This window comes from Rhizobium tibeticum (genome assembly GCF_900110205.1).
GTDB lineage: Bacteria > Pseudomonadota > Alphaproteobacteria > Rhizobiales > Rhizobiaceae > Rhizobium > Rhizobium tibeticum.
Genome location: NZ_FOCV01000022.1, coordinates 56018 through 113688, shown reverse-complemented (window position 1 = coordinate 113688; position 57671 = coordinate 56018). Strand labels below are relative to the sequence as shown.

The 57671-nt window shown below is 58.6% G+C and carries 49 protein-coding genes and 5 pseudogenes (1 of these 54 cut by a window edge); 25 read left to right on the top strand and 29 right to left on the bottom strand.

The genetic code is table 11. The features are described 5' to 3' along the window. Positions 1 to 32 precede the first annotated feature (32 nt). Complete coding sequence (locus BSG20_RS22715) at positions 33 to 341, top strand: hypothetical protein (protein WP_244541376.1); 309 nt, start codon at positions 33 to 35, stop codon at positions 339 to 341. 512 nt (positions 342 to 853) lie between these two features. On the opposite strand, the gene BSG20_RS22710 is transcribed toward BSG20_RS22715, so the two are convergent. The 4 genes and pseudogenes from BSG20_RS22710 to BSG20_RS22690 all read right to left on the bottom strand — a co-directional run bounded on the left by BSG20_RS22710 (position 854) and on the right by BSG20_RS22690 (position 3596). Then, positions 854 to 1315, bottom strand: coding sequence for a MarR family winged helix-turn-helix transcriptional regulator (locus tag BSG20_RS22710; protein WP_072378421.1), 462 nt, complete (start codon positions 1313 to 1315; stop codon positions 854 to 856). A 282-nt stretch (positions 1316 to 1597) separates the two neighbouring features. Then, positions 1598 to 2479 (bottom strand): NmrA family NAD(P)-binding protein, encoded by an 882-nt coding sequence (locus BSG20_RS22700; RefSeq protein ID WP_072378423.1) that lies wholly within the window; start codon positions 2477 to 2479, stop codon positions 1598 to 1600. Positions 2480 to 3005: 526 nt separating this feature from the next. Further along, a pseudogene (locus tag BSG20_RS22695) lies at positions 3006 to 3346 on the bottom strand (NAD(P)(+) transhydrogenase (Re/Si-specific) subunit beta); the annotation flags it as partial. Then, positions 3339 to 3596 carry a hypothetical protein gene (locus BSG20_RS22690; protein ID WP_072378424.1) on the bottom strand — a complete coding sequence of 86 codons (258 nt, stop codon included), beginning with the start codon at positions 3594 to 3596 and terminating at the stop codon, positions 3339 to 3341. The pseudogene BSG20_RS22695 and the gene BSG20_RS22690, both read right to left, overlap by 8 nt. A gap of 176 nt (positions 3597 to 3772) precedes the next feature. On the opposite strand from BSG20_RS22690, the pseudogene BSG20_RS38890 reads away from it, so the two are divergent. Both BSG20_RS38890 and BSG20_RS22680 read left to right on the top strand, forming a co-directional pair. Further along, positions 3773 to 4084: pseudogene (locus tag BSG20_RS38890) on the top strand (transposase family protein); the annotation flags it as partial. 562 nt (positions 4085 to 4646) lie between these two features. After that, positions 4647 to 5801, top strand: coding sequence for an MFS transporter (locus BSG20_RS22680; RefSeq protein ID WP_072378425.1), 1155 nt, complete (start codon positions 4647 to 4649; stop codon positions 5799 to 5801). A 425-nt stretch (positions 5802 to 6226) separates the two neighbouring features. Here the strand turns inward: BSG20_RS22680 and BSG20_RS22675 are convergent. Both BSG20_RS22675 and BSG20_RS22670 read right to left on the bottom strand, forming a co-directional pair. Continuing rightward, a pseudogene (locus BSG20_RS22675) lies at positions 6227 to 6531 on the bottom strand (DUF3175 domain-containing protein); the annotation flags it as partial. Between the two features lie 60 nt (positions 6532 to 6591). Continuing rightward, complete coding sequence (locus BSG20_RS22670; protein WP_083539963.1) at positions 6592 to 7320, bottom strand: MgtC/SapB family protein; 729 nt, start codon at positions 7318 to 7320, stop codon at positions 6592 to 6594. A gap of 263 nt (positions 7321 to 7583) precedes the next feature. On the opposite strand from BSG20_RS22670, the gene BSG20_RS36590 reads away from it, so the two are divergent. Further along, the gene (locus tag BSG20_RS36590; protein WP_167371588.1) at positions 7584 to 7733 is read left to right on the top strand and encodes a hypothetical protein; all 150 of its coding nucleotides are present in this window, start codon (positions 7584 to 7586) and stop codon (positions 7731 to 7733) included. Positions 7734 to 7855: 122 nt separating this feature from the next. Here BSG20_RS36590 and BSG20_RS22665 read toward each other — a convergent pair whose 3' ends face one another. The 5 genes from BSG20_RS22665 to BSG20_RS22640 all read right to left on the bottom strand — a co-directional run bounded on the left by BSG20_RS22665 (position 7856) and on the right by BSG20_RS22640 (position 12586). Then, a complete protein-coding gene (locus BSG20_RS22665; protein ID WP_072378426.1) occupies positions 7856 to 8494 on the bottom strand; it encodes a UdgX family uracil-DNA binding protein in 639 nt (212 codons plus the stop codon). A gap of 870 nt (positions 8495 to 9364) precedes the next feature. After that, positions 9365 to 10666 (bottom strand): GGDEF domain-containing protein, encoded by a 1302-nt coding sequence (locus tag BSG20_RS22655; RefSeq protein WP_244541383.1) that lies wholly within the window; start codon positions 10664 to 10666, stop codon positions 9365 to 9367. A 75-nt stretch (positions 10667 to 10741) separates the two neighbouring features. Continuing rightward, a complete protein-coding gene (locus BSG20_RS22650) occupies positions 10742 to 11494 on the bottom strand; it encodes a transporter substrate-binding domain-containing protein (protein WP_083539964.1) in 753 nt (250 codons plus the stop codon). A gap of 369 nt (positions 11495 to 11863) precedes the next feature. Then, positions 11864 to 12187 carry a DUF6665 family protein gene (locus tag BSG20_RS22645; protein WP_072378428.1) on the bottom strand — a complete coding sequence of 108 codons (324 nt, stop codon included), beginning with the start codon at positions 12185 to 12187 and terminating at the stop codon, positions 11864 to 11866. A 90-nt stretch (positions 12188 to 12277) separates the two neighbouring features. Next, a complete protein-coding gene (locus tag BSG20_RS22640; RefSeq protein WP_244541377.1) occupies positions 12278 to 12586 on the bottom strand; it encodes an MliC family protein in 309 nt (102 codons plus the stop codon). Positions 12587 to 13011: 425 nt separating this feature from the next. Here BSG20_RS22640 and BSG20_RS22635 point away from each other — a divergent pair, with 425 nt between their 5' ends. The 5 genes from BSG20_RS22635 (at position 13012) to fhuB (ending at position 20978) form a co-directional block, all read left to right on the top strand. Continuing rightward, complete coding sequence (locus BSG20_RS22635) at positions 13012 to 14730, top strand: ABC transporter ATP-binding protein (RefSeq protein WP_072378429.1); 1719 nt, start codon at positions 13012 to 13014, stop codon at positions 14728 to 14730. Between the two features lie 79 nt (positions 14731 to 14809). Further along, complete coding sequence (locus BSG20_RS22630; RefSeq protein WP_072378430.1) at positions 14810 to 15694, top strand: AraC family transcriptional regulator; 885 nt, start codon at positions 14810 to 14812, stop codon at positions 15692 to 15694. A gap of 162 nt (positions 15695 to 15856) precedes the next feature. Continuing rightward, positions 15857 to 18043, top strand: a complete 2187-nt coding sequence (locus tag BSG20_RS22625) for a TonB-dependent siderophore receptor (protein WP_072378431.1) — start codon at positions 15857 to 15859, stop codon at positions 18041 to 18043. A gap of 66 nt (positions 18044 to 18109) precedes the next feature. Continuing rightward, a complete protein-coding gene (locus tag BSG20_RS22620; protein WP_072378432.1) occupies positions 18110 to 18988 on the top strand; it encodes an ABC transporter substrate-binding protein in 879 nt (292 codons plus the stop codon). Then, positions 18960 to 20978, top strand: coding sequence for a Fe(3+)-hydroxamate ABC transporter permease FhuB (gene fhuB / locus BSG20_RS22615; protein ID WP_072378433.1), 2019 nt, complete (start codon positions 18960 to 18962; stop codon positions 20976 to 20978). Before BSG20_RS22620 ends, fhuB begins: the two co-directional genes overlap by 29 nt. A 135-nt stretch (positions 20979 to 21113) precedes the next feature. Here fhuB and BSG20_RS22610 read toward each other — a convergent pair whose 3' ends face one another. From BSG20_RS22610 to BSG20_RS22600, 3 genes are all read right to left on the bottom strand, one after another. Then, a complete protein-coding gene (locus BSG20_RS22610) occupies positions 21114 to 21401 on the bottom strand; it encodes a DUF1236 domain-containing protein (RefSeq protein ID WP_072378434.1) in 288 nt (95 codons plus the stop codon). 85 nt (positions 21402 to 21486) lie between these two features. Next, positions 21487 to 22797: a hemolysin family protein gene (locus BSG20_RS22605; RefSeq protein ID WP_072378435.1), complete on the bottom strand. Its 1311-nt coding sequence runs from the start codon at positions 22795 to 22797 to the stop codon at positions 21487 to 21489. Positions 22798 to 23224: 427 nt separating this feature from the next. Beyond that, the gene (locus BSG20_RS22600; RefSeq protein WP_072378436.1) at positions 23225 to 23812 is read right to left on the bottom strand and encodes a DedA family protein; all 588 of its coding nucleotides are present in this window, start codon (positions 23810 to 23812) and stop codon (positions 23225 to 23227) included. 211 nt (positions 23813 to 24023) lie between these two features. Here BSG20_RS22600 and BSG20_RS22595 point away from each other — a divergent pair, with 211 nt between their 5' ends. The 6 genes from BSG20_RS22595 to BSG20_RS22570 all read left to right on the top strand — a co-directional run bounded on the left by BSG20_RS22595 (position 24024) and on the right by BSG20_RS22570 (position 31947). Further along, positions 24024 to 27092: an AAA family ATPase gene (locus BSG20_RS22595; RefSeq protein WP_072378437.1), complete on the top strand. Its 3069-nt coding sequence runs from the start codon at positions 24024 to 24026 to the stop codon at positions 27090 to 27092. Continuing rightward, the gene (locus BSG20_RS22590) at positions 27076 to 28290 is read left to right on the top strand and encodes a YcaO-like family protein (protein ID WP_072378438.1); all 1215 of its coding nucleotides are present in this window, start codon (positions 27076 to 27078) and stop codon (positions 28288 to 28290) included. Before BSG20_RS22595 ends, BSG20_RS22590 begins: the two co-directional genes overlap by 17 nt. A 9-nt stretch (positions 28291 to 28299) precedes the next feature. Then, positions 28300 to 29055 carry a TfuA-like protein gene (locus BSG20_RS22585; RefSeq protein WP_072378439.1) on the top strand — a complete coding sequence of 252 codons (756 nt, stop codon included), beginning with the start codon at positions 28300 to 28302 and terminating at the stop codon, positions 29053 to 29055. A 40-nt stretch (positions 29056 to 29095) separates the two neighbouring features. After that, positions 29096 to 30280 carry a gluzincin family metallopeptidase gene (locus BSG20_RS22580; RefSeq protein WP_072378440.1) on the top strand — a complete coding sequence of 395 codons (1185 nt, stop codon included), beginning with the start codon at positions 29096 to 29098 and terminating at the stop codon, positions 30278 to 30280. Positions 30281 to 30298: 18 nt separating this feature from the next. Beyond that, positions 30299 to 31006, top strand: a complete 708-nt coding sequence (locus BSG20_RS22575) for a hypothetical protein (protein ID WP_072378441.1) — start codon at positions 30299 to 30301, stop codon at positions 31004 to 31006. 152 nt (positions 31007 to 31158) lie between these two features. After that, positions 31159 to 31947: a pyrroline-5-carboxylate reductase gene (locus BSG20_RS22570; protein WP_072378442.1), complete on the top strand. Its 789-nt coding sequence runs from the start codon at positions 31159 to 31161 to the stop codon at positions 31945 to 31947. Here BSG20_RS22570 and BSG20_RS22565 read toward each other — a convergent pair. After that, a complete protein-coding gene (locus BSG20_RS22565; RefSeq protein WP_072378443.1) occupies positions 31944 to 32492 on the bottom strand; it encodes a cupin domain-containing protein in 549 nt (182 codons plus the stop codon). The genes BSG20_RS22570 and BSG20_RS22565 overlap by 4 nt on opposite strands. Before the next feature lie 140 nt (positions 32493 to 32632). Between BSG20_RS22565 and aptA the strand changes: the two genes are divergently transcribed. From aptA to BSG20_RS22545, 4 genes and pseudogenes are all read left to right on the top strand, one after another. Continuing rightward, complete coding sequence (gene aptA, locus BSG20_RS22560) at positions 32633 to 33967, top strand: omega-aminotransferase AptA (RefSeq protein ID WP_072378444.1); 1335 nt, start codon at positions 32633 to 32635, stop codon at positions 33965 to 33967. 199 nt (positions 33968 to 34166) lie between these two features. Next, positions 34167 to 34868, top strand: coding sequence for a dimethylsulfonioproprionate lyase family protein (locus BSG20_RS22555; protein WP_244541378.1), 702 nt, complete (start codon positions 34167 to 34169; stop codon positions 34866 to 34868). A gap of 119 nt (positions 34869 to 34987) precedes the next feature. Continuing rightward, positions 34988 to 36790, top strand: coding sequence for a PAS domain S-box protein (locus BSG20_RS22550; RefSeq protein ID WP_072378446.1), 1803 nt, complete (start codon positions 34988 to 34990; stop codon positions 36788 to 36790). 402 nt (positions 36791 to 37192) lie between these two features. Beyond that, positions 37193 to 38759: pseudogene (locus tag BSG20_RS22545) on the top strand (carboxylesterase/lipase family protein). Positions 38760 to 39009: 250 nt separating this feature from the next. Here the strand turns inward: BSG20_RS22545 and BSG20_RS22540 are convergent. From BSG20_RS22540 to BSG20_RS37630, 3 genes are all read right to left on the bottom strand, one after another. Further along, complete coding sequence (locus BSG20_RS22540) at positions 39010 to 40689, bottom strand: glycoside hydrolase family 3 protein (RefSeq protein ID WP_072378447.1); 1680 nt, start codon at positions 40687 to 40689, stop codon at positions 39010 to 39012. 283 nt (positions 40690 to 40972) lie between these two features. Next, the gene (locus BSG20_RS22535; protein WP_438646486.1) at positions 40973 to 41836 is read right to left on the bottom strand and encodes an extracellular catalytic domain type 1 short-chain-length polyhydroxyalkanoate depolymerase; all 864 of its coding nucleotides are present in this window, start codon (positions 41834 to 41836) and stop codon (positions 40973 to 40975) included. Between the two features lies 1 nt (position 41837). Continuing rightward, positions 41838 to 42011 (bottom strand): hypothetical protein, encoded by a 174-nt coding sequence (locus tag BSG20_RS37630; protein ID WP_244541380.1) that lies wholly within the window; start codon positions 42009 to 42011, stop codon positions 41838 to 41840. A 252-nt stretch (positions 42012 to 42263) separates the two neighbouring features. Between BSG20_RS37630 and BSG20_RS22530 the strand changes: the two genes are divergently transcribed. After that, positions 42264 to 42878 (top strand): hypothetical protein, encoded by a 615-nt coding sequence (locus BSG20_RS22530; RefSeq protein WP_072378449.1) that lies wholly within the window; start codon positions 42264 to 42266, stop codon positions 42876 to 42878. Between the two features lie 170 nt (positions 42879 to 43048). On the opposite strand, the gene BSG20_RS22525 is transcribed toward BSG20_RS22530, so the two are convergent. From BSG20_RS22525 to BSG20_RS22510, 4 genes and pseudogenes are all read right to left on the bottom strand, one after another. After that, entirely contained in the window at positions 43049 to 45601 is a 2553-nt protein-coding gene (locus BSG20_RS22525) for an ATP-binding protein (RefSeq protein ID WP_244551818.1), read from the bottom strand. Positions 45602 to 45886: 285 nt separating this feature from the next. After that, a pseudogene (locus BSG20_RS38885) lies at positions 45887 to 46498 on the bottom strand (ATP-binding protein); the annotation flags it as partial. Then, complete coding sequence (locus tag BSG20_RS22520) at positions 46499 to 47740, bottom strand: metallophosphoesterase family protein (protein WP_072378451.1); 1242 nt, start codon at positions 47738 to 47740, stop codon at positions 46499 to 46501. 431 nt (positions 47741 to 48171) lie between these two features. Beyond that, complete coding sequence (locus tag BSG20_RS22510; protein ID WP_072378453.1) at positions 48172 to 48456, bottom strand: acylphosphatase; 285 nt, start codon at positions 48454 to 48456, stop codon at positions 48172 to 48174. Between the two features lie 578 nt (positions 48457 to 49034). Between BSG20_RS22510 and BSG20_RS22500 the strand changes: the two genes are divergently transcribed. Continuing rightward, positions 49035 to 49706 (top strand): spermidine synthase, encoded by a 672-nt coding sequence (locus BSG20_RS22500; RefSeq protein WP_072378455.1) that lies wholly within the window; start codon positions 49035 to 49037, stop codon positions 49704 to 49706. A 1-nt stretch (position 49707) separates the two neighbouring features. On the opposite strand, the gene BSG20_RS22495 is transcribed toward BSG20_RS22500, so the two are convergent. From BSG20_RS22495 to BSG20_RS22485, 3 genes are read right to left on the bottom strand one after another with little or no spacing between them, the layout of a single operon-like run. Further along, positions 49708 to 50502, bottom strand: a complete 795-nt coding sequence (locus BSG20_RS22495; protein ID WP_072378456.1) for an HpcH/HpaI aldolase family protein — start codon at positions 50500 to 50502, stop codon at positions 49708 to 49710. A gap of 19 nt (positions 50503 to 50521) precedes the next feature. Beyond that, positions 50522 to 51385 (bottom strand): sugar phosphate isomerase/epimerase family protein, encoded by an 864-nt coding sequence (locus tag BSG20_RS22490; RefSeq protein ID WP_072378457.1) that lies wholly within the window; start codon positions 51383 to 51385, stop codon positions 50522 to 50524. A gap of 30 nt (positions 51386 to 51415) precedes the next feature. Next, on the bottom strand, positions 51416 to 52786 hold the full coding sequence (locus BSG20_RS22485) for an amidase (RefSeq protein ID WP_072378458.1): 1371 nt from the start codon (positions 52784 to 52786) through the stop codon (positions 51416 to 51418). A gap of 227 nt (positions 52787 to 53013) precedes the next feature. Here BSG20_RS22485 and BSG20_RS22480 point away from each other — a divergent pair, with 227 nt between their 5' ends. Both BSG20_RS22480 and BSG20_RS22475 read left to right on the top strand, forming a co-directional pair. Continuing rightward, the gene (locus BSG20_RS22480; protein WP_072378459.1) at positions 53014 to 53322 is read left to right on the top strand and encodes a hypothetical protein; all 309 of its coding nucleotides are present in this window, start codon (positions 53014 to 53016) and stop codon (positions 53320 to 53322) included. Positions 53323 to 53392: 70 nt separating this feature from the next. After that, positions 53393 to 53830 (top strand): DUF1810 domain-containing protein, encoded by a 438-nt coding sequence (locus BSG20_RS22475; protein WP_072378460.1) that lies wholly within the window; start codon positions 53393 to 53395, stop codon positions 53828 to 53830. Here the strand turns inward: BSG20_RS22475 and BSG20_RS22470 are convergent. Both BSG20_RS22470 and BSG20_RS22465 read right to left on the bottom strand, forming a co-directional pair. Then, complete coding sequence (locus tag BSG20_RS22470; RefSeq protein WP_072378461.1) at positions 53827 to 54015, bottom strand: hypothetical protein; 189 nt, start codon at positions 54013 to 54015, stop codon at positions 53827 to 53829. The two genes, BSG20_RS22475 and BSG20_RS22470, sit on opposite strands and share 4 nt — an antisense overlap. 68 nt (positions 54016 to 54083) lie before the next feature. After that, positions 54084 to 54707: a TetR/AcrR family transcriptional regulator gene (locus BSG20_RS22465; RefSeq protein ID WP_072378462.1), complete on the bottom strand. Its 624-nt coding sequence runs from the start codon at positions 54705 to 54707 to the stop codon at positions 54084 to 54086. Positions 54708 to 54834: 127 nt separating this feature from the next. Between BSG20_RS22465 and BSG20_RS22460 the strand changes: the two genes are divergently transcribed. Next, positions 54835 to 55044, top strand: a complete 210-nt coding sequence (locus tag BSG20_RS22460) for a hypothetical protein (RefSeq protein ID WP_072378463.1) — start codon at positions 54835 to 54837, stop codon at positions 55042 to 55044. Between the two features lie 78 nt (positions 55045 to 55122). Here BSG20_RS22460 and BSG20_RS22455 read toward each other — a convergent pair whose 3' ends face one another. Then, on the bottom strand, positions 55123 to 56001 hold the full coding sequence (locus tag BSG20_RS22455) for a sigma-70 family RNA polymerase sigma factor (RefSeq protein WP_072378464.1): 879 nt from the start codon (positions 55999 to 56001) through the stop codon (positions 55123 to 55125). Between the two features lie 110 nt (positions 56002 to 56111). Here BSG20_RS22455 and BSG20_RS22450 point away from each other — a divergent pair, with 110 nt between their 5' ends. Further along, positions 56112 to 56570, top strand: coding sequence for a carboxymuconolactone decarboxylase family protein (locus BSG20_RS22450; protein WP_072378517.1), 459 nt, complete (start codon positions 56112 to 56114; stop codon positions 56568 to 56570). 64 nt (positions 56571 to 56634) lie between these two features. Here the strand turns inward: BSG20_RS22450 and rhaI are convergent, their stop codons facing one another. Then, positions 56635 to 57671: the 3' portion of an L-rhamnose catabolism isomerase gene (gene rhaI / locus BSG20_RS22445; RefSeq protein WP_072378465.1), read on the bottom strand. It continues 256 nt past the right edge of the window; the window shows 1037 of its 1293 coding nt (coding positions 257–1293); its start codon lies beyond the right edge, outside the window; it ends in the stop codon at positions 56635 to 56637.

Sequence of the window (57671 nt, the reverse complement as noted above, 5' to 3'; positions counted from 1 at the left end):
TAACGGCTCTATCGAATGACACGGAGGCTGGCTTGCGAAAGATTTTAGTGAACGAAGACTACCTCGACATGGGCACCCCTGCTGGGAGCAGCGTGCTCCTAAAAGGCGTGGTGTTCGACAACATTAGCACCAGCCAATGGGTTCATCCCCCTCTCCGCGACTTTTCCTTCATCAAATATGCCCTCAAGACTCTATGCCGTGAGAGCGGGATTGTGCGGGACAGGAAGGCTACGGTTGAAGTCGCGGCACTGTTGATGGCTCTGGTCAAGGAAGGCGTGCATTGCGAGGCGGAGCTGGTAGACCGCGCGCGCCAGAGATGGTCCGCGGCGAAGGTCCATTAGATCACCGCGGATTGTTGCGGACGTAGCGACTGCCGCCTTGGGTGCCGACGATCCTCAGAGCTGTGCTGTCATCACCGACTCCCTCGCCGGTCTCACTTGCTTCGACAAGATGTTCCCCAAGGCAGACGGGGTCATCTGTGGCATCGACTTCCGGATCGGCGTCTGACACGGACGGTGGTGACGAGGCCGCTGTTCGGTGGAAAGTCGACGCCCCTCGGCGACTCTCGAACGCAAACAGCTTTGGTCGAGCCTCGCGAATACAAAAGCATGGCTTCGGTCCGCTGTCCCCTCCAACGCATTGATCGGGAACCTTTTTTACGGAACGCGAGTTTCTACCATACCCAACGGTAGGAGGAACCGATGAGTGATCGTCGTCTTGGAATGCTAATTGCCATTGAAGCCTGCATTCTTTTCTGGGCCGCCACAGCGTTCTTAATGTTCGGGTGAGTATGGTTTACCCGTTTTTTCAGCCGATAGCACGACGCACGAAAATCTGACGAATCGAAGGAAGTTCAGTCTTCCGAAGAGGTCGTCGCCATGCCGCCGACTGCGATTTCTCTCAGCCCCCGCCGTAGCGTTGCGACGTTTGCTGCGCCATTCAACTGCTCGAATTCTAGCTGCGCCTTCTCCCAGAGCGGCTCCGCTCTCTTATGCAGGCGACGACCTTCATCGGTGAGTTCAACAATTCGAACCCGGCCGTCCGCGGGTGACGGCTTAATCGTGACGAACCCGTCGCGTTCCAGGAAGCCAACCATCTTTCCCATCGCAGTCCGCTCGATGTCGAGCCGTTCGGCAAGAGCGTTGACAGCGGCACCGTCAGCCTCGTCGAGAGCCGCCAGTGTCAGGAACTGCGTGATACGCAGCCCGACGGGCTCAAGATGGCCGTCGTAGAACCGCGTGATCTGTCGGCTCGCCTTTCTCATGGCGGAGCAGTTGCATTTATCGATTCCAAGCGGTTGGTTCGCCGACAACATCTCGTTTCCTTTCAATTCCTATTCATCGCCCGTACGTGAGGCGCGAAGTCCTGAGGTTCTCCGCGCCTCGTGGTCCGCTGCTAGTGCTGTCTCCGCCATCTTAGTGTTTAGATCAACACTGGCGGCGGGGTAATGTAGCCGGGCACCCCGGCTGCAAGCGTGCTCTTCAGCAGCGCGATTCCCTCGTCGGCCATGATCTCGCTCTTACCAGCGGCGAGCGCGTCATACGGATGACGCTCACCTTGAGTATTCGACGGTTCAGACTCCTTGCCTTGACGGTGCTCACGCGAAGGCGGCGCGATTGTTGGCGATGAATTGCTGGACCGAGAGTGCCGGCGTTCCGGTGATCTTCTCGACGGCATCGTTCGTGCCCGCGAAGATGCCATCCCGATAGTTCTGGGCGACTTCGATCAGGTGCTGCACTAGGAAAGGCGGGAACTTGTAGAGATTTTCCATCTTGTCCTTGAACGCTTCGATCGAGGTTGGCGCATATTCGATCTTCGCGCCAAGGACGTCGCTGACGACGGCCGCGATCTCGGTGTGGTCCATCTCGACCGGGCCATGGAGCGGGTAGATTTTGCCTTCATGGCCGCGCGGATTAGCAAGAACATGGGCAATCACCCGACCTTGGTCATCGGCGGCGATGGGCGCATGACGACCGTTCTCAAACGGGAACTCGATCTTCTTCTTGCTCCAAATCTCCTTCGCAAAATGCGGATAGACGAGCCAATCGGCAAAGAAGGTCGGGCGGAGATGCGTCGTCGGGACACCTGACCAGTCGAAGACCCGCTCGGAGACCCAATGGTCCTGGGCCGCGTGGCTCGCCGACTCCCGACGCGCCGAAATTTGCGACATGTTGACGATTGCCGTGATGCCCGCTTCCTTCGCGGCCTGTGCGAAATAGGCCGCAGCACCAAGAATACCCGGCGCGATCGGATGCAAGAAATAGGCCGATCGGATGCCTTCCATTGCGGTCCGGATGTCATCGATGTTGGTGAAGTCCCCGACGGCGATATCAACTCCCCGCTGCCTGAGGGCCGTCGCCCGCTCATCGTCCGAGCGCACGTAGGCCCGCACGCTTTTGCCCATCTTGAGCAGTTCATCGATAGCGGCACCTCCCGTCCGTCCGGTGGCACCACTTACAAGTATCTCAGCTTGGTTCATAACCTTACTCCGTTTTCGCATAGGAGCATATGCCCCTAATAGCCCATATAGGAGCATATACTCCTAACGTCAAGCTCGGCTCCATTTATGCTGGTCTTCGCCCTCGCCTCGATCCTGTTCAGGTGGCGGCGGACTAAACACATGCCCGTGCAAAAGCGACGTGTTCATCAAGGCAGAAGTCGTAGAAGACCTGCGCCGGAACCGCCTGAGATCCCATCATTGCTCAATTCTCCGCAAGTCATGCGACGATTGAATCACCCCACTACAGCGCCAGCAATGCCGAGTTTTTCAACACAAGCGGCCGATAGCGGTTCAGCCGCGCAACGGTCTCTCAAATGACCTGCCCGAACGGCACGCCGCTCCCCTTGCCTGTCCATTCGCGCCTCGATACGCAAATTGGCAGCACGCGCTTTGACGCCAAGCAAGCTTGCGCCGCCCGGCGTTTCATCGAATGCGACAGAAGCAGTTCTGCGGGAGGCGGTCAGCACGGAAACGCTGACCGCCGTCCTGCCCTCGACGCCATCTGTCAGGCCATCAGTGGAATTAGTCCATTCGGCGGCTTCTTGGCGTCGCCATAGAACATCCGCGTATTATCCGTGTAAAACAGCGGGTTCTCGATGCCGGAGTAGCCCGTTCCGTACCCTCGCTTCGAGACGAAGTCATTCTTGGCCTTCCAGACTTCAAGTACTGGCATGCCGGCAATCGGTGAGTTTGGATCTTCCAATGCGGCCGGATTGACGATGTCATTCGAGCCAATAACAATTTAGACATCGGTATTCGAGGTGTCCTCATTCATCTCTTCCATTTCAAGAACGATGTCGTAGGGAACCTCGTCTCCGCAAGAAGAACGTTCATATGACTAGCGATCAGCACGATCCGTTTCAGCAGCGGGCCAATCGTTCGAGGGCTCGTCCACAACATCGCGTGCTGGGACATAGTCAGCTGCATCGGGATCGTGTTCCAGCTCCTCACGAAGCCGTTTCACCTTGGTGGTAATTGCGTCGAATATGTCTTGTTGTCTCACTCCGAAGACCACATATCTATCGACAAGCTCAAGCAGGCGCAATTCAAGGTCGGCGCGCCAAGTCGATGGGTCGGGCTCAGCTGAATTGTCCATCACGCATACCTCCGCGGGTGAAACGACGAGAGACATACTTCTTCAGCTATCATCCACCTTTTTGACGCTATTGCCCACCTCCCGGCTGTCAATCGGCGTCAAAAATTAGCTCTGGCTCAGTTTTGATGCAGTTGTACCGATGCTATTTTGCTGGTTTCCCCAAAGGAATCAGCATGATGAGCACTAAGCTTCGCCCCTCTGATCTGGTACCTGCTGGTTTCATCGCCGAACGCATCACCCACATTGACGATGAGACCTGCATCTTGCTTTCCCGAGCCGGCGCTCCCGCGGCGTGTCCGGCATGCGGACGAATGTCGCGAACGGTTCGAAGTCGCTATTGCCGCCAAGTCGCGGACCTTCCCCTCTCTGCAAGACGCGTCAGGCTGCTCGTACAGAGACGAAGGTTCGCTTGCGACGCCGTTCTCTGCGGCAGACAAATATTTGCTGAGCGGTTTGGCGAGGTGCTGCCGCCCTATGCCAGACGAACCCGCGGCGACCAGGCCGGGAACGTTGTGTCGGGGAATAGCGCGGCGGCGACGATCCGAAACTCGGTCAATATGCATGCCATCGATGGGCATGAAATTCTCCATGCGCTTCTTGGAACCTCTGCGTCTCAGCATCTGCCCCCGCGTCGTTCATGACGAGCGTTCGGCCGATACCCATCCCCGGTTCAGGCGTTCGGCCGAGGAATTTGGTCGCTGAAACAGGTGCGCGTCAATGTGATTCTAATACTCGGCGATTGTTACCTGTTGTCAGGCGACGCTGACTCGCGTATATCGTGTACAGCTGGTGCAACCCGCGGATGGCCTCCCAGCTCCGCGCAGCAGCTGTTCCCTCTGGAGGTGAAAACCTTCATACCTATGGGCCTCGGTTTCCGATGGCCCATTTTTCTAGTCCGCTTGAAGGCACGCTGCGGTGTAACCGCCCAGCGGCGAAGCTCGAACGACCGGTGCGACATCTTCGAGCTTATCTCCAGCGGATTGCCGACCCTCAGGTTATTGTTCTAGAAACCTGCCATCTAACTCAACCGACGTGTCCCCGGAGCCCAAAATGCACATCGAACCGCAACACCGGATATACGTCTGCTTTTTTCTCTTCGCGGTTTCCATGGGAGCCATGCTTTCGCGCCTTCCCGATTTGCAGGACGCTCTTCTGGTTGACAAATCCGAGCTTGGCCTGACTCTGATCGGAGCAGCAATCGGCGCATTGATCTCTCTTACTTTGTCATCGCCGCTTGTGGCGCGTCTCGGAGCACGCGCCACCGCATTCATCACTGTACTCGGAACGTCCGCGCTGCTGGCGCTCGTCCCCTGGATGAACGCAGCCCCCTTGGTATTTGGCCTTCTGATATGCGAAGGGCTGCTGGCGGGGGCGCTCGAGATCAATCTCAATGTTGAAATCGACCGTATCGAGGCCCAACTTGGCAGGGGTGTGATGAACCGAGCCCATGGATTCTGGAGTCTAGGTTTCTTCGTGACCGCGCTCGTCTCTTCGGCAGTTCGCCAAGCCGGTGTATCTATGCAGGTACACCTCGCGCTCACGTTCGCCCTTGTCCTGATCATCGGAACCATAACAATCGCGGGCATGAAGAACGCGCCAGCCCGGGTCGCTCGCGAACCCGTAAAGGCGGAACATATTGCTTTACCCACACTCGGCTTGCTACCTCTCTGCGTGATCGGTATTGCGGCGTTCCTCGTCGAAGGCGCAGGCATTGATTGGTCTGCGATCTATATGCGTGACGTCTTTCACGTAGAACCGTTCGTCGGCGGGCTGGGGCTAACGCTGTTCACATTCTTTATGGCGTTGACAAGATTATTCGCCGATCCTTTCGTTGACCGCTTTGGATCGCGCATGGTGGCTCTTGTCCTTCTCGTTCTTTCAGCGGCGGGGCTATTTTCGGTTTGGATGGCGCCACATCCTTTTGTCGCGCTCTTCGGATTTGCGCTCATGGGAGGCGGATGCAGTGCGGTCTACCCCCTAGCGGTCTCTGCAGCAGCCCAGCGCACCGACAGGGCGGCGCATGTGAACGTGGCGGCGCTTGGACAAATGTCATTCGTTGTGTTTTTCCTTGCCCCACCCATGCTTGGTGTCGTCGCCGAGCACGCCGGGATTCGCGTATCGTATTTGATATGCATCCCTGTCATCGTCATGGCGCTCTTTTGTTGCAACTCTCTTGCTCCACGCCTCAGGCTTATTGCGGCTTGAAGGGTGTTGTTGGGCCCACGCATGCGAGAAGCCGATAAAAAAGAGGCCACTACTTACCAACGTCCCATCGATCGGGCGTGCGGCGGACCTAACGCGCATCCGCGAGGCTTTCATCACCACAATGTATGACAACCCAGCTAGGGCACCCCGCGGCCAGCTAGATTCACCGTTTTAAGAGCCCAGACCTGCTCGCTGAACGACTGACCGGGTTACAGGTCGAGCGCACAGGTGTGGTGTCACGCCGCCATCTCCCCGTGGCTCCACGTTAGACGGCGCCAGGAGTTGAGCATGGCGGCGGACTTGGCACGGTTCCCACATGGAACTTGGCAGAGGAAAGATGTACCTGGCCTAAAGGCTGATTTTTACCAGCGGTCTATCGTCACGCCTTCAATGTCACCCATATGACTTTCGTGGCGTTTCTCACCCTTGAGCTTCCGCCCGAAATCTTTGCGACGTTCGTCCTTGGCTTTATCCAGCTTCGCTCGTTGCGCCTTGGAGAGTTGCTGTCCTGCGCGGTTGATATAGACAGCATTGACATGGCCGATTGGGAGCGACTTGCTTTTCGCCGGCTTCGTTCGGCCGACTATTTCAACGAACTGGCAATCTTCTTAGCACTCTGCTGCTTGAACACATCCTCCTCAAGATCAATCGTGTCGCTGTTATCAGTTACCTCTTGCGACCATTTCTCTTCTCTTCCTTTGGCATTTTGACTGCTCCAATGCTGGCGGATGCACTGATGCTAGCCGTGGAAATGGGCGAAGGTTTCAACTGAAGATCCGCGGGCTGGACGTCACACGGGATGCTCGTTAAGTGCAAAATGCTCCACCTTGAAATGCCGCTGAAGCTCACGATGAACGGCTTCGGTGTTGGCGGATGCCCTGGCCTTCCATCTAACGTCGAACACCAGCAACTGCTGGGCATCGTGGCGAGTGCGGCTTGAGACGAACCGAACCTCGCAATCATAGGCGCCGAGGACCTGTCTCAGTTCCGCAGCGCCAAGTATTCCATCACCAAGGATTTCAACCGTGGCCCGCTGCCGCCTTGCAAGCCACTGATCCAGGACCTGCATCGGGGAAAGAAAGAAAAAGGCGACTGCGGTACCGACAATACCGATGCCCAGTTGTCCGCCGCCGAAGCAAAGGCCGATTGTGGTCATGGCCCAGATGGTTGCAGCCGTTGTGACGCCAGTCACGAAGTTTCCTCGATGCAGGACCGCGCCACCGCCGATGAAGCCCACGCCCGTTAGTACGCCAAGCGCAAAGCGCAGAACGTCCATACGGGCAAAGCCGGAATGTTCGTCATTTCCCTCCACCACCAGTAACGCGTTGGCCTGCAGCATGGCAAGGCACGCCGCCAGGCCAACGAGGACAGTCGTTCTGAAGCCAGCGGCATGCCCGCCCTTTTCCCTGTTGATGCCGATGAGGGAAGCCGCGACAACGGTCAGCAGCACGCGCAGGAGAATGTCCGGCCAGGTGAGTTCCTCGGACATTCTGTTCAGAACAAGATCCCATGGATCCATTGTCAGGCCTCCGGAAATGCTGCCTCAGTGCAATTGATGATCGCCGCCTGGCGGCAGTGTCGATGGTAACTCACTCATGGCCGAGAGTGCTGACATGAATCGGCCATTTGGGTCAGTTTCCAGCCAGATAAGCCCCCCCTCATCGGAATGTTCCGTCCGTCGCGATCTGAGGCCGAGGAGACTGCGTGGTTGCGGGGCGCTCAATCCTGTAGCGGGAACCAAAATGAACTGGGTTGCATTGTTTCGGTGGAAGGAGACACCCCATGTCCTTCGATCCGAACAGCGATTGGCATCACGATGAGGAACTGAAGAAGCGGAAGGATGAGCGTCGTCCACCATTGTTTTGGTGGTCGTGGCTTGCAATTGCCGCTGTCGGGATCCTGATCTTGATCCTGGCCGTCTTGCTTCGATGAAATCATGTTGGCACCTCGGTTTGCCTGCAGCCGGCCTCACCCTCTCCGCCTTGTTGGCCCGTCCCGTCTCAGCGCTGCTCCCGCAGACCGGGCGCTCCCCGTCCTCCAAATCCGAGAGCGAACTATGCATCCTCAAGAAGCGTCGCGACGGCTTTCAGGTCATCGACAAAGCGCGCTCTGCTTTGCTGACCGGCGGGCTGGTCGAGCATTCGCAAAAGCGCCGAGGGATGTATCGTGACAAACACAGACAGTCCGGCCGGCGAACGAAGGACAGAGCCTCGGTCGCGGGTGACCTTTGCTTGTGGCCCGAGCAAGGAATAAACCGCCGTCGCGCCGAGGGCCACGACGAGTTTCGGCCGTATGAGGCGCAATTCTGCTGCCAGCCACCATGCGCAGATCTGAACCTCTCCCCTGGTCGGTTTGGCGTGGATGCGACGTTTGCCGCGAGGTTCAAACTTGAAGTGCTTTACGGCATTGGTGACGTAACAGGCATCGCGTTCGATACCCGCTTCCTCCAGACAGCGATCCAGCAGCTTTCCCGCAGGGCCAACGAACGGTTGCCCGGCAACATCCTCCTTGTCGCCCGGCTGCTCGCCAACGAAGACAACTTTGGCCTTGGTCGGACCTTCCCCAAACACCAACTGTGTTGCGTGTTTGTAGAGGTCGCATCGTGTGCAGGTCGTCGCTTCCCGGTGAACTTCGCCTAGGCTCGTGCCCAATGCACCTGGTTGCGCCAATGTCGGGCCGAGCAGTTCTGACATGCCTGTTTCTCCTCCGTTAACACTCAGCCGAAGGTCGCGGAGTGCTGATATCACGGCCACCGCAGACCAGTGTGATCGCCGTGTAGCGCAGGCAAGGCTAGAACAATCGGCCAGCCGCTTCGTTCCACGATTTCTCAGGCCCTGTCCTCAAAGTGCGGTCACAGTCATAACAGGGACTATCAATCTCGGGATGGGCGAAGCCGCTGATCGCAGCACCACCAAGGCACTGCCTGCAAGCAGCTTTTTTTCGTGTTGCCGCCCGGCATGGCGCATTTCGCCTACTTCGACGAACCGACAGTCATCCACATTACGACGACTGGCCTATGGGCCATCAAGTATGTCAATCCGGCGGACGATCCGCAAAAATCGAAATAGCTAACCATAGCATTGAAGACGAACTGCCTCGCTCTGTGGGGCTTCTTTGTGACCGTACTCTGACAGAGAGGAACGTCCGCAGAGGGCCGTCGATTGTTGGATGGCCGCGCGGCTCGCTCATTTCGATAAAACGAACCGCGCAGACGCAGTCAAAAGGGATGCCGCACCCTCTATCCCTGCGGCACGAAGATCCGGCAGCAGACCTACGCTAACCCGATCCTGGTCTTTTCACCGAAAGGTAGTGCAAACTACGCCAAATTGGTGAAGTGCCAGCAATGATCGGTTGTGGTTTGATGGACCGGACAGATGCGGCATCACAGTATTGCGTCAGAGCCCGCCAGCATCTGGGCGGGCTCATTCATTCCTCAAATTGTGGCCAAGTTACCGGGCTGGCAGCGGCTTTGGCCGCTCCAGGGCAACGCCACAGCCAATCCTGTCTGAGATGCTGCAGATGATGGCGTCTCCGCGACAAGAGGCTTTGTCACGGCACAACGATTAGGGAATTCGCTGAACACGCCCTTCCCTGCTCCCCTTCGACAGCGACGAATCGGCCTCGGCGCGATTGCGCCCGGATCGCTTAGCGTCGTACAACGCGCGATCAGCTTTCTCGAGGAGGTCGCCGGGTTCCTCCGAAGTCGAGGTGGTGAAGGAGACCCCGATGCTGCCAGTAAAGCGCAAATAGGTTCCATCCACGCTTTGGGTTTCAAGTTGCTCTATTTTCCTGCAGAGGAACCGAGCATATTCAAGCGCGTGATCGGACGAAGGAGCATCGTACACGACCACGAATTCCTCACCTCCAAACCTGGCAGCCAAGGCATTCGAAAGATCCGGTATGTTTTCAAGGAGGCTAGCGAGCGATTTGAGACAGCGATCGCCGGTCGGATGTCCGAAGCGATCGTTGACCGATTTAAAGTGATCGATGTCAATGAGCAGAATGGCTGTGCCCGACTCCGGCGACGACCTCTGAATCGCCGCGGCCAAAAACCTCTCGAAGGTTCTGCGATTGGCCAGACCCGTCAGAGGGTCTTTCTCGGCAAGCGCCTGCAGTACCAAATTTGTGCGGCGCAGTTCACTAGCCGCATTCCCATAAGAGATGATTGCGTCTCCAATCAACGCCAACTCTTTTAACAACGGCCTGTTCTTTTCGACAAGGAGAGGTTCGTCTTTCTCGATCCGTTTAAGGTTGCTGATTGCCGCAACGATTGGAACTGCCAAGTGCCGGCGGGCTAGTACAAGCAAAAGAGGTACGGAGAGGGCGGGAATAATGAGAACGATGATCACGACATTCCGCACTGCGACCGCGCTCTTTTGAATGCCTCCGGCGATTTCGTCGGCCACGAGAGCGGAGTTGCCACTGACCTCCTTGCCCATCATTTCAATGATGCGCATCGCCTCCTCATAGGCGACCAGATCCGCTGTCGATTTGCCGGATCCCGGGGTAGTCTGATCACCGTTTCGCTGATCTACTTCGTCCCGATTTTTCTGGTGCGCAGCTGCGATCGTCTTCGCGAGGCTGGCCACCTTGCGAGAGCCACCAGTCAGGGTGGCTGACCCATCAAAACCGAAACCCTGAGCGAGAGCCTGGATTTGCAGCTGAAGCTGTCGTTCCAAACGGCGATCGTTGGCAAGAAATATCGCTCGAACGAGGGATGACATCCTTTCGATTTTAACCGCGTTCCGAGTCTGCGACAAAATCAGCGGGATCTGTCGCTCGCGCGTTACAATCGCCTCATTTTCGATGCGAGTCAGTAAGAGGCCCGCGCCTGCCGCAGCGATCGCCGAGTAAATGACCACCACAAACAAAAGAATGCGCCCCACAGATCGGAGAGGCATGTCGCGAGACGTCGATAATCGCGTAACCAATTGGCCGACCTAATAGATGCTGAAGGGAAAGTAGTGGTCGTTGATCTTGTCGTAGGTCCCATCAAGTTTGATTTGCTTGAGCGCATCGTTCACGCGAGCGATAAGCAGACTGTTTCCTTTTCTCGCCGTGATGTGCGCTGAGCTCTGAAGAAATTCGCTGGAAATGGGATCTCCGACGTAGCCATACGCGGAACCTGTGGGCGTCTCCATGAAGCTCAAAAGTTCAATAGCATCGCCGATCAACAAATCGGCCTTCTTTTCTTCGAGCAGTTTTTGAGCTGACGGCTGATCTTTGGCCAAGACAGGAACGCTTTGTTTGTAGGCTTGCTTTGCGTAGTCAGCCTGGATTGTTCCCTCGGCAGCGGCGATGCGCGCGCCAGCCAAGGCTTCTGGAGAACTGTCGGTGAACTTTTCTGCGTCCCCGATCAAAACCGAATGCGAGCGGTAGTATGGCGCTGAGAATTCAACGCGGGCAGCACGCTCCTTCGTGTATGCCATGCTTGCCACGATCAAATCATATTCGTCGGATTCCAGCCCCTCGATTATCTTGGACCATTCGACGGTCTGGTAAGTGCAGTCAGCGTTAAGCTGCTTGCACAGCGCCTTTGCGATATCGACATCGAAACCCTTGAGGGTACCGTTCTCATCGATGAAATTGAAAGGGGGATAGGCCCCTTCGGTAGCGATCCGGAGGTGCTCGGTAGAATGGGCGACAGAGGCGCCGAGCAGAAGACCTAGGGCGAGGACCACATTTCGCATCATGACGTTTTCTCCTTCAACGCAACTATGATGCGAAATGACTAAGGAAATCCTGAAATGACCGCTCGGAGTCGAGGAAATTTGCGACCTGCCAATTGCAGTTGCAGCAAATTCGGTGATCTACAGGACCTCCAGGCGGCACTTCCGCTTACAGGTGGCTGTCCAGGGCGCGGGCGGACCACAAGGTGACCGATCGCAGACGATCTCGAACGTGTTCCGGATGACTGACTGCTCTTGCGCGAAGACCATGGGACAGTAGCGGCCATGTCTTAGCCCCGGATGAACGCCGCCAGTATTGGGCTCCTCCCGACTTCGAGACATTCGACAAGCGGTTGCCTTGGCCATCGTCTTACTTGCGGGATCGCTTCGCCGTCACTTGCGTGTCGCGCCGAGCCTTGCGAGAACCTCACCTGGAATCTGATACCGCTTGATGACATCCTTATCATTGTGGAGCCCGCAGATCTCGCGCTGGATAAACAATGCCCAGACGGCGTCGGAAGCATCATCGAGGAGGGTTTGCCGGTCAGTCTTGTGATTGTTTTCCGGCGACCACGATGCAAGCCTGGCCAACGCGGCTTCCATCTTGCGGCCTTGGCGACCCAAGGCGTCCGCTCGCGCGGAGGCAAGCTCGTATTCCAAGGGACTTAATCCGGCGCTCGACTGCCCTGAGAGTGATCGTGGTGGCCTGAGACTCACGATGCCTCCTTTCCTGGATATTCGTTCAAATGACGTTGCTTGGTAAATTTGCGTTGTGAACGGACTTCCTCCCAGCCCTACCCAACACGCTCAATTGGTATGACATGTTTCGCTCTTCCCGCCGCGGGTCAGGGTGGCTTCCCTGCCCTTAATCCAGAATTCCATAGCGTTGTTGGCATAGCGGCCGCCATCGGCTGAGGCGACCTGCGGCAGTCTGATCTTGCCCGATGCGCCCGAAAAGGCGAGCACGACACTGCCAGGCGAAGCGTCAGGCGACGAAAAGTTTGCATGGAGACGCGTGCCGGTTGCGCACTCGTATTGCGCCTCAATCGGGAATGCCTTGGCCGCCGAGATCGCAAGAGCAGCAAGCGCGAACATAATCGTCTTCGCAGTCATCATGCCTCCTTCGCCCTGACTGAGACACTCAATCAGCACGCCCTGCGTCGAGGTCACGGGGCGCCGCCATGGTCGCCAGGCCAGTCTAACGCTGCGACGCTGGTGAAGAAAGGTTCGCGTCTTCAGCGTTCGTCCCAAGGCAGCGTGCGGCCTTGGTGACGTCAAGCTGCCGTCGAATAGCTGACTGCCGAGGTCGCGGGCGCTCAGTGAGACCTCGACAAGACGGTCGTGCGTGCCCGGCTGACGGCTACGTGACAAGCTCGCGCCCCCTAGCCTGCCGCTGTCTCCCAGAGCACACTTCGTGTTGCTTTTGCTCGCGCAACGCTCTATCCAGCCCGCTTCAGAATATGGAGAAACAGAGTCATGTTTCGCCGGTGGCCGTTCTGGCCGACTAGGTTTGGCGGTCCCAGATCATTTTGAGTGTTTGAATGCTGCGTCGCTTCTTCTCCTACTATCGGCCGTATCGGGGGCTTTTCGTCCTCGATTTTGCCTGCGCCATCCTTTCGGGGTTGCTCGAACTCGGCTTTCCCATTGCCGTCAAGCTATTCATCGACCGGCTTTTGCTTAGCCAGGAGTGGTTGCTAATTCTGCTCGCGTCAGCAGCCTTGCTTGCGATTTATGTCATCAATACCGGCCTGATGGCGATTGTCACCTATTGGGGACATATGCTCGGCATCAATATCGAGACAGACATGCGCCGCGCGGCGTTCAATCATCTGCAGAAGCTGTCATTCAGCTATTTCGACAACCAGAAGACCGGGCACATCGTCGGACGGTTGACAAAAGATCTCGAAGAGATTGGCGAAGTCGCCCACCATGGCCCGGAAGATCTGTTCATCGCACTGATGACCTTTGCCGGCGCCTTGTTGCTGATGATCTCCGTCAACTGGCAACTGGCGCTGATAACGGCGATCGTTGTGCCGCTGACGGCGTGGTTGACGAGCCATTTCGGAAGCCGCATGACCCAGAATTTCCGCCGCCTCTTCGAACGGGTCGGCGACTTCAACACGCGTATCGAGGAAAATGTCGGCGGCATTCGCGTGGTACAGGCTTTCGCGAACGAGAATTACGAACGCACGCTGTTTGAAATGGACAATCAAAACTACCGGCGGGTCAAGCTCGACGCCTACAAGCTCATGGCCGCAAGCACTTCGCTGAGCTATATGAGCATGCGGCTGACGCAGATGCTGGTGATGATCGCCGGAGCCTATTTCGTCCTCTCCGGTAACCTGACGACCGGCGGCTTTATCGGCTTTTTGCTGCTGGTTGGCGTCTTTTTCCGTCCCGTTGAAAAGATCAACTCGGTCATTGAAACCTACCCCAAGGGCATTGCCGGCTTTCGCCGCTTCACAGAGCTTATCGATACCGAGCCAGATATCGCCGATGCGCCTGACGCCATCACGGTCGATCATCTCAAGGGGGATATCGCCTATGAGGACGTCTCCTTCGGATATAGTCCGGCCGCGGCAGTGTTCGAGCATGTCAATTTAGCAATCCGCGCCGGTGAAACGATCGCCTTCGTCGGCCCATCGGGCGCCGGCAAGACGACGATCTGTTCGCTTCTGCCGCGCTTCTACGAGGTCGGCAGTGGCCGCATCACGATTGACGGCGTGGATATACGAGACATGACGAAGGTGTCGCTGCGCCAGCAGATCGGCATCGTGCAGCAGGACGTTTTCCTGTTCGGCGGTACGATCGGCGAAAACATCGCCTACGGTCGGCTTTGCGCCAGCGAAGACGAGATCGCTGAGGCAGCCCGCAGGGCGCGGCTGGAAGAGATGCTTGCGGGCCTGCCCGCCGGTCTCGATACGGTCATCGGCGAGCGCGGCGTCAAGCTTTCCGGCGGCCAGAAGCAGCGCGTTGCCATCGCTCGCATGTTCTTGAAGAACCCTCCGATCCTGATCCTCGACGAGGCGACCTCGGCGCTCGACACAGAGACGGAACGCGCGATACAGCGTTCGCTTGCGGAGCTTTCAAAAGGCCGTACCACGTTGATCATCGCCCACCGCCTGGCCACCATCCAGGGGGCCGATCGGATCGTCGTGGTCGATGGCAACGGTATCGTTGAGCAGGGAACGCATCAGGACTTGATGGCCAAGCGCGGCGTCTACAACCGGCTGCACGATGCGCAAATGCGGAGCCACTGAAAAACCGGAAACGCGGCGATTGATGCAATGCAATAAACTTGATAATTATACACATGTTTTATAATTGCAGGACATCGCCATGACATTTCAGCCGCGCATGCAGAACGCGATCGAGGGTTTCTCGGTCGTGGGCGGGCTCAGGCGTCGAAACTTTAACGGCATCACAGCTGATCTGTGGGATGTCGAATGTGGCGCCTATGCAGGCGGACACTACGTGGCGCGCGATCCGCGCCTGTTCATCCTTCTCGACCATCTCGGGCGCGGTCGTCCGTCGGTCAAGCGTTCGGCGACGGCGCCCGGAGCGCCACAGGACCGTCAAGCGAGTCCAATTTCCTATATCCCGGCGGAAATGGAACTGTGGGTGGACATCCGAGAGGTGCACGCGATGCGTCATCTCGATGTCCATTTCGATGCCGATGTAGTCAGCCAGCGTCTGATGGAAGATATCGATCCGCAGAAACTGAGAGAGCCGCAACTGCTCTTCTTCGACCAGCGGGCAATGGCGCTTGCCGAATTGATTGCCACGGAGATCGCCAGCCCAACTCCCTTGCATGATCTTTACGGTGATGGCCTGGCACTCTCACTTGTCATCGATGTCCTGAAGATGGTCAAGACGCCACCACGCAAGCGCGGTGAGCTTGTATCCTGGCAGTTGCGCCGCGCCACCGAGTTCATGCAGGAGCACTGTGGGCGCAATATCCGCCTGCAAGAACTGGCCGAACTGACGGGGCTGTCCCAGTCGCATTTCAGCCACTCATTCAAAGCCTCCACCGGCGTAACGCCACATGATTGGCAAATGAACGCCAGGCTTGAGCTTGCCAAACAGCTGCTGCGCGATAGCGATCAAGGCCTCACTGCCATCGCAGTGGAAACAGGCTTTTCCGACCAAGCGCACTTCACGCGCGTCTTCCGCAAATATGTCGGCACAACACCGGCGCGCTGGAAACGGTCGAAGTGCGAGTGATGCATTTTTGCAAAGATTTGCCCACAAATTTTGGAACTGCCCAAAATCATTCAATCGCCGCGGATCAGACCAAGCCCAACCATTAAATTTGAGTTAATCGCTCACCTTATTCGAGCTGGCGCCTGGCAGGCGGCCGGCGGGCCTATGAGCGGGGTAGTAGGAATGCACAAAGTAGAAGGTTTCCAACGTGCGCGGAAAGCTCTGAGCGCGAGCGCAGCACTGATCGGTGTTTGCGCCGCCTGGACGGCCCAGGCACAAACCGCCGACACGGCACTTGCGCCGATCATCGTCCAGGGCAACACCGCCGATAACAGCGCGATCGGCCCCGTAAACGGTTACGTCGCCAAGGAAACGAGGACGGGATCCAAGACCGACACGCCGCTCAATGAGATCCCGCAGGCCGTCTCCGTTGTCGGAAAGCAGGAAATGGACGACCGTGGTGTCGTCAACAAGGTCGATGAAGCCTTGCGCTATACGCCTGGCGTGATCGCCGCTCCCTTCGGTGTCGATGCTGATACGGATTGGATCTACATTCGGGGCTTCGACGCTACACAGACAGGCGTTTATCTCGACGGTCTGCAGCTCTTCACCTATGGGTTTGGGGGGTTTCAGATCGATCCGTTCATGCTTGAGCGCGTCGAGGTCTTGAAGGGTCCGGCATCGGTTCTCTATGGCGGCGGCAACGCCGGCGGTATCGTCAACTATGTTCGCAAGCGACCGACGGACGAGCCCTACGTTTACACCGACGTTGGCATCAACAGCGACGGCAATGCATTCACCGGGTTCGATATTTCCGACAAGCTGGGAAAGAGCGACACGGTGACCTATCGCCTCACCGGCAAGATCGCGGGTGGCGACAATTACTCCGACTTCTCCCACGACCTGCGCGGTTTCGTCATGCCGCAAGTCACCGTCTCCCCCGATGATGGCACCACGCTTACAGCCTGGGCATACGCAGGAGCGCTTAACCAGGTTCATGTGGGTAACGGATTTTTCCCGTATGTCGGTACTGTGGTCGACGCCCCATTTGGCAAGATCGATCGCGACTTCTTCCCTGGAGAGCCGGACATCGATACCGGGCGGTACGACCAGCAAATGGGAGGCTGTGAGTTCGAGCACGAGTTCGATAGCGGCATCACGTTCACATCGAATGCCCGCTACGGCCACCTCCAGAAATATGAGGTTGGCCCCTATGCTTATGGCTATGTCAATACCACGGACCCGCTCGATCCAGGCTACTTTCAACTCAATCGGCTCGGCTTCGAAGGGCACTCCGAGGTTAACACCGTTGCCATCGACAACCGACTGGAAGGCGACTTCCAGACCGGCGCCCTAGACCACGAGGTCATGGTCGGCCTCGACTACAAATACTATCAGCTCGACAACGTGCAGGCATCCACGCCCGCTACATCGATTGACCCGGTCAATCCGGTCTATGGCGCTTCCCAGCCGATCAATCGAATTTACAGCAATCAGCTGATCACCCAGCAACAGCTCGGCATCTACGCTCAGGATCAGATACGTTTCGCTGATGGCTGGCTCGTAACGCTGAACGGGCGCTACGATTTCGTCAATACCGACACCGACAACCGACCGACGGCCTACAGCTCAACCTATAGCAGCTACAGCTATGATACATCGGCGGCCAGCGGTCGCATCGGCATCGCCTATGAATTCGACAACGGCCTTACGCCATACGCCAGTGTTGGCACCTTCTTCAATCCGACCGTCGCTCCGAGCGCAACGCCGAACAATGCCCCGGAGGAAGGCGAGCAATACGAAGTCGGGCTGAAGTACGACCCCACCTTCATCGACGGCACGTTTACAGCGTCGCTCTTCCACCTCAATCGTCGCAATGTTGTCGTAACGGATCCGGCGACTTTCCTTGCCAACCAGATCGGTGAAGTCGAGTCTCGTGGCATCGAGCTGGAGGCCAAGATCAACCTCAATGATAACTGGAAGCTCCTTGGCTCCTTCTCCTACACCGATCTTGAGGTGAAGGAGGATATTGTTGCTGCCTATGTTGGAAAGAAGCCCTATCTCGTGCCCGATAAGACCGCCGCACTGTGGCTAGACTATACCGTAACGCAGGGCGCATTGGAGGGAATGAGCATTGGAGGCGGCGTGCGCTACCAGGGCGAAAGCTGGGCAGACCGTCTAAACACTTTGAAGGTTCCTGACGCAGCCGTGTTCGACGCCGCAATCCGCTACAAGAAGGAGGGCTGGGAAGGCTCCATCAACGTCACCAATCTCTTCGACAAGGACTATGTCAAAGGCTGCGGCGGCGAATTCACATGCGGTTACGGGGACGCGCGGACCGTCTTGTTCAGGCTGAGCAAGACTTGGTAAACCGCTAATTTTGTATGTCTTTTCCGGAGGGCCTTCTGGGCCTTCTTTGCCCGACGGGAGATCAATTTGAGCACATCACTGCTCAGCCGCAGGACTTTTCTCGCGATAGCGGCCACGCTTGTCGCGGGTGCGGCGCAAGGTCGGTCGCCAGAACCGCGGGTTGCCACGCTCGACTGGGCGCTCTTGGAAACGCTGCTAACGATCGGTGCCAATGTGGTCGCGGCGACGGAATTGCGCCAATTCAGGCAGGTCGCCGTGACGCCCGCAGTGCCCGAGACCGTCGCCGATCTCGGGCTGCGTGGAACGCCGAACCTCGAGGTTCTGCGCTTCGCCCGGCCCGACCTGATCTTCAACTCTAATTTCTACGCATGGGCCGATCCGATTATGAGCCGCATCGCAGCTGTCGAAAACCACGCGATCTACATGCCCGGGAAAAGTCCCTACGGGCTGGCCGAGCAGGCAACATTGGCGATTGGAGAGCGTCTAGAGCGGGCGCAGGCGCGACTGCTGGTCGAAAATCTCTCTGCGAAACTGGATCGCTACAAGGCTCTGTTTGCCGCCGGCGATGGACGACCTGTCTTGCCGATCAATCTCGGCGATGCCCGCCACTACCGCGTATTTGGCTCTGACAGCATGTTCGGGGAGGTATTGCAGCGCATCGGGCTCACCAACGCCTGGAGGGGAGCGACCAGCTATTCCGCCACGGCGCCTGTCGGCATCGAAACACTGGCGTCCATGCCGGACGCCTGGATCATCCTCATTCCACCGCATTCGCAAGACGCGTTCGATACCCTGACCGGGAGTGCATTCTGGAAGGCGCTTCCCGCCGTGCAAGAGAACCGCGTCCTGACGACCGGTTCGATCAACCCTTACGGCGCGCTTCCGGCGGCAAGTCGCTTCGCCGACTTCCTCGCCAATGGATTCTCCCGTGTCCGAAACGGCTAGTCTCTCCATGCCGCGTGCGCCCTCACGCAGCCCAATCATGCCAGCTTGCGCGCTTGCCGTCGCATGCGTCACGTCCTTCGTCCTGCTATTGCTGTTGCGTCCCCAGGTGCCCGGCGATCCCGAGCAGGCCAAGGCACTCGACGCGATCCTGCTCTGGAACAGCCTTGTGCCAAGAGCGGCGATCGCTCTTGTCTCGGGGGCGGCACTGGGCCTCGCCGGGGCGCTCCTGCAGCGCATCCTGCGCAACCCGATTGCCGATGCCTCGACGCTCGGTATCGCTTCCGGCGCCCAACTGGCGCTGACGCTTGGCTTGAGTTTTTCGCCTGTCCTTACCGGTGTCTCGCGTGAGCTCGTTGCCTTTGCCGGTGGACTGGGGGCCGTGGCCCTCGTGCTTGCCTTGAGCTGGCGGCGCGGACTTGATCCAGTCACCGTGACGATCTGCGGCATGATCGTCAGCATGGTTGCAGCCTCGCTGAGTGTTACGCTGGTGCTGGCGCGTGGCGAATATGCCATGTCGATCCACATCTGGGGCGCCGGCGCCCTCAACCAGCAGGATTGGGGTGGCGTGACGTCGCTTGCACCTCAGCTCGCTGCCGGTATCCTCGTCGCGATGCTTCTGCTCAGGCCGCTCAACGTGCTGGCTTTGGACGATGCGAGCGCTAAAAGTCTCGGCGTCTCGCTTCATACCGCGCGTTTCGCGATCCTAATGCTTGCCGTCTGGCTTTCGGCCTCGGTCACGGCGACGGTCGGCATCATCGGCTTCCTCGGACTTGCCGCGCCGGCAGTCGCGCGGCTTTGCGGCGCGCGCACCACCCATCGTATCATGACGATGGCGCCTCTGACCGGCGCAGCGATTCTGTTTCTGACAGACTGCCTGACGCAACTGCTTGGCCCCGGCTTTTCCGACCTTGCGCCTACAGGTGCAGCCACCGCGCTCATTGGCGGCCCGCTCCTTTTGTTCCTGCTACCACGCGTGCATGGCCCCACTGCTGTCACCGCAAAATCGCCTGGAAGTCTGCGACGCGTATCGCGACCATCGCTGGCACTCCTGCTTTTCGGCGCTCTCTTCTTGGCTACGCTCGCGGTCGTTCTTGCTGTCGGGCCGACCGATGGCGGCTGGAAAATTGCCGTTGGATCGCCGCTTTCAGATCTTCTGCCGTTCAGGCTGCCGCGAATTGTCGTTGCAGGTGGAGCCGGTGCGATGCTGGGTGCTGCTGGCTTCATCATCCAACGCGTGACCGGCAATCCGCTGGCAAGCCCTGAAGTGGTCGGCGTGTCCTCTGGCGCCGGGGCTGGACTGACGGTGACGCTATTCATTTTCGCCTTCCCTTCGCCGCCGATCATGATCGCCGGCATGGTCCTCGGAGCGCTCGCCTCATTTCTGGCCATGAACGTCATTGCCCGGCGAGCTGGGATGTCGCCTGAGGCGCTCCTGCTTACAGGCGTCGCCATCAGCGCCTTCTGCCTTGCAATCATCGGCATGGTGCTCGCGCAGGGCGACATGCGCAGTTACATCCTGCTGACCTGGCTATCCGGTTCGACAAACCGCGCCGGGCCTTTTGAGGCCTGGACCGCGATCATTTCGCTTTCTATTCTGACAGCCCCGCTCTTCCTGATGACGCGCTGGTTGACCATCTTGCCACTTGGCGCCGGGCTGGCACGCAGTGTCGGAATTAGCGTTACCCCAACACGTCTGCTGCTTGCAGCAGTCGCGTCGCTCATGACGGCGATCTCTTCTTTCCTGATTGGGCCACTTAGCCTCACAGGGTTGATCGCGCCCCACCTGTCCAGGCTGATCGGTTTTCACCGGACGCGCGATCATTTGCTGGCAGCTATGTTGATCGGCGCCTGCCTGCTTGTCCTAGCCGACTGGCTATCACGGATTATCATTTACCCCTATCAGGTTCCCGTCGGCCTCTTCGCCGCCCTGATCGGAGGGCCATATCTTCTGTGGTTTCTCAGCCGAAAGGAAACACGCGCGTCTCCGTAGCACCGGTGGCCAGAGGCCGCGCATGCGACTGCCAGCGAGTGCATACGGTCGCATCGACCATCTTCAGCTTCCCTAACGTCAGGTCGATGCGTCCAAATGCAAGCACAATCTCAGCTGCCAGAGCAAACCGATTGATTAATTGATCACTTCGATCACGCGGTGCGTATGCGGATCAACGATCACGCGCTTCTTGTTCACTACCGTGTAACCGTATGCATCGTTGCTGGGGATCGTGTGGATTTCGACTGAGGACGGAAGCTCAGTTCCCACGATGATATCACCATCGTAAACAACGGATGGGACCTCCTGTTCGGTTATATAGGTTCTTACCTCGCCAGGCACGGTCACAACCGTGGTGGTCTGGGCCATAGCCGTTCCGGTTAGCATGAGCGCTGCCGTTGCAGCTGTTACGAGAGCTTTCATAGCTACCTCCATATGTCTGAAAGGGTGAACTCCCTTTCCACGTGAAGGTTCCCCGGCAAACAGGACGGGCAGCTCCCCTCCAACCTCACTGCAGTGTTCGGCTTACGCCATCGTCAGGCGGCATGTCGGCGGTCAAAAGAAGCTTGTCGATTCTGCGCCCATCAAGATCGACGACCTCGAATCGCCAACCGTTCATCGCAAAACTTTCGCCAACCTCCGGCAGGTGCTTCATTTCCTCCAGCACGAGGCCCGCCACCGTCTGGTAGTCCCTGTCGTCATCAACCTGGAACCCCATGAAATCCGCAAACTCGTCAATCGGGGTCCAGCCGGACACGAGATAGCTACCGTCGTGGCGGCGCACGATCGCCTTCTCTCCAAGCGAGTCTTCCTGGACCGCACCCATGATCGCCTCCAGGATGTCGCCGGAGGTGATCACACCTTCGAAGTGGCCGTATTCGTCATAAACCAGCACCATGTGGCAGGATGAACGACGAATGGCCTGAATGACGTCTAGGGCACCTGACAAGTCCGATACGATCGGAACCTCGTGAGCAAGGGTGGCAATGTCGACATGGCCGGACGACGCAAGCGCATCGTAGAAGTCCTTGGTCAAAAGCACGCCGATGATTTCGTCGGAGCTGTTCTTGCGCACCGGCAACCGTGCCTGCGCCGTCCGACGGAGCTGGTCCCGGATCTCTGCAAAGCCATCCTCCACATCGATCACCTCTACATCACGGCGCGGCGTCATCAAGGCTCTGGCATTTCGATCTGCCAGGCGCATGACACCGGAGATCATCGCCGACTCTTCGGTCTCAATAACGCCCGCGCTGTGCGCTTCGGCGAGCACAGTCTTGATTTCTTCATCGGTGACGACGTCGCCGGACTTGCCCGACTGCCCGAGAAGGCGAAGGATGGTGCGACCGGACGTGTCAAGCAGCCAGACGAGCGGCGCGGCCAGGCGGGACAAAAACACCATTGCCGGGGCGACCCTACTGGCAACGGCTTCCGGTGCGCGAAGGGCGATCTGCTTCGGCACCAGTTCGCCGACAATCAACGACAGGTATGTGATCGCAACGACGACCGAGCCGACCCCAAGCGCGTCGGCTGCTGCCTGTGACAAGCCGTGTGTGCCTAGCCAGCCGGCCAATCGCGCACCAAGCGTTGCGCCCGAGAATGCGCCGGACAAGACGCCAACGAGGGTAATGCCAATCTGAACGGTGGATAGAAAACGTCCGGGGTCCTCACCCAGCCGGATGGCCATGGCGGCCCCGCGGCTTCCCTGATCGGCGAGTACTTTGAGACGAGCCGGCCGCGAGGATACGACCGCGAGCTCGGACATGGCGAGGACGCCGTTCAAGATCGTGAGAATGGCAACGATTGAAATTTCGAGAAGCAAAAATGGGGACCTTACTATTTCAAAACTATGCGAAACATAGGCATTTTCCCACAGAACGCCAGCTTCCAGCTAGTCGCAATAAATGTTTCTTTGGGTTCTTCAAGATCGCCAGAACCAGTGGATTTGGTTCGCCCGCCTGCGACATTTGAGCTCGCTCCGCCCTTCACCTCGATCTCGGCTGCGGCCCGGTTCTGGCAAGGACGGCGAAAGGTCGGAACCGTTCCTTGAAAGTAGCGCCTCAAACGGCTTGTGAGGCGCATATCGGCACCAGAGAGCGACCGAGGAAATATAAAATCGATTTGCAAATCGGTTCACTCGAATCCGAGTTCAAGCCGATCCGATCGATTCACGACCATCGGTCACTCACGTAGAAAGTGACGCCCGTTCGCCCGTGTCCACGACAGTCGCATTGGCGTTGGCCATGCCATCATGCTGCTCGCCTGCCCAGGCGAGCTGTCCGTCTCCCCATTTCTCGCCTGAAGGCATAGGCACTGACCGGAACAAGGATGGCGACAACAGCCAGCGCAATCAGCAAATGCAGGTGAAGCTGCAGCCGCCCGAGCAATTCTTCAACCGCACCTCCGGCCACGAATCCAATCGCAGTTATCAGGATACCCCAAATCAGCGCGGCAATCGCATTGAGTATGACAAACCTGCGCGTCGAGATGCTCGAGATGCCGATCGCAACGGGGCTGATCGTTCGGATGCCATAAATGAAGCGAAACGCTAGAATGAAGCCGGTCGGATGCGCTTCGAGCAATCGCGTCACCCGCGCAATCGGTTCCGATGCGAGCCGTTTCTGAACATAGGACCACTTCGTGGCGTATCGACCCGATAGAAAAAAGAACTGGTCTGCAGCAAACGATCCCAGACATGCAGCCAACGCGACCTGCCAGTATGGAATGAGTTGCCGATGGGCGAAGATCCCACCCAGAAATGCTGCCGTTTCGCCTTCAACAGCAGCGCCAAGAAAAACGGCCAGGACGCCGTATTCACCGATCAGCTTTTCGAGCAATGGCTAGCCTCCGCGCGGGCGACGAGCACGCAATCTGCCTTGAATTGGGTCCCGCAGCAACGCCTGAGAGGAGACCTACCCCAGCGTGCGACACCGTGGCTCCCCTACCAATGCCATAGGGCGTCAATACAACGATAGCCTCGCAACGCGTTAAGAATGTGTTAGCCTTACGGGCACGTCAGCTTTGGGCTAGCGGCCAAGGGGAAGCGCGATGCAGGACAACGATCCGAATGGCGCCAGGAAACCACCGGTCAAGAGCGGCTGGAGGAAAGCCCAGACCGGTGCGATCGAGCGCCGGATCGTTACCGCACTTTGCTACGATCTGGTCGATTCAACCGAACTCTTCCACCGCATGGACCTGGAAGACTACCGCGAACTGATATCGGCGTTTCAGGCAGCCGCGAACAAATCAATCGTAGGGCATTCAGGCGTGCTTCGAGTGGAGGCCGGTGACGGCGGCCTCGCGCTGTTTCCGATCGATCTCGGAGCACGGGATGCCGCTTCCCTTGCTATTCGTGCAGGCCTGCAAATCATTGAAACCTGCAGGCACGTTGGCGAGGCCGCCGGTCGTGCCGATCTGCAGGTACGCGTCGGCATCGCCACCTCCGTTGCGCTCGTTCAGGGATTTCAAGAACAAAGCTGGAGCCATGAGCCGGTTGTCGGCGTGGCGCTTGCTCTCGCCACGCGTCTCGAGACAGTCGCTGCTCCCAACACCGTCTTCGTGTCAGACGAAACCTGCAGGTTGGCGGGGCGCTCGCACGCGTTTTCGTTCGAGGGCATCTGGAAGCTGAAGGGATTCGAGGGACCGCAAAGGGCATGGCGCGCGCTTGGCCACAAAAATGAAGTGGACAGATTCTATGCATTTGGGAGACTCGGCAGCCCCTTTGTGGGTCGCACAGCCGAGCTGGAGGCACTTTCGAAAGCGTGGAAAAGCGTCGTGGCCGGGAATGGACAGACGGTCGTCGTCGAGGGAGAGGCTGGGATCGGAAAATCGCGTCTCCTGCATGAGTTCCGCAGACTGACGCGCGCGGAGCGATCGAAATCCTTCTTCTTCCAGTGCGTTCCTGGTGGCTTCCATTCGACGCTCCACCCCTTGGTCAACAGCCTCACCGGCATGCCCGAAACGGGCGGACAGTCGAAATTGAGGGCAGCTACGGTCGCCGCCCGCTTCCGGCGCCACGGCATACGGGAAGACGACATCATCGAGATCTTTGCCCATCTCCTCGGTGCCGAAGGGCGTAGTGAAAATCTCGCAGGCAGCAATCCCAAACTCATACGGGAGCGAGCGCGACAAGCAATTCCACGGGCCCTGCAGGCTTTATGCGAAAGCGGGCCGGTCCTTATGGTCGTCGAGGACATTCATTGGATTGATCCGACCTCGCGGGAGTTTCTGGTGGAGGCGGCCCGCGTCATCTCGCGGCTTCCGTTTCTTCTCATCGCGACCACACGTCCGGAGCCGACGACGGAATGGTCTGATGACGCCAATCCATCTCGACTGTCTCTGCAACCTCTCGATCCGGACGAAACGAGGCGGGCGATCGAGAGCAACTGGCCGCAGCACCGACAAGCCGAGTTTTCAGAGCTGGTTGAGGTAACGGAGCGAATATCTGGCGGCGTGCCGCTCTTTATCGAGCAGATATGCCAGTGGGTATCCGACACCAAGATCGCCGACAATGTCACGATGCCGGAGACGGCATCGACAACCCATATTTCGGCATTTGAAGAGATTCTCGAAGCGCGGCTCGGTCAACTTGGCCCCATCCGGGATGTGGCACGCGCCGGTGCCGTTGCCGGTTCCCGCTTCACCTTGCCGCTCCTTCAAAGGCTGCTCCCGGATTATGGCAAGAAGGCGCTGGCGAACGCGGCAGATACGCTGTGCGATACGGGTTTCGTAACACATGTGCGAGCTGGCGGAACCATTACCTATGGTTTTCGCCACGCATTGATCCACGAGACAATCTACAAGCTGTTGCTGCGGCGGCAGAGCCAAGCCCTTCATCGGCGCCTCTTCGACGCTGTTAGCGAAGACCCCACAATTGCACCGTGGATCGATGTCGGTTCCCGTGCCGAGCATGCGGAGCGTGCCGGTCTCAAGGAAACGGCCGCGCAACTGTTCATCAGGGCCGGCCAGGAGGCTGCGCGTCGTTCCGCTTTGGTCGAAGCCCGCCACCATCTCGAACATGCCCTCTCAATCTGCGACAGTCTGGAGGTGGTCGACCGGGTTGATCGACTTCGTCTAACAGCTGTAACCGCGCTGGGACCAGTGCTCACCGGGGCGGTCGGCTTGAATTCGCCGCCGGCGCGAAAGCTCTACGAAGACGGGGTGGAGATCGCCAATCGCCTGCCGCTTGAAGAGAAGTCGCAATGGTTTCCGATCTACTGGGGTTGGTGGCTGACGGGAGCCGATTTTCTGACGATGCATGAGCGCGCAATGGAAGTGCAGGTCATGTTGGCAGGCATCCAAGATCCTGAAATACGCTTGCAGATGAAGCATTGCGTCTGGGCAATCGACTTCAACCTTGGACGTCACCGAGAAACGCAGAGTGCAATCCGAGAAGGGCTGGCGCTTTACGACACACAAAGGGCGACGGAAGCACGCACAATTTACGGCGGTCACGATGCACGTGTCTGTGGACTGGGCCAACTGGCACTCTCGCTGTGGCTGACAGGCCAGACGCATGAATCGGATCATGCACTTCAGGACATGATCCGGTTCGTGAACGAGATTTCCCACCTGCCGAGCAAGGCACACTCTCTCGACACGGAAGCCGTCTCTGCCTTCTATCGCAATGATTACAAACGCTTGACAACCGTTGCGGAAGAGATGTCTGAATTTGCGAGACAACACGAAATGCAGTCTTTGGCTGGACTTTCGCTTCTTTTCGGCGGCTGGGCCGAGGCCCACCTTGGAAACCTTGAGGGGGGCTACGAAAGGTTCTGCAAGGGGTTTGATCTTCTTGCGGAACTCGGCGCGGTGATCGACCTGCCGATCTATCTATCGATGCAGGCCGCAATGCTGGGCCTTGACGACAAGGTCGATCGCGCCATCGAGGTTGCCAGCCAGGCGATCCTCAAAGCACGAGAAACGGGTCACGCCTATTGGCTTGCCGAGCTGTACCGGGTTCGCGCCATGCTGCGTGCCCGCGCCGGCGCGATGCGAAATCTTGTCATCGAGGATCTGCGGGTTGCCGCAGAGACTGCCCAGACGCAGGGTGCGGTCGCACTCCAGCAGAAAATCAACCAGTCGATCGAGGACCTTGGCCTTGTCGTCGACCGGTGAGCCCACTGACGGCACTTCAGATAACGAACTCCTCGGCGCGTTTGCGGAAGAGGTCACCGTCCACCTCTCCTCACCGCTTGCCCGGGAGGCGGAGGACGATCCCGGCATCTACTTGCGCGGGCTCCTGCCTATGTGCAGGCACGCGGGCATAACACGCATCGCGGACCTCACCGGCCTCGACCGATTGACGCTTCCGGCGGTTCAAACCATCCGCCCAAATGCCCTTTCAGAAGTGACCTCCCTTGGCCGAGGTCGATCCATCCAACATGCCGCGATCGGAGCGATCATGGAGGCGCTTGAGCGCTACTACGCCGAGCTGCTTCCTGCCAAGAGCGCCGTTCTTGCAAGTGCGGATGAGCTCGCCATCCCAGAGGGACTGTTCGACACTCAGCTTGTCAACAGCACAAACGCTGCTTGGCGGCAAACACCAACGCTCTGGATTGCAGCCCATGACCTTCGCTCCGGATCGAGGCAGATGGTTCCTCTCGAACTCGTGCATACACGCTACACCGATCCGCCACCGGACTTCGATGGGCTGTTCCTTCGCAACACCACCGGCCTCGCGTGCCATTCAACATGGCATCAAGCGGCAGCGCACGCGCTCTTCGAGTGCATAGAGCGCGATGCGATTGCCAGAGCGTTCTCCACACACGGCTTCTTCGACAGACACCGACTTGCTCCCGAGAGCCTTGGTGCGGCTGTCAATCGCCGGATCGGACTTCTCGCAGAACACTCTATATCGGTCGGGTTCTGGCTTGCCCCCTCCCCGACCGGAATTGCCGTCGTCTGGTGCCAGTCGATCGAAATTGGCGCCGGGCATCCCGCTCTTGCACTGCCGACAGAAGGTTATTGCGCCGGGCAAAACCTCCACCAGGCGGCGGAAAATGCCTTGCTTGAGGCTTTGGCGACCCGAGCAGGAGCCATATCAGGCGCCCGTGACGACCAGACGGCGGGGCATTATCACAAGCGTGTTGACGGCGTCATTGCAAAGGCGCGCCAACTCATTCTCGAACCGGTGTCTTTCACGCCCGTCGCAGAAATCCGGTCGGTTTCCACCCTCCAGGAACTGCTAGACTATGTCACAGATGCCGCGCTTGGGCCTGTTCTTGCAATTCTGCTGGGTTCGAATTCCGACGGTCCTGTTCGCTGCGTCAGGATCTTGATGCCGCGCAGCCGCCCCTTTTCCATCATGCGCTAGGAGATCAGGATGAGCGCTACCGATCAAGCAGGTCCGATACTGGTTTTTCTAGGCCCGACGCTGCGACTGTCGGAAGCCCAAGTTGCGCTCGACGCAATCTACCTTCAACCGGTCGCACAGGGCGACATACTGCTTGCCGCCCATGCTTTTCGCCCCAAAGCGATGGTCATCATCGATGGACAGTTCGAAGATCGCCCGTCTGTCCGGCATAAGGAAATCCTGTGGGCGCTGGCCCAGGGGATCGTGGTGATCGGAGCCGCAAGCATGGGAGCGCTCCGGGCAGCGGAACTGGGTCCATACGGTATGATCGGCGTCGGGCTGGTCTTCCGGTATTACAGGCGCTGGATACTGGCCCCGGACGATGCCGTCGCCGTCCAATCGGGACCGGCCGAACTTGGCTTCCCACCCGTGACAGACGCCCTAATCGATCTTCAAAGGACGTTTGCCAGTCTGAAGCGGCTCGGCCACATAAGCACCGCTCAACGCGATAGTCTATCCGCAACCGCGCGGCGAATGAATTTTCGCGACCGATCGTTTGATGGGATACTTCGCGCAGAAGGTTGGCGGCGGGAAGAAATCAGTAGATTGCGTCATCAGCTTATTCGGCAGAAGGGCCTTGACGCATCACTGGCACTGAAACTCGCGCCTCAATTGGCGACGGAATTTGGCGGTCGCCGCCCGATTAACACCTGGGTTGCAACGAATACTTTCATTCGCGATCTCGAAGCAGCCAATATTGACATACACTTAATTAATACATACTAATAAAACGTAAAGTTGTTTCGACCTGTGGGGCGAGGCCAACATGGATTTGTACCCGGATGTTGCGCTTGCCCCTGCAGAGGCCGGCACAGGAACACGATTCTGGATTTTTCCTCAGCCTCCCTTCATCCCGGGCTATGAGCAACCAGATCGCGTCTGGCTTTCAATTCTTCCCGATCAGATCAATGAAGGACCGAGCGATGCGCTGATGTATGTGGCTGATCCGCTCTACAGCAAGCGGCCCTACGGCATGTCGCGCCTGCCGCCCTTTGAGGGCATCCGCCGTCCGCCGGTCCAGGCAGGACCCGACCGTCATTTCGACGGCCTCGACCCGCGATCGCGACCCTATCTTGGCGTGCATGCCTATGCCTGCATCCACCGTGTGCTCGACATCTGGCAGAGCTACATTGGTCACCCGATCCGCTGGTTCTTCGATGGCACGATCCCCAGACTGGAGATCGTCCCTTTCGTCGAATGGGACAATGCCCAGGCAGGCTATGGCTTTCTCGAGCTTGGTTGCTCGCATGCCGGCGGCTCACCAAGACCTTACGCTCTGAATTTCGACGCGATCGCCCACGAACTCGGCCATCTCATCATCTTCTCTGAGATGGGCGTTCCCCTTGGCGCGTCGCGCGAAAGCGATTTCTTTCCCTTCTCGGAAGGATTTTCCGATTGCGTGTCGCTGATCTCCTTCCTCCATTTCGACTCCGCCGTCGACCGCCTGTTACGCCGGACAAGGGGAAATCTGCTGCTCTACAACGAACTCAACCGCTTCGCAGAAACCAGTCCCGAAACCCAGATACGCCTGGCGACCAACTTCAGGCGCATGTCGGAAGTCACACGCGAACCGCACGACCGGGCGCTGCCCTTCATCGGCGCGGTCTTCGACAGTATTGTCGAGCTCTATCATCGCAATCTCGTCTCGCAGGGGTGTGCCACCCCACGCCTCTTGGATGTCGATCTCAGAGAACTGACGCTCGATGAGTTCGATCGGTTCAGAACGCTGACGGCCGAATGCTTCCGCGCTCGGCCGCTGCTATTCAAATTAGCGCTGGAGAAGGCACGCGATGACATTGGCCGCGCCCTAGGGGCTTCATTGGAGACGCTTGACTCGCCAGCATTGACGTTCAGCCGAGCGGCGCAAGCAATCGTCGCTGCAGCGGAGGGCGTGGCTGCAGAGCGACTGGAAGAGAATTTTGCATGGCGTGAAATCACTAGATCAAACTGACGCGAAAGGATCGGGACCATGAGCTGCTGTGAATATCCAGGTGTGGGTAAAGAGCCGGAAGATCTCGACAAGCCAGTTTATGAGACCTTCAATCCGGGCGAGGTCCGGCTTTACGGTCGACCAGCTCTGGCACGACCGAAAGCCAAAGAAGACCGCGAAAAAATATTAGCAAAGGTTAAGGCCGCCGAAGAGGGGAATGATGAATACAGATCTCGAGGCGGAATTTTTCCGTTCCCCTTCCCGGACGAATTATTAGACGAATTGTTAGAATATCTAATAAAAGAGATGGGGTTTTTATACGATGAAGTCCTAAATCACCTTACGCTTGCAATATACGATGGCAACTCGTTTCGTACACTTCCTATCGAAGTCAACGGACTTTCGAAGCTCTGCTGTGCTGACGGAGAGAAGTACATCAAAAGTATCGGCGTAATTTATGGATATGCCTTTGAGGGCCATTGCTACAAATTGCCCAAACCGAAGATCATGTTTATACCAGCAACCGCGCGTAGGATCGTCGGCGACAAATGCGGATGCGACTGCGGCTATTCGGCTGACCTTGGCTACGCTGTTTGGCAGGTCGACCAGCTGGATCGAGTGGTCGCCTTGGACATCCGTTCAGGCGATGTCAAAACACTCATTCTCGATGAAAACATGCCTGGGAACCGCTCACCACAGGCCTATTCACAGTCCCTGTCGATGGCTCCGGTGCGCCCGCGGGAATGAGCAGTTCCTTTCCAAGAAAGGAAAATGCCCGGTCGCAACATTACACGGGGAACCTCTCGCCTTGCGACGGGCCTTGCGAGACGATATTCCCCTGTGCAAGAAGCCATGTGTGACCTAGGTCGGCTAGTCGCACGGTAAGGGGAAGCAACCCAGTGCAGGTACAGAAGATCGGCTTCATCGGAACCGGAGCTATTACCGACGCCATGGTCAGAGGCCTGCTGGCCAAGACTGCCGCCGTCGCGCAGGTGACGATTTCGCCGCGCAACGCGCAGATTGCGGAGCGCCTTGCCAGTGAGTTCGCAGAAGTCTCGATCGCCGCCGATAATCAGGCTGTCATCAACGCCAGCGACATGGTTGTCCTGGCCGTGCGCCCACAGATTGCGCAAGACGTCCTGAACGGACTGACGTTTCGAAAGGGGCAATCCGTTGTCAGCGTCATTGCGGCAACGAGCCGCAAGACGCTTTTGGAGTGGATCGGGGCAGATGTCCACCTCGTGCAGGCCATTCCGCTGCCTTTCGTCGCGGATCGCGAAGGGGCGACAGCCGTCTTCCCGCCGGATCCTCACGTTGCGGCGCTCTTTTCCGTTCTCGGCACGGCAGTCGAATGCGAGACCAAGGAGGAATACGACCTTTTGGCCGCAGCCAGCGCGCTGATGTCCACCGTCCTCGGGATCATGGACGTCTCGGCAGCGTGGCTGGAACAGCGCGGCCTCGCCAAAGGCAAGGGGCGCGCCTATATCGCGCCGCTATTTGCCAGCCTTTCGCAGACGGCGCTGCGCTCCAGTACCATTCCGCTCGAAGCCCTCAGCGGCGAGTTCGCAACAAAGGGCGGCCTGAACGAACAGGTGCAGTCCGACTTTCAGGAAAACGGCGGGCATGATGCCCTAATCCTGGCGCTTGATCGCGTTCTGGCGAGGATACAGGGCGAACCCAGCGCCTAGAACGTCGGGGGCGTACAGGCACTGATGACGTCGCATGCGACCGGTCCGACGCATCGGAACCGATGCGGTCTCCGGCTTTCGAAATAATAGGCGTCGCCCGGCCCAAGGATCCGGCGCTCGTCGTCGACCGTCACTTCGAGCCGCCCGGAAAGGACGATCCCGCCCTCTTCTCCCTCATGAACGAGGGGAACCTTGCCGGTGTCGGAGCCCGGCTGATAACACTCCTTCAGGATCTGCAGGCTGCGCCCGAACAGACTTTCGCCAATCTGCCGATAGGAAATTGCCCCCTTCCCGATCTCGACGAGCTCCTCGGCCGCATAGAAAGCCTTTCGCGGTCGTTCCGGTTCGAAGGCGAAGAATTCCGCCAGGCCGATCGGAATGCCATCAAGGATGCGCTTCAACGCGCCGACGGAAGGGTTGGTGGAATTCGATTCAATCAAAGAGATCGTCGAATTCGTGACGCTGGCGCGCTTGGCGAGCTCGCGCTGCGAGAGATTATGCATCATCCTCAAATGACGGAGACGATTACCGATATCGACGGACATAGGACGTGTTTCACCTGTTGCAAATATCGAACATATTCAGCTCACGCACATAATTTTCAAGTGCTTATGCACGCGCAGAAAAGGACTTGTCCATCGCTGTAAATCACTGAACATTCTTCGAAACTCAACGGAGAATAGTGATGGACCAGATGAGCACGTCGAACCGGCCTTCCCTCGATAATTTCTGGATGCCGTTTACGGCCAACCGACAGTTCAAGGCCGCTCCCCGGCTGCTCGCCTCAGCCGAAGGCATGTACTACACCGATATCGACGGCAACAAGGTGCTGGACGGCACAGCTGGCCTCTGGTGCGTTAATGCCGGCCACGGCCGCAAACGCGTCGCAGACGCTGTCGCACGCCAGCTGCAAACGATGGACTTTGCTCCGACGTTTCAGATGGGCCATCCTGTCGCATTCGACTTTGCCGAGAAACTGGCAAAGATTGCGCCCGGCGGGCTGGCCGCGAAACTCGATCGTGTGTTCTTCACCGGCTCGGGGTCGGAATCGGTCGATACGGCGTTGAAGATCGCGATCGCCTATCAGCGCGCGATCGGCCAGGGCACGCGAACCCGCATCATCGGTCGCGAGAAGGGCTATCACGGCGTCGGCTTCGGCGGCATCTCAGTCGGCGGGCTCGTCAACAACCGTCGTGTGTTCCCGCAAATTCCGGCCGACCACATGCGCCACACGCTCGATATCGAGAGAAACGGCTTCTCCAAGGGGCTTCCGCACCACGGTATCGAGCTTGCGGACGATCTGGAACGTCTGGTTGCGCTGCACGGTGCCGAGACAATCGCCGCCGTCATTGTCGAGCCGATGTCCGGATCGGCAGGCGTCATTCTGCCGCCGAAGGGATATCTGGAGCGTCTGCGCGCCATTGCGGATAGATACGGCATCCTGCTGATCTTCGACGAAGTCATTACCGGCTTTGGCCGTCTGGGAACGCCCTTCGCCACCGACTATTTCGGCGTCGTACCCGACCTTGTCACCACGGCGAAGGGCCTGACGAACGGCGCCATTCCGATGGGTGCGGTCTTCGCTAGCCAAAAGGTCTATGACGCATTGATGGTCGGCCCTGAAAACCAGATCGAGCTCTTCCACGGTTACACCTATTCCGGCCACCCCGTTGCCAGTGCGGCAGGTATTGCCACTCTGGAAATCTACGAGGAGGAAGGTCTGCTCACGCGCGCCGCCTCCATCGCCGACACCTGGCAGGACGCCCTTCACTCCCTGAAGGGACTGCCCCATGTCATCGACATCCGCAACCTCGGTCTCGTCGGCGCTGTTGAGCTAGCGCCCCGGGATGGTGCGCCTGGGACGCGTGCCTATGACGTCTTCGTAGACTGCTTCCAGAAGGGTCTTTTGATCCGTGTCACGGGCGACATCGTCGCGCTCTCGCCGCCGCTGATTATTGAAACGGACGAAATCGAGAAGATCGTTTCCATTTTGGGGGACGCCTTGAAACGCGTCTTGTAAGCTCAGTACGGGCTTGTCGCCCGTTTGGCGGCCAACCGCCAAACGGGCGCGACGTCCAACCGACTGCCCTAAGGTTGGCGACGACAACCGGATCACGATCGCTCGCGCAGGCATGGCCCTCCAGCGTGCCGGCTATTGTCGGAAAAACGCGCTTGGAACAGTTTGCTTTTTGATCGCACCGGGATAAGGATCGCCCAGTGTGACCAAGGAGCTTTCCGTATCGATGTCGAAACCCCGGTTGAGAAGGGAAGCAGATCTCCTGCTGCATCGTGGGACCAGGACTGCCAGCGGCGAATATTCCGTCAGCCGCGCTCGCAGACCTGTCGCCGTGCAACGCCTGATCGGTGCGTTGGGAAACATCATGCTGTCCGATGCGGCTCCCTTCATGGAGAAATTCGTTGCGGGCAAGGTGTTCCACCTGCTGCAGGATCCGGGCGCCATCGCAACGAGGCCGGCCACTCCTGTGCCTTTGGCACCGCAGTTACAGTTTGCGCTCCGCAACTTGGTCTCGAAGGGCGAACTTTTCGCTGAAGCTGCCGCGGCCATCAACGATGTCGCCAAGAGCCTGGAATGGGTTGCCAGCAAGACCGGTCCTTTTGCCAGTATCAACATTGAGCACACACACGCACATGCGCTCGTGGCCGGCATATCGGGCGTCGAAGAACGAGCCGATGTGGCTCTCGGCCTGACGATCATGGCGCCATACAGCCGCTTCCCAGACCATATTCAGTATCGCTCCCGCGTTTTTCTGGCGCTTTCCGACTGCGAATTCTCCTGTAACGACAAGGGATGGCAGCGCGGTTCCATTGGCTCGATTTTCTTCAACGAAGCGGGACACAACGTCGCGATGCGGTGCACGGCGCGCCCCCTCCTTGCCGCCTGGTGCCACGTCGAGCGGTAACGGATCGCCCCGCTAATTTCCCTCTTGACGTTTGCGCGCCAAACCTTTGAGTTACCAAGGGCATCCCAGAGAGGACAAAACCCCTGCGCAGCAGCGATACATATCCTGGATCAGGCGAGATGGCCGCTCGCATTTATGCCCACGACTGGGAAGCGAGCGGCCTCGGCCCGCCGTCCTCGTGGCCGCTCTGCTTGAAATCTGCCGTCGACATCATGCTGCCATCCAAAGCCCAGATCGTCATGTTCTGGGGCCAGGATTTTATCGCTCTTTATAACGACGCCTATGCGCCGACAATCGGAAGCAAACATCCTCAGGCCCTCGGCCGCCCGGCCCGCGAGCATTGGAGCGAATTGTGGAGCGATCTGGAACCGCTCCTGCGGCGCGTCCTTGACCACGGCGAAACAGTGGTCGCCAAGGACCGCCCGTTCTATATCGAGCGCCACGGCTATCCAGAGACTGTTCACTTCGACCTTTCCTACTCACCGGTCCGGGACGAGGAGGGCAAGGTCGGCGGCGTCTTCTGCATCGTCAGCGAGACGACTCAACGCGTCAAATTCGAAACCGCGCTACGAGAGAGCGAGGAACGCTTTCGGGCAATGTTCTCGCAGACGGCGGCCGGCATCGGGCAGTCGGATCTCGCCGGGCGTCTCCTCCTGGTCAACAGCCGCTTCTGCGAAATCGTCGGCTACACGGAAGCCGAGCTTTTGAAGATGCGGGTGCAGGACATCACGTTTCCCAAGGATCTGGACGACTATGTCCGATCATACAGGACAATGCTGGAAACCGGCCAGAGCTTTGACATCGAGAAGCGCTACGTGCGCAAGGACGGTAGCCTCGTTTGGGTGGCGAATTCCGTCTCACCTCTTCGCGACAAGAACGCAGCGATACGGCAAGCGGTCGCCGTTGTCGTCGATATCACGGAACGCAAGCGCGCTCAGGAAGTGGAGCGTCGCCTTGCCGCGATCATTGCCTCGTCCGACGACGCCATTCTCGGCACCGACCTGAACATGAGGATCACGAGCTGGAACATCGGAGCCGAGAAGCTCTATGGCTATTCGGCCGACGAAGCGATCGGCCACTCGGTCGTGCTTCTGGTTCCCGATGACAGGATTGAAGAGGAACCTGCAATCATCAGGCAGGTCAGCGCCGGTCTGAAGGTTGATCCTTATGAGACCAAGCGCCGCCGCAAGGATGGCGGGCTTGTCGACGTCCTACTCAGCGTTTCACCTATTTTTGACGCTTATGGCAGGATCGTCGGGGCTTCAAAAATAGCGCACGACATCAGCGCGCGAAAGGAGGCCGAGCGGCTGCAGACGGTTCTCGTCGGCGAACTGAACCATCGTGTGAAGAACGTGCTCGCGACTGTGATGGCGATCGCTCGGCAGACACTCGGGCGAGAGGAAGCAAACCGAGCCGGAGTGGACGCTTTCGAGGCAAGGCTCGCCTCGATGTCGAAGGCCCATGATCTCCTGACGCACGGCAACTGGGAGCAGGCAGAGCTGGAAGCTGTCGTCAAGCAGTCACTGTCTCCCTATCAACGGGACAGGTTCTCGATCTCGGGGCCGAGCATTCACCTGGCGCCGAGGGCCGTCCTGTCGATTTCGCTGGCGCTACACGAACTGGCAACGAATGCCGCCAAGTATGGAGCCTTGTCCGTACCGGAAGGCCGCGTTTCCATTGAATGGTCGCTTGAAGGCGACGACCCTGCCAAGCTGAGACTGCGTTGGCAGGAAACGGGCGGGCCGAGCGTTACTCAGCCTTCGCGCAAGGGCTTCGGTTCACGCCTGATCGAAAGCCTGCTGGCGGCCGAGTTGAAGGGTAAAGTAAAGATCACCTACGACCAGGCCGGCGTGATCTGCGAGGTCGACGCCGCTGTCGGCGGTGGATGGGATCATGATCATTCGGTCAAACCATCACAATAAATACCAAACGGCGCCACAAGGCCGTCCTCCTGGCTACTTCCCGAGCGTGCCGTGGCCTTGTCCAACTGATACCTTTCTTGAAGTTGGCAGGCAGCGCCGCGCAGTATCCGACGGCGCTCGAAGTGCTGTCGTGCTCCCATTTTTGTGTTTCCTGATTGCGCCGGAATTGAATGGGTTAGTGGTCGAAATGTCCCATGCAGAGACGCGCTCCGACGCGTTGGGGCCGGCTTGGCGGATCAAGCGCAAAACGACACGTCGTCCGCCGCGCAACTGTCAACAAGCCTAGCTGTAGGTCGAGATTCGCCGTCGACATCGGACATTGGTCGACATCGGACGAACCCTTTTCGTTGCCGCTGTACGGGAGTATTTTACTCCCGGACTGTGTTAACCTCGGAGGGGGCAGTGTTTGTGGATCGCAGTCGCAACTTTCTGCTCTTTTTGGCGGCCGCAACCTGGATGACTTTTGCATCCCGATTACCCGCGGCAGACGACACCGTTAGAATCGACAGCGGCATGCTGAGGGGCGAAAGGTCAGGCACGGTCGTCAGCTTCAAAGGCATACCCTACGCGGCACCACCTCTTGGCGATCTGAGATGGCGCAATCCCAGACCCGTGAATGAATGGAGCGGTGTTAAGGATGCGCGAAACTTCGGTCCATCGTGCATGCAGACCGACGACTTGCCGAAGTCCGAGGACTGTTTAACTCTCAATGTCTGGACACCGGCCAAGCATTTCAAGACACCCCTCCCGGTGATGGTTTGGATTTACGGCGGCGCTCTTGTCCATGGGAACACCCCTGACCGGTGGCCAGCTAGCCGCCAAGAGAGTTGTGTTCGTTAGTATGAACTACCGCATGGGACGGCTTGGTTACTTTGCTCATCCTGCGCTCATAAAGGAGTCGCCTGACGAACCCGTCGGCAACTATGGCTACATGGATCAGCTTGCAGCCCTGAAATGGGTTCAGCAAAACATCAAAGCCTTCGGCGGCGATCCGAACAAGGTGACCATATTCGGAGAGTCAACAGGCGGCGGCTCGGTGATGGCACACATGATATCGCCTTTGTCACGGGGGCTCTTCCGGGGAGTTATTCTACAGTCACCGGGCGTCCCTACCGCGCGTGCGCACAGCACGCCTTTGTCATCGTTGGAAGAAGCAGAGAAAACGGCGCTAGATTATGCAGCTTCTCTTGGAATTGAAGGTAGCGGGGCCGACGCTCTCGCCGCGCTTCGGGCGGTGCCTGCCGAAACGTTGACCAAGGGTGCATCGGCACCAGAGGTGCTGGCGGGAATGTCGACAGGCAAGCCCGTCATCGGCGTCTCAGGCTCGATCATTGACGGACGGTTTTTGCTCGAAACGCCGGAAGCGGCTTTCGCGGCAGGCCGCCAAGCTCCAGTGCCAGTCATTATCGGAGCGAACAATCGTGATCTCGGTATCGGTCAGGCAGCGACGAAAGACGATCTCTTCCAGCTACTCGGGAAGTATGCAGCCCAAGCCCGCAACCTCTACGATCCCACCGGCCAAGAGCCTCTTGATGAACTGAAGCAGCAGGTCTTCGCCGATAAAACGCTTGTCGAACCGTCTCGCCACCTAGCTGACGAGATGCTCCGCGCAGGTCAGCCGACGTGGTGGTATCGTTTCTCGTATGTTGCCGAGGCACTTCGCAACGATCCGAAATGGAAAGGCACTCTGCACGGCTTCGAAATTCTGTATACGCTCGACATTCCAGCTGCACTAGTGAAAGACAAGGTTACGCCCGCCGACTGGGCCATGGCCGCTTTGGCGAGTGCTTACTGGGTCGAATTTGCAACGAAGGGTGACCCCAACGGAGGCTCGCGGCCAAATTGGCCTCAGCACGACCCAGCCGCGGACAAGGTCTTCGACTTCAGAAATAACGGCGCGACGGTAGGAGCCGATCCGCTGAAACCCAGGCTCGACCTCTGGCAAAGGTATTGGGAGGAAGAGAAATGACGGAGCGATGCCTGTTGCTTGGTGTGTTGCCGCCCGAGCCACAAGCCTTGAACTCGCCCCCTCGTAATCCGATCGTCAGGCGGAAGCGAAATCCGCCCAACTCCACCTGAACATCGCGCTTGGGATTTGATCCTAGGGATGCTGCGAGGGCTGCCCGCCATCCGGATTCTCGACCGCCTCTCCTGTCGCACAGTCAAGCCGTCTATCCGCAATTCCTTTTGCCGATCATGTCCTTACGCGACCGAAAGCGTCAATAGCGTGCATCCGCGAGGCCACAGAATGGATCTACCGGGTTCGTGCCGAGGAAGGGCTTGCGACCGAGCATGCAATCAACGACGGCTTCCTGGACGCTGTCCATGGTGGAGTATGCGTTGATATAGGCCGGTACGCGCGGTGCATCGTAAAGGTGATAGGGATGCCCAAACGAGATCATCACTGAGGGAATATTCGTCCAGGGCCGGTACATGGCCTTGAAGAGCCCTCCACCGCCCATCCGGTGCCAGTCAACGAATATCCGGCCCCGCACAAGCAGCGACTCGTCGCCTAGCGCGTAAATCACGAGGTCGAAATTCTCCGGGGTCGGCACGATGTCCGGCCGGTCGATCGTGACTTCGAAACCTTCCGTCGCCAATAGGTCGGGCAGCACGAATTTCAGAGGCTGCTGGACGAGCGGATGAATGATGCCTCCATCGACCAGCAGGATGCGCTTCGTCTTCGCGGGGTCGAGCGGAAAGATGCTGTTGACATCCTTCACAAGCGTAGGCGAGCGGCCGATGTATTCCTTGGACGCGGCGACGCTGTTTGGATGCGCAAGCAGGTGGCGCGCCTCGGCCGCATCGGGAAGCACATCTGACGACCGAAAAAGCTTGAGGTGCGCCTTGAGCGCCAACACACGAAGAACCGCTTCCTCAAGTCGCTCCGGGGTAATTCGGCCGTCTTCGACGGCCGCCTTGACCGCAGCCATATCCTCCTCAGGCGCATCGCTGAAGAGGATCATGTCGCAGCCATTCGCGATGATATCAGGCATGGTATCGAGGTGGTGGCCCCACGCCGATAGCCCGCCCATGGGTGTCGCGTCAGAGACGATGATGCCATTGAAGCCGAGTTCGTCTCGGAGAAGGTCAACATTCAACAACCGGGAGACCGAGGCCGGTCGGAAGGCTTCGAGCCCGGCATCTGGCATCTTCGACCGGATATAGGCGGGAAGCGAAATATGCGCACTCATGACTGCCAGCACACCTTCGCTGATCAGCTTTTTGTAAAGCCGACCGAAGGTTTCCTTCCACTCCTCCATGGAAAGCGGATTGGTCGTCGTAACGAGGTGTTGATCGCGGTCATCGTAGCCCTCGCCCGGCCAGTGCTTCGCGGTGGCGGCAACTCCATTCCGCTGGAGACCGCGAACATGGGCGACCGCGTGCCGTTCGATCCTATCGACATCGGAGCCATATGAGCGTGTACCGACGATTGGCGATCGGAAGGCGGCATTTATGTCGATGACCGGCGTGAACGACCAACGAACACCCATCGCACGGCCCTCGCGTGCCAGGATCTCCGAACTTCTTTCGGTTGCCTCGATGTCATCAACGGCTGCAAGGCCAAGTTGGCCCAGCACCGGAGTGCCAAAGGCGAAGGAATGACGGCTGCCTTCGAGGTCGGCGCTGATAATGGGTGGCACTTTGCTCTGAGCGACGAGGTTCGAAATGACGCGCCGCTCGAAGTCGAGGTCAGGCGTGAAAAATCGCGTAATGCCGCCCGGTCTCAACGCGCCAACGCGTTTGAACTCCTCCTCATCCGCCCCGATCATGATCAAGGTGAAGAGTTGGCCAACCTTGTCGTCGAGATTGAGCGAGGCATAGACGTCGCGGACCCAGGCGATCGCAGCGTCATCGAGGTTGAACGGCGCTTTGCGAAGTTGTTCGTAGATCGTCATAAGTCCCTCCTTGACCAACGCTCTGCCTGCATACTCACATGTGCATATGCGCGATACCCCATCACAGGCTAGCGACGTTGAACTCCGTCCCCAGGGAGAAGGCCAGCGCTGCGATCCGGCATCCCCTCGCGCGCAGACGTTATCGCAGATACGACTAGGAACCAAATACCGCAGCGCATGTTTCGAAACCGTCTCTCTTTCTAATTGCGAGCACCGCGACGTCTTCCAATGCCGCCTCCACCATGTCGGCAAAACGCCCGACACGGCAATTGGGCGCGGGTTTCTATAGCTTTAGTCCCCACGCACGCATGAGCTCCAGCGGACCGGAAAGTTCGGACTGCAACACGTAAGGATCAGCCACCCTCTGCTTTTGACTCGAGAACCGCCTTGGCAGCCCATGGCCAAGGCCACGAACCGAATAGAACGACAGTTGCAGTCGATCTCCGCTCTTCCATTGCTTGAGCGTGCCCCACGACATCTGCCTTATTCGCCCGGCGGGTTCCTCCAAACCCGTTACCTCTAGCCATTGCGAAATCGAGGCCATCGCGTTGACCGGGTTGACGACGCCGTCCGCCGTTCCGTGCCATATCGAAATCGACGGCCAACCTCTTGCAGCAGGCGAGACACCGCGCACCAGATCGCCCCATTCACGAGGCTCTCGCCGTGAGACGCCGGACCTCATGCTGCCGATAGCCGACATTGCGTCTCTTGCCGCGCCGAACGGCATCCCGGCAAAGATGGCAGCGCCAGCAAAAAGATCCGGATAGGTGGCGACAAGCGCCGAAGTCATCGCGCCGCCGGCAGAAAGGCCCGCAATATAGATGCGGGATCGACCAATTCGATGCCGAGCGCATGCGTGTTCGATCATCTGGCGAATGGACATGAGTTCGCCCCGATCTCGCGCAATCGCGCTTGGCCGAAACCAGTTGAAGCACCGCTGCGAATTGTTCGCTTCTCTTTGTTCCGGATACAGGAGAACAAAACCACGCTGCGTCGCAAGTTTGGAAAAGCCACTTCCGGTGTCGAAGCTTTCCGGCGTCTGTCTGCATCCATGGAGCACTACGACCAACGGCGGCTTTACGGGCAATTTGCTTGGCACGAAGACCTTCATTGTCAGCCGTCCAGGATTGCTACCGAAGCCAGACACTTCACTGAGTGCAGGCTTGGTAGCGGCTGGCCTTTTTGTTTTCCTGGATGCTGTGCGGGTCGGTGTGCGTAGCGCCTTTGCAACCAGCTTGCGAAACGCCTTCTGCGATTTCAGCAGTCTTGAAAATGATCTCGGCAATTTGAATGGCATCGGTAACGTCCTCGATCGACGTCATCGATGCTCCGCGGCAGGGACGCCGCCACCGATAGACAGGTTACGCTATTGGATCAGCGGCAAACGCGGAAGACTAAAACGGACAACCCTTCCATGCGCGCAGCCGGGTCGTCCTCCTCGCTCAGGTGGGCCTTCGGTCTTGCCTATGCTCCTAAATCGATCATCAGGACCATGGCGGAGGAACAGATTTCGTTCGACGAGGTTTTCACCGCAGATGGCGTGTCGCCGATCCCTAGTTCGCGGAGGAAAAAACATGACCAGCATTCACAACGAAGCATCAGGCAGTTTTGCCAGCAAAACTCTCTGCACCTTAAGCGCGTTCTTCGATGACCGCAGCAAGGCCGAGAGTGCGATCAGGAGATTGGAGGACATCGGCATGCCCAACGAGCGCATTCGTTTCATGCCCGGATACGAAACGGAAGGCGATGTCGCCCGATCCGATCATAGCGGCTTCTGGGCGGGCCTCGCCGACTGGTTTTTCCCGGACGAAGATCGCGCCGCTTATGCCGAAGGACTGCGCCGAGGTGGCTTCCTCGTATCGGTTCAGGTCGATGATCAGAGCTATGAAAGCGCCCACGACATCCTTGATGACGAAGGCAGCATCGACATGGACGAGCGTGCAGACCTGTGGCGTGATGAAGGCTGGGATGGCGGTCGAGCAGTCTCTACCTTCTCGGAAGACGCCCTCGCCCCTGCTCCCGACACCGATCGCGAAACAACCGACCTTGCCGAGCGTGGCGCTCCCAACCGCCGCGACCTGGAGAGGTCAACCCCTCGTGTTCGCTCCTACCGTTACCAATCGCCGATTGACGAGGTCGACACGCCTGCCCCGTCCGAGGACGAGGTTGCTCCTCCGCCATCGCACTGACGAAGAAGCGTTCACCTAGCTTCGGTCGTCTTCTCTCTGGCCCCGCGGTTTCGCGGGGCACAGAACAAATCCAAAGCTGCCGTATTCCAGCGCTCGGTGCCTCAGTGCAGATGGCGAGCGCTAGAACGCTTCGCATTGATCCAAGTTTTGGGACGCCACGACGCCTGCCCTCACATGGCGATGAGATCAAGACCCTCGCCCAATTCCCGCCGTGCAATCTCGACTACGCTCCGCTGGTGCGTGAACAATATTGTCTGGAATGTTTTGGAGGTAGACGCCAACGCCTTCAATCCAGCCGCGGTGCGGTCATCGTCGAAAGTCTGGAAAATATCATCAGCGATCAGCGGGATTGGCTCGTTCTTCAGGCAATAATCCTCGAGAAAGGCCAGGCGAAGCGCAAGATAGAGCTGATCACCGGTACCCTCACTCAATCCACCTTTCACCGGCACCCGCTCTCCCGTCGGACGCTCCGCCATGAGATGAAGCACATCGTTTTCGCCATACTCCTGAACCAGCCGGCTGAATCCCCCGCCGGTGAGCATCGAAAACGCGAGGCTTGCCCTATTCATGACAGGGTCGGTTTGCGTTTCACGAAAGGCCTCGATCGAACTACCCAACACGCGTGCCGCAAGCTTTAGCACGACCCATTGGCGAGCAAGTTCCTTCGCCTCTTCTTCGGCCGAAAGGCGCTCGAACACGGCGTGCTCAGCGGTCTTTCCCGTTTCCAGCTCACGGCGCTGCCGCGCGTTTTCGGCCAGCCGCGCGGAGAGCTCACCGTACTCCTCGAAATGGTTGGCATCGGCCTTCTGCAGACGTTCGATTTCCAATCCTGCTTTTGTGCGGTCGAAATCTGTCAACGACGCTCGAACCGCGTCTTCAGATTGCCCCTCCGCGTTTTCGGCGAAGCGCCTGCGGCTTGAAGAAAGCCTCTCGAGAGCTTCATTGCGTCGCTTTAGACGGAGGCGCAACTCGATGGGATTTTCAGCGTCAGGCAACCCTGAGGAAATGTCTTGAAGGTGTTCTTTCGCATCTTGCAGGGCGGCGAAACACCGTTCGTAACGTGCTTTCGCCTGCGTGAGCTGTTCTTCTGTTGCACGTCGATGTCGATAGGAAGCCTCCGCGTCCTGCGCGCGCTCCTGCAATATGTCGGCGGCCGCATCGACAGAAAGGCCTGCGAGGTCCGGAGCGGTACTCCTGACGAGCTTAGCCGCGGTCGCCTCGAATGCAGCGATGTCTCGCTTCATCCCGTCGACCCGCCGTTGGCGATTGTTCCGCTGCGCAACGATTTCCGGAACCTCGCGCCAGACTTCCAAAGCGGCTTCAATCATTTCAATCGTCGCGTTAAAAGGTACCTTTAACAAGGCGGCTGCATCAGAGAGTGTGCTCTGCCATTGCTCGATCGAAAGCCTAGCTCTGCGCTTTTGCTCATCCAGGTCATTGATCTTGTCAATCGCCGCGGAGCGCCTGATTTCTGACGTGCGTCCTTGCTGCCAAAGCTCCGCCAGCTTGCTGAGGTGCCGATCCAGCGCACGGCCCAAGGCAACGGCGGGGAGATTTCCTGCCCCTTCGAAACCAGCCTCATCGCAAATAGATGCCAGCGCGGGCAAAATCCGCTGCTCGGCCAGTCGAAGCTTCGTGACGTCGTCTTGCAACTCCAACAGTGTGTGGCGTTGCCTTTCCAGCTCCGTCATGGAGCGACGCCACTCAATCATCTGCCCCGTCGTTGTGGGTGAGACGGGCACATCGAGGAATAGCTGCGCGAGTTTGGATTGGGTTTGACGATGTGCCTCTTGTGCGATGGCTTCCGCCTGAACCGCATCGTCCACGAGATGAGTCTTCTCGGCCAGCTGTGCCTTAAGCTGACTGTGGCGAGCAACGCGCTCTGCTCCTGCAAACGCTAGATCAGCGAGCCTGTCACTCTCGTTCATTGCAGCTTGCACTGCAAAGCCCGCGCCCGCAGTTGGAGCGTCCCGGTATTTGTCCCAGAGAATTTGCCTTGAACTTCGCGAATTGAGGATGTCGCTCCTCGTAACCAAGTTCTCCGCTCCCTCCAGCCCGTCTATTTCGCGGATGATGTTTTGCCGCTCGCTCCGGACCGAATTCAAACGTGATGTGGCATCGCGGACGCCTGTCGCAGCTTCATCCTCCAGCTTCCGCAATTCCGTCAACGCATTCAGGTCAGGCAACGGGGCGGCTAATACCGCATCGAGGTCGTCGACGCTGGGAACGAGCCGAGCCGTCGCCTCTGAAAGGTCCGCCGTCGTGCGGGCGAGCTTCACGGTCAGCAAATCGATCTTGTCGATCTCCACTAAGGTGGGCTGAATTGCCACCAGGCGCTCGGTGAAGAATTTCGTGTCGATCGAGGAGCCGAGGCGCTGGTTTCTCTCCAACTCATTCAGATATTGGGTTTCTTCAATGAGCTGCTTCTCCAAGGTGGTGAGCGATCGGCTCAGTTCTCGACCTTCCATCGTGAGCGCTCTCAGTAGCGCGAGACTTGCGTCCGTAGGCTGCTGGTCAGCCAACGACTTATCGTTTGTGTCGATACCCAACCGCTTGCCCAATTGGCCAAGTCTAGCTTCGAATTCCTGAGCCTCAGCGATGACGCGCGGCAAATCTTCCCTCGCCTTGAGGTAGATACCCTTATCCGCGTAGAGCTGTCGGATACGCGCGGCAGCTTCACGGATCTCGTCATTCACCGTGCTTACCGCGAGCGCATCCACCAACCGTGACACTTCCTCCTGTACGGACGTAACGGTTTTCTGAGCCTCCTGATGAGATGCGAGCGCAGCGTCCAGCTTCGGTTCCGCGCTGGCTGGCACATGCTCCAGATCAGAAAACCCTTCCAAGTCATTGACGTCGAGATCGATTTCTCGCAGCAGCGGTTCGAGCGAGCGTCGCAGTGTCAGTGCGTGCAGGTCCAATTTGACTTGCGTCCGTCGAGCATGGACTTCGGCGAGGTCCCTTTCCAGGTGGGTTGCCTCTTCTATCAGCTTTTTCCAGTCGCCCGCGCGAAGCTCATGCAACTTCTCAAGTTTGCGAGCATCATCATGCCTGTCCAACGCCTGGTAGAACAGTCGCTCCTTGGACCGTCGCTGAGCGAAGATATTTTCGGCTTCAGCATCGAGAGACAGTCTCAGACTGCTCAATCCCGTCAGCCCGGAAGCCGCCGAGAACAGTAAACTTCCAATCTCTCCGTCATGCTCGAGCATCTCCACACCACCGGCTCGGAGGCGATCCGGGTCCAAGCCGAATGCTCTTTCAAACACGGTTCTGTCCACGGGGCCCAGAAATGGCTGCAGTGCATCCTCGGGGAGCGAGCGCTCATCATCGGAGTTATCGAGAAGCGTATTCTTTCGACCGCGTCGACGACGGAAGGTGAGTTCGCTGCCGTTGCGAGACGAGAGCGAAGCTCCGACACGAAGGGTCGTCGCGTCATGAAGATGGTCGTCCCTTGCAACATGCGGGAAGCCGAAGAGCAAATCCGACATCGAGCGGAGCGCAGAGGACTTTCCCGCCTCGTTCGGTCCAAAAATCAGATGCAGCGACGCGTTCCGCCGAAAAGGAAGAACCTTGTTGGTCAGGGATCCGTATCGGATGATGTCGAGTGTATCGAACCGCATTCACAGACCCATCTCAGTGCGGGCGAAAAGCAATTGCTTCGCCTCCTCGAGCAGTGCCTCGGCACTCACTTCCAACGGCGATTCATCTGCAGCGGCTCCGCCTGGCAGCTTAACTGCGATCGAGGATATCAGGGCTTGCGCCTCGAGCAGGAGTTCCTTCCCGTCGTCTGAAAGCTTGACGAGCTCTCTGAGATCCAGTCCAGCATGTGCATCGCCGCTCGGTTTGTCTTGGAGCCCTGTCGAAAGCCGGACTTCTAGTTTTTCAAGCCAGATGTTTTCGTGCGCACGATGAAGCGAGGCCTGGATCTCATCCCGCCACTGATGCCGATTGACGACAAAATTGCTCTGCAGCTCAGAGTGACCACTCAATCGGACGCGAACTGCAAGCGGCCTTCCCTCGCCTTCGTCTGCGCAGGTTCTACCAGCTCGCTCCACCATCTGCAGGATATCGATCATGCTGTGATGCGGTTCGAGCATTGCCTTCACTTCGCAGAAGCGCGCACCGTCAACGATGATCCGCTCGTATTCCACGTGACTGTCTCCGACAGTCACGAGCACCGCGCCTTTCGCACCGACCTCTCGAACGCTGCGCCCCTGAAGATTTCCCGGAAAGATGACCGGCGGATCGGCAGAAACTTCCTCGAATTGATGAACGTGCCCGAGCGCCCAGTAATCGTAACCACGTGAGCGGAGATCGTCGACAGAACAGGGAGCATACGGGGCATGCGGTTCTCGTCCCGAAAGAGAGGTGTGGAGCACGCCTATATTAAACCACCCTTGTTCTCGCCGCGGGTATCCGATCGCAAGGTTCTCGGTAGCTGATCGCTCGACGAAGCCTTGTCCATGCAACGCGACCTTGAGGCGATCGATGCGGAATGTCCCTGGACGATTTGTCGGAAACTCAAAAACGTTGTCGGGAAGTGTGATCGTTTTCGTGACGACGCTCACCGCATCATGGTTTCCGCGCAGAAGATAGACGGGAATTCCCGCTCGTTGGAGCCGTGCCATTTCTCGGTTGAAGAACAAGCCTATTTTGTTGTCCTTCCAGTCGCCGTCGTAAATGTCGCCCGCGATGACGATGAAGTCGACGGCCAGGTCAATCGCCCTGTTGACGAGCGTAGAGAGAGCGTTCCTAGTCGCCTCAATGAACTGGGCAGCAACATCTGCATCCTTCGACGCCAATCCCAGCATAGGGCTCCCGAGATGTAGATCGGCAGCATGGATGAAACGAAATGAGGACATGGTCACACTCTTCAGTTTTTAGAGACCTTGCTGAGTCTCCAGCAACGCAAGTGTAGCAACGAATGTGCGGCCCGCGTCACGCGTCCACCCGTTCTCCACTGCCAATTGTTCGTGGATCGCGGGTCGGTAAGGCGGGCCCGCGCCGTTCGATGTCAGATGGAAGGAAGCGGTAAAGACCGCGGACGCACTGGAGAACCACATCTCGACGTGCCTCCAATACGTTAGAGCCATGCCGCCGCGCATGGCGAGCGCGTTTTGATGATTCGCCTCCAGGGAGAGTGGAGACGACTGCTGTAATTTTGAGCTCTCGCTAAGTCGCGACTGTTGGAAGAGTGCAACAATGCCTCAGGCGCGCAGACGGCTTTCCTCGCTCATCAAGGGGGCACCTGGCCCATTCGCAGGTACATTCTCTTCGCCTTCAGTCGGCGTCGCTACGCTGTGATCTGGAACCCGGAGGGTATGGCCACAGGAGATGCCACTTCCACTTCGACAGCAACGACCGACGCGCCTGGCGGTCCTTTCCAGAATTCCTTCAACATCGCCGAGACAGCCGTCTCCGGGCCGGCGATGAGCGCTTTCACGGATCCATCATAGTCGTTGCGGACCCAGCCCACCAGACCGAGCTGTTCAGCCCGGGCGCGTGTCCAAACGCGAAAACTGACGCCCTGGACCCGACCGGATATCCGCACCAACACTGCCTTCCGATCCTTCCCCATGCTCGCCTCCATTCGCGTGCCTTGTAGGCAATCTGGAACACTGGGAGAGAATTCAAGCACGGTCTGTCCCGCAGCATATGGCAATCGCCAGGCGTCACCCAGATATCGCGCGATTTCAACGCCATATCCCCCTCGAGCCGCTGGCGCAAATCAAACGGCGCGCTATACTCACAATTGCATCAACGTGAAGGGATCTCGATCATGCGCAGGCTTATCGCAGTGACTTCAGTCCTCGTCCTCAGTTTCGCCGGTTCGGCCTTTGCGCAAGCGAATATGGGCATGGACAGCAGCGGCCGCTTCGACGGTTCGCCGCCGCTCGGGACTTCCCGCGAAGACGAGGCACCGAGCGGTGGATTCGCGATACCGTTCGACACGTTCCAGACCGGCAGTACGACGGGGTCAGGCAATATACAATGGACGCGATGCCCGCCACAGCGCCGTGGGGTCCAAGGCAACAGCCAAGCTTGCCTTGAGAGGTACTGAAAGAAACCCTTGCAGCCACCCGCGAGCCTGCTTCCAGGTTCGCGGGTCTGCCATTTCTGTGCTAGGGGAACCGCGCAACGCGAGGCACGACAGACATGCTCCCCTGGATTCAACTTGATTCCGCCCCCATTCCCGGAGAAAGCGGCGAATTGCGCCTCAAGCAGCGAGGCAGCAACTTCTCGATCATGCTGGGCTCGAACGAGCTGATGAACAGCCGACTGAGCGGCTCCGAGGAGGCGCTCGCGACGCTTTCCCGTGAAAAGATCAAGGGGTGTGCGCGTCCGAACGTGCTGATCGGTGGTCTCGGAATGGGTTTCACCTTGCGTGCTGCCCTTTCCGTTTTGCCGCAGGATGCATCGATCATCGTTGCCGAACTCGTACCGGCGGTGGTGCGATGGGCACGCGGCCCAATGTCAGAGGTATTTCAGGGTTGCCTCGACGATCCACGCGTCGCCATTCACCAGGGCGATGTTGGCGAACTGGTACGGCGAAGCAAAACGCAATTCGACGCCATCCTGCTTGACGTCGACAATGGGCCTGATGGCCTGACGCGCCGCTCCAATGATCGCCTCTACGATTTTGCGGGTCTGCGCGCTGCGCGCGATGCCCTGCGACCCGGCGGCGTTCTCGCGGTCTGGTCATCAGGGCCGGACGCCGGTTTCACCCGGCGGCTTGGCGAATGCGGCTTTGCCGTCGAGGCGGTCAACACGCGCGCCAACGGCAAGCGCGGTGGCGCGCGTCACGTCATATGGCTCGCCGTCAAATAGATCAGCTTGCCTGAACTCGACGCGCGGCTGCAATCGCGCTTGCGGCTCCAGAACGGAGTTGCTGCGTGTCGGCTCCGGCGATGACGAAATCGAAACCCATTTTCAATAGTTCGCCGGCCCGCTCGCCGTTGCTGCCGAAGACGCAGGCGAATTTGCCGTGAGCCCGGCAACGGGCGATCAGATGCTTGAGAACGCCGTCGACCTGCGCCGTATCGGGTGCCACCTTCGCTCCATCTGACAGTGCTATCGACAAGTCGGACGGGCCGACGAAAATACCGTCGATACCGTCTACACGCATGATTTCATCTGCGGCATCAAGGGCCGCGCGCGTCTCGATCATGGCAATCGCCACGGTCTGCAGGTTCGCGGTCGCGAGATATTCCGTTGCCGAAAGCCCCGTGTGGTTCATTGCCAGGGTCGGCCCCCAGCTACGCTCGCCGAGCGGCAGATACTTGGTGGCCTTCGCGAAGGCCTCGGCATCCGACACCGAGTTGATCATCGGCGCAATAATGCCTGAGGCGCCCATATCGAGAAGGCGCGAGGCGGATGCGAAATCCCCGAGCGGAATGCGGGCAAGCACAGGTTTTCCGGCAAGCCTGCCCTGGCCAATGCCAACGGCAGCCGATCCGATATCCCAAACGCCATGCTGCATATCCAACACAACGGCATCAAATGCCTCCTGCGCCAGATGATTGACGAAGAGCGGATCGGGAATGCCGATCCAGGCGGATATTAATCCGCCTTCACCGCTTCTGATCCGCTTTGCGAAGCCGTCGATCGTCGTTGCGCCAGTCATTCCATGCTCCTTTCGCGGTTCAGCCAACCGCGCGCTGCTTTTGCTGATGAAATTCCTCGATGAAAGCCTTTTGAAGCAGGATGCCATCCCACTCATCGGTAAAAAATGGTGAATCGTAAATCAGCGTATAGGGTCCGCTGTAACCTGCCGCCCGACACGCTTCCAGAGATTTGCCATAATCAGCCCTGTCGAGCCCTGATCCATTGAAGTCAGCCTTGGCGTGGCAAAGTTCCGCGCGTCGCATGATGTCGCAAAGCCCGGCATATTTTTCCGGCGCAGCCCAGTTGCCAAGATCGCCGTTCAGACCGACGCTTCCCTGCAACGTATCGAGAAGCCAGTTCGTCTCCTTTGGAGAAGGCAGAAGAGCAAACCAGTTTTCGGTGACGATGCGAACGCCGCTGTCTTCAACCTGCTTTGCAAGCCAGCCCAGATGCTGTGCCGCACGTTCGAGGTTTTCTGCCGTCGGCGCCTGCTTGCCTGCGATCACCCGCATGTGCTTGGCGCCAAGCGCCGCCGCGATCTCGATCCAGCCGGCGATCCATTGAATATCGCGCGCAGCCGTTTCTGGATGGCTTGGATCACCATCTTCGACGAGCAGCGTCTGCAGCAGGATACCGGCGTCCTGAAGCGCGGCGCGCATTTCTGCCAGATGAGTGCGCTCCAGGCTCGAGAGGTGGAACGAGCATAGTTCGAGCCGCCCAATGCCGCGCTCGGCGAGCTGCCCCGGGATGTCGAGGAGCGAGCAGCGCCCCGACCCATAAGGTTCTTTAGGCGCGGCACTTTTCTCCGGATCGGGGCTATAGGGGTAAACGGCCCCAAGCAGCCGGTGCAGCGACCATGTCGAAACTGCAAATCGTCCGTTCTCCAAATTGCCTTCACTCATGTTTTCCTCCCCGGGAGCAATGCCATTGGCTCAAATGAATTCGCCGCGGATAATCTCCTCTGCCGACAGCGCCGTGCTGAGGAGCGCTTCATCACGTTTGCCCACCGCAGAGAGCAGGAAGCCGACCGGCATATCGGCATCTCCCGTCCCACAGGGGATCGATACGCCGCACCAATCGAGGAAATTGCCGAGCATCGTATTGCGCAGCGTCATGCCGTTGGTTGAAAAAAACAAATCGTCGTCAGCTTCCAGCGGCGCGATGGCCGGCGCCACGTGAGCAACGGTCGGAAAGGCAACGAAGCTCTCGCCCACGAGCTGCTCGACATCTGCCATCAACCTTTCTCGCGCGTCGAGGAGCGCAAGATAGTTCGCCAGCGTCGTCTTCTCACCAAGCCTTATGCGCATGGCGACGCGATGATCCATTTCAGCGGCTTGCGGCCCAGCCAGCCGTTCGCGGTGAAGCGCGAAAGCCTCTGCGGTCACCAGGGCACCATATTTTGCCATCAGCCCCAGGATTTCATCGAACGCAGGAATCGCGATCCGGCTGATCGATGCACCCTCTGCCGCAAGCCAATCGATGGCCGTCTCGAAGGCTGTAACAACACCGGCTTGCGCGCCATCGAACACCACGTTGTCGGGGATCACGATATCCAGCCCTTTGACAGGGCGGCTCACAATTGATGGAGACGCCGCGCCGCGCATTCCCGCGTCAATCCATACGGCATCTTGGACGGTCCTGCATAGCGGTCCGAGCGAATCCAGACTTTTTGCCAGTGGGAAAACGCCCGCCATCGGGTAGCGGCCGCGTGTTGCCTTGTATCCAACGATGCCGTTGAAGGCAGCGGGGATGCGCACCGAGCCGCCCGTGTCTGTTCCCATCGCCACCGGCACGAGGCCGGCTGCCACTGCGACGCCGGCGCCAGATGACGAACCGCCCGGGACACGCGCAAGATCGCCACTGCGGGGATTTTGCGGCGTGCCGTAATGCGGGTTGATGCCAAGCCCGGAGAAGGCGAACTCGCTCATGTTGGTGCAGCCGATCGAGACCATGCCGATCTGCTGCAGCGATGCCACGATCGGGGCGTCTGCCTGCGCCGCTGGACCGGTTGCGAGAACGGTCGATCCGGCCGTCGTTGTCCGCCCCTTGAGGTCGAAGAGGTCCTTCCAGGCCATCGGTATGCCTTCCAGCATTCCACGTGAGCGGCCATCCTTCAGTCGCTTCGATGAGGCCCTTGCCTCTTCGAGTGCCCGATCCCGGAGGATTACCGTGAAAACCGCGCGATCCGGATATGCGTCGATGCCATCGATCACGGCTTCCGTCACTTCGATCGGATCAACAGCTGCCGTTTGAATGAGCCCGGAAAGCTGCGCGACGGACATCGCGCCAAATGATTTCGTCATGGGGGTATCCGCAATCTGACTGACTGACCGAACTAAGCCGAATTTCGTCGACGAGCCAAGTCCTTAAAGTCAAATCAAACCGATTGGTTCGATTTTATGAACACTGCGTTTGTGGATCCGCTCTTCTACCGGCGCCCTCGAAAACACACATGCCCGTTGCGTGCCATTTTTTGCCGGCGCGAGGACGAGCGTATGCCGGTGCACGCATCAGTGTAGGAGTTAACAAAATGACAAACGACGAGAGTTGGAACACGGCGCGCGGCGACGTGGTGCACCACCACGCAACAGATGACGAGTTGAACGGCATGGGTGAACGCGAATACGCCGAACATGTAAATGCACACGGAGCTTCAATATCAGAACGGGTCATTGTTCTTGCAGCGTTAGTGCTTCTGGGCATTGCCGGGCTGACGGTCCACTTTGGTGTCCCTATGGCCTCGGGCCTTGACGCGGCAACAGTCGGATCAATCTCCGAATCGTTGCCATCGGTCGATTATTGCCGCGAGCATAGCCCTTACCCGAACAGATCCTGCTGAGGATCTCTCCCGCTCCGGGCATGGACAACCTTCCCCGGCGATATAGTTAAGCGCACGGGGAGGATCGGCGATGCCCGGTGAGATCGACTACAATCTGAACCGCTTCATGGACGCACAAAATGGCGTCTATGAGCGGGCGCTTTCGGAGTTGAAGGCTGGCCGCAAACGGTCTCATTGGATGTGGTTCATCTTCCCTCAGATCGCGGGCCTCGGCTCATCATTCATGGCAGAGAAATACGCCATCCGATCGGCCGAGGAAGCCTCCGCCTATCTTGCCGACCCTGTTCTCGGGAGCCGGCTGCTTCGCTGTGTCGATGCCGTGCTTGCCATCGAAGGCAGGACCGTGCACGAGATCTTCGGCTCTCCCGATGATTTAAAGCTACGGTCGTCGATGACGCTCTTTGCCGCGGTCAGCGAGCATGGATCGCCTTTTCACAACGTAATCAATCTGTTCTATCGGGGGGAGTTTGATGAACGCACCATCCAACTCTTGGATGCGAGTAACTAGCTTGCACCCGAATGTTCGAGCGACTCGATCTCAGCTGATACTTCGCTAATCCGCTCTCGCAACTCTTGATCGGTGCCGTCATCGATCTCTTCATCGCCGAAGCAACTGCGCGCCTCATAGAGCTCAAGCTTCGCCTCGAGTTCGGCGCGCCTTGTATAGAGACGATGAAGGTAACTGTAGTTCATGCCTTTGCTTCCCACATCGTCCGAAACGAGTGTAAAGGCATATGGTTCCCGCCGATCGAGCGATGCCGCTACGCAAAAGCGGTCATGGCAGCGTTGCAGGCCTTGGAGAAGTGATTGCAACATGTATCGTTGCCCATGGCTTGCCGCGTGACACGAGCGCCCTCGAGAAGCAGCGTCAGCGTGTCGGCCAGCAGGTTCGGTTCGCGCGCACCGGCTGCAAGACAGAGCGCTTCCAGCCTGTCGCGTTGCTCGGCTTTGTGACGTTCGATCACGTCGTAGGCCGGATGCCCGTCGCCTTTGAGCTCGATGGCGGCATTGGCGAGATCGCAGCCGACATGCTCGCCGCAAAGGCTCTGCGTTCGCGCTTCGACCCATGCTCGCAGCTGTGCCTTCGGATCGCCAGGATGGGCACTCTCGAGATCGCACCAGATCGCCTCGGCCTTTTCTGAAGCGCGGCGCAACGTCTCGCAGACCAGCTCGTCCTTGGAGCCGAAGTGGCGATAGAGAGTCATCTTGTTGGTCAGCGCCGCATCTGCGATCGCATCCACGCCGATGCCGCGAATGCCGTGCTCGCGAAAGAGCTCGGCGGCGGTCGAGACGATACGCTCCCGGGGCGGGATTTTCTCGTCAGTGTTTGCGGGAGATAGCACGTTCAATGATTCTGATCTTTTTGCGGACAACGTCCTTGACATCCATGTGACCGATCGGTAACAAATGCATTGTTACTTACCGGTAACACCACTCCTCGCGGAAGTCAATGTCGATCGGCGACGCGGCCGGAGTGGAACACGGGCTACCGCCCACGAAAGGAGGCAAACCATGAGCAAGACCAGAGAAGACCTGACCATTACCGAAGCCCTTCGCGACCCCCTGATCGCCATGGTGCTCCGCGCTGACGGCGTGAAAATTGACGATTTTAAGCGTCTCCTTGAGACGGCCGCCAAGAAGCGTGAGCAGCGCCCCTCTCCGGTGAGCAAGTTTATGAACGTGATTTCCAACAACCCCGCTGCCATGTGCAGCTTTTGCTGAAACTTCGGGCTATTCCCTGCCCCTTAAGAGCCGTCGCTGATCCAAGCGACGGCTTTTTTCATTTCAGGGGCCGGGCTTCTATGGTTCCAACAGTTCGTATTGCAGGTGGTCAAGATAATCGCGATCGGCAACGGCATCGATCGCTGCGATTCTGTCTCCGTCGAAGGTTAGAAGCAGGACAACACGCAAATCTCCTGCGACGGACACCACGAGCCCGAACTCCCCATCAATGAGCGCAGGCTGGGCAGCTTGGGCGCGCCCCTTGAAGGTCTCTGCGACGGCTGATGCGCCGTGAAGCTCGCGAACGGAAGGATTATACCGCATTGCCGCAGCGTCGGGGGTGAAGACCACCTGCGGATCGAGAACCGCAAGCAGCGCGTTGAGATCGCCGAGCCGCGAAGCCGCGAGGAAGGCGTTGACGATCGTCCTTTTGTGTGCGGCATCCGCTTCCGGCACATCGGTCGCTCCCTGCACGCGACGGCGAGCGCGGCTTGCAAGCTGGCGTGTTGCGGCCGATGAGCGATTGATGATTGGTGCGATATCGTCGAAGGGTAGATCGAACATATCGTGCAGCACGAAGGCGACGCGCTCAGCCGGCGCCAATGTCTCGAGGACAATTAGCAGCGCCACGCCGACGGAGTCGGCAAAGGCCACCTCCCGCTCCGGATCAACTGTCTTTGACGTGTCTGCAAGCCGTTCATGCACCGGAAGGTCAAACGGTTCTTCCCGCCTCGTCTTTCTCGAGCGCAGCATGTCCAGGCAGATCCGCGCCACGACGGTCGTCAGCCAACCACCCATATTGTCGATTGAGTCCGCGTCGCAGCGGCCGAGCCGCAGCCAGGCCTCCTGAACGGCATCGTCTGCCTCCGTGCGGGAGCCAAGCATGCGATAAGCGACCGTGGCGAGATGCGCCCTGTTCGCTTCGAATTCTCCGGCCAGCCAATTTTTCTCACCCATTGTCACATTCCTCCAGTCTGTTCCGTCAAAGCCATGACGAACGAAACCTGGCCGGTGTGACACGACACCGCCGGCGGCGTCATTTCGACAACATATCAAGGAGACATATGATGCAAGCGAGAATGGGAAACCCAGCCGTCGTCATTCCCGAAGCGATGCAGGCGCTGCACGCCCTCGGCACATTGCCGGCCAAATCAGGTCTGTCGCCAATCCTTTTGGAACTCGTCAATCTGCGCGCCAGCCAGATCAACGGCTGCAGTGTCTGCATCGACGGGCATCCACGCATCGCCAAGAAAGCAGGCGAGACCGACGAGCGCCTGTTTGCCGTCAGCGCCTGGCGCGACACACCGTATTTCACGCCTGCCGAGCGGGCAGCCCTTGCGCTGACCGAGGCGGTCACCCGTGTCAGCGATCGTACCGACCCCGTGCCGGACGACATCTGGGACGAGGCCACGCGGCATTTCGACGGCAAGAGCATGGCAGCCCTCGTCATCGCGATCGCCAATATCAACGTCTGGAACAGGCTGAACGTCGCCACCCGCCAGATCGCCGGCGAATGGAAGCCGTAAGGCACGATCGGGCCGCTATCCCTAGGACAGCGGCCCGACAAAGCAGCCTTGGGAGGCTAAGGGATCAGATAATGCCACCGCCGCCGGCGGCCGATACCGGGCGTTCGGCGGCGACCTTCCTGCGGTAGCCGCTGACACGATAGGTCGCGACGGGATCGATTGCGCCACCGGCGCGGCGGCGGGCTTCGGCAAGGATTGGCTCAACGTCGGCGCGGTAGGCGCGCTTCAGCGTCTCTGTCGCCATCAGCGCGTCATTTTCGTCCTGGTAGCCGGCAAGCGCCTTGCGGTCGACGAGGAGAGCCTGTGCATAGGCACGGCGGATCTCATTGGCGCTGTTGATCAGGCTTTCGATCGGGTCGGTGACGTTGTGCGACTGGTCGATCATGTGCGCCGGATTAAAATCGTTGACGCCGCGCTGCTCTGCATCGACAAGTTCGTTGAAGACGAGGAACAGGCGGTAGGGTTCGATCGCACCAGCGTCGAGATCGTCGTCACCATATTTGGAATCGTTGAAATGGAAGCCGCCGAGCTTTCCGAACTGAATGAGACGGGCGACGATCATCTCGATATTGGTATTGGGCGCATGATGGCCGAGGTCGACCAAGCACTGCGCCTTGGGTCCAAGGGTCTGGGCGATCAGGTAGTTGGTGCCCCAATCCTGGACGACCGTGGAGTAGAAGGCCGGCTCGTACATCTTGTGCTCGGAAAACAGTTTCCAGCCATCCGGCAGCGCCTTGTAGATGTCGCCCATCGAGGCGAGATAGCGTTCGAACGCCTTGGTGAAGTTGCTCTGACCGGGGAAATTCGAGCCATCGCCGACCCAGACTGTCAGCGCCTTGGAACCGATTGCCTTGCCGATCTCGATGCATTCGAGATTGTGTTCGACGGCCTGCGCGCGCGTTGCCGCATCGGTGTGGCTGAGCGAGCCATACTTGTAGGAATGCTTCTGGCCGGGTGCATCCGAGAAGGTATTGGAGTTCATCGCGTCGAAGCCGAGGCCAAGCGCATCGCCCTTCGCCCTGAGCTCCTTGGCGTCGGCCTTGTCCCACGGAATGTGCAGCGACACGTTCGGTGTCGCACGCGTCAACTCATTGATGACGG

What these genes read in the sequence shown, in the direction of transcription:
- BSG20_RS22500 (WP_072378455.1), top strand. Translation starts at nt 49,035, where the DNA reads ATGCTCCCCTGGATTCAACTTGATTCCGCCCCCATTCCCGGAGAAAGC.
- BSG20_RS22565 (WP_072378443.1), bottom strand. Translation starts at nt 32,492, where the DNA reads ATGTCCGTCGATATCGGTAATCGTCTCCGTCATTTGAGGATGATGCAT.
- BSG20_RS22625 (WP_072378431.1), top strand. Translation starts at nt 15,857, where the DNA reads ATGCACAAAGTAGAAGGTTTCCAACGTGCGCGGAAAGCTCTGAGCGCG.
- BSG20_RS22575 (WP_072378441.1), top strand. Translation starts at nt 30,299, where the DNA reads ATGAGCTGCTGTGAATATCCAGGTGTGGGTAAAGAGCCGGAAGATCTC.
- fhuB (WP_072378433.1), top strand. Translation starts at nt 18,960, where the DNA reads ATGGATTCTCCCGTGTCCGAAACGGCTAGTCTCTCCATGCCGCGTGCG.
- BSG20_RS22610 (WP_072378434.1), bottom strand. Translation starts at nt 21,401, where the DNA reads ATGAAAGCTCTCGTAACAGCTGCAACGGCAGCGCTCATGCTAACCGGA.
- BSG20_RS22550 (WP_072378446.1), top strand. Translation starts at nt 34,988, where the DNA reads ATGGCCGCTCGCATTTATGCCCACGACTGGGAAGCGAGCGGCCTCGGC.
- BSG20_RS22460 (WP_072378463.1), top strand. Translation starts at nt 54,835, where the DNA reads ATGAGCAAGACCAGAGAAGACCTGACCATTACCGAAGCCCTTCGCGAC.
- BSG20_RS22665 (WP_072378426.1), bottom strand. Translation starts at nt 8,494, where the DNA reads ATGTCAGAACTGCTCGGCCCGACATTGGCGCAACCAGGTGCATTGGGC.
- BSG20_RS22670 (WP_083539963.1), bottom strand. Translation starts at nt 7,320, where the DNA reads ATGGATCCATGGGATCTTGTTCTGAACAGAATGTCCGAGGAACTCACC.
- BSG20_RS36590 (WP_167371588.1), top strand. Translation starts at nt 7,584, where the DNA reads ATGTCCTTCGATCCGAACAGCGATTGGCATCACGATGAGGAACTGAAG.
- BSG20_RS22710 (WP_072378421.1), bottom strand. Translation starts at nt 1,315, where the DNA reads ATGTTGTCGGCGAACCAACCGCTTGGAATCGATAAATGCAACTGCTCC.
- aptA (WP_072378444.1), top strand. Translation starts at nt 32,633, where the DNA reads ATGGACCAGATGAGCACGTCGAACCGGCCTTCCCTCGATAATTTCTGG.
- BSG20_RS22480 (WP_072378459.1), top strand. Translation starts at nt 53,014, where the DNA reads ATGACAAACGACGAGAGTTGGAACACGGCGCGCGGCGACGTGGTGCAC.
- BSG20_RS22470 (WP_072378461.1), bottom strand. Translation starts at nt 54,015, where the DNA reads ATGAACTACAGTTACCTTCATCGTCTCTATACAAGGCGCGCCGAACTC.
- BSG20_RS22510 (WP_072378453.1), bottom strand. Translation starts at nt 48,456, where the DNA reads ATGGGGAAGGATCGGAAGGCAGTGTTGGTGCGGATATCCGGTCGGGTC.
- BSG20_RS22650 (WP_083539964.1), bottom strand. Translation starts at nt 11,494, where the DNA reads ATGATGCGAAATGTGGTCCTCGCCCTAGGTCTTCTGCTCGGCGCCTCT.
- BSG20_RS22680 (WP_072378425.1), top strand. Translation starts at nt 4,647, where the DNA reads ATGCACATCGAACCGCAACACCGGATATACGTCTGCTTTTTTCTCTTC.
- BSG20_RS22495 (WP_072378456.1), bottom strand. Translation starts at nt 50,502, where the DNA reads ATGACTGGCGCAACGACGATCGACGGCTTCGCAAAGCGGATCAGAAGC.
- BSG20_RS22595 (WP_072378437.1), top strand. Translation starts at nt 24,024, where the DNA reads ATGCAGGACAACGATCCGAATGGCGCCAGGAAACCACCGGTCAAGAGC.
- BSG20_RS22630 (WP_072378430.1), top strand. Translation starts at nt 14,810, where the DNA reads ATGACATTTCAGCCGCGCATGCAGAACGCGATCGAGGGTTTCTCGGTC.
- BSG20_RS22450 (WP_072378517.1), top strand. Translation starts at nt 56,112, where the DNA reads ATGCAAGCGAGAATGGGAAACCCAGCCGTCGTCATTCCCGAAGCGATG.
- BSG20_RS22540 (WP_072378447.1), bottom strand. Translation starts at nt 40,689, where the DNA reads ATGACGATCTACGAACAACTTCGCAAAGCGCCGTTCAACCTCGATGAC.
- BSG20_RS22690 (WP_072378424.1), bottom strand. Translation starts at nt 3,596, where the DNA reads ATGGACAATTCAGCTGAGCCCGACCCATCGACTTGGCGCGCCGACCTT.
- BSG20_RS22485 (WP_072378458.1), bottom strand. Translation starts at nt 52,786, where the DNA reads ATGACGAAATCATTTGGCGCGATGTCCGTCGCGCAGCTTTCCGGGCTC.
- BSG20_RS22520 (WP_072378451.1), bottom strand. Translation starts at nt 47,740, where the DNA reads ATGTCCTCATTTCGTTTCATCCATGCTGCCGATCTACATCTCGGGAGC.
- BSG20_RS37630 (WP_244541380.1), bottom strand. Translation starts at nt 42,011, where the DNA reads ATGACGTCGATCGAGGACGTTACCGATGCCATTCAAATTGCCGAGATC.
- BSG20_RS22475 (WP_072378460.1), top strand. Translation starts at nt 53,393, where the DNA reads ATGCCCGGTGAGATCGACTACAATCTGAACCGCTTCATGGACGCACAA.
- BSG20_RS22490 (WP_072378457.1), bottom strand. Translation starts at nt 51,385, where the DNA reads ATGAGTGAAGGCAATTTGGAGAACGGACGATTTGCAGTTTCGACATGG.
- BSG20_RS22580 (WP_072378440.1), top strand. Translation starts at nt 29,096, where the DNA reads ATGGATTTGTACCCGGATGTTGCGCTTGCCCCTGCAGAGGCCGGCACA.
- BSG20_RS22530 (WP_072378449.1), top strand. Translation starts at nt 42,264, where the DNA reads ATGACCAGCATTCACAACGAAGCATCAGGCAGTTTTGCCAGCAAAACT.
- BSG20_RS22585 (WP_072378439.1), top strand. Translation starts at nt 28,300, where the DNA reads ATGAGCGCTACCGATCAAGCAGGTCCGATACTGGTTTTTCTAGGCCCG.
- BSG20_RS22465 (WP_072378462.1), bottom strand. Translation starts at nt 54,707, where the DNA reads ATGTCAAGGACGTTGTCCGCAAAAAGATCAGAATCATTGAACGTGCTA.
- BSG20_RS22640 (WP_244541377.1), bottom strand. Translation starts at nt 12,586, where the DNA reads ATGATGACTGCGAAGACGATTATGTTCGCGCTTGCTGCTCTTGCGATC.
- BSG20_RS22635 (WP_072378429.1), top strand. Translation starts at nt 13,012, where the DNA reads ATGCTGCGTCGCTTCTTCTCCTACTATCGGCCGTATCGGGGGCTTTTC.
- BSG20_RS22700 (WP_072378423.1), bottom strand. Translation starts at nt 2,479, where the DNA reads ATGAACCAAGCTGAGATACTTGTAAGTGGTGCCACCGGACGGACGGGA.
- BSG20_RS22455 (WP_072378464.1), bottom strand. Translation starts at nt 56,001, where the DNA reads ATGGGTGAGAAAAATTGGCTGGCCGGAGAATTCGAAGCGAACAGGGCG.